This window comes from Streptomyces sp. NPDC001858 (assembly GCF_053594615.1).
On the sequence record NZ_JBSFEV010000015.1, the window covers coordinates 115,343 to 164,383 of the forward strand.

The following is a 49,041-nucleotide window of genomic DNA, read 5'->3' on the forward strand; positions in this document are numbered from 1 at the left end:
CCGGAGAAGCTTCCTCGCCTCCACGGCGGTCGCCACCGCAGCGGTGGCGGGAGGGATGCCGCTGCTGTCCGCCTGCGGCGGCACGGACAGCGGCTCGCGCGACGGCACCACCTCGGGCAAGGACGCGAACAAGCTGCTGCCGACGTTCGTCGCCAGCACGGTCGCCCGGCCGGACCTGCCGTCGAAGAACGGTTCGGCGTCCGGCTACACCGGCAAGGTCGACCTCGCGGCCCTGACCGCCTCGGTCCCGAAGAAGCTCGGCACCGGCGCCTCCTTCAAGATCATGTCCCCGTTCTGGGGTTCCCCGCCGAAGGCCGGCTGCGCCTACTACACGGCGCTCGACGCCGCCGCGGGCACCAAGATCACCTGGCAGAACCAGGACGGCAACACCTACGGCCAGAAGCTCGGCGCCGTCCTCGCCTCCAGCTCCATACCCGACATGGTGGTCGTGCCCGGCTGGGAACTGGTCGGCAAGATCGCGAACGCGGTCACCGCGAAGTTCATGGACCTCGGCCCCTACCTGGCGGGCGACAAGGTCAAGAAGTACCCGAACCTGGCCGCGATCCCCTCCGACGCCTGGCGCATGGGCATCTTCGGCGGCGCGCTGCGCGGCATCCCGATGCCCGCCGCCACCGCCTCCTTCATCGTGCCCTACTACCGCAAGGACATCTTCGACGAGAAGGGCTACGCCGTCCCCAAGTCGCCCGACGAGTTCCTCGCCTGGGCCAAGGAGGCCACCAGCGCGAAGGCCAAGGTGTGGGCCTGCGGGGACATGAACTGGACCGCGTGGAACATCTTCGGCGTCCGCGGCTCCGGTCCGATCGGCTGGCACCTCGGGTCCGACGGCAAGCTGACCTACCGCGTCGAGCAGCCCGAGTACCTCGAAGCCCTGGAGTGGACCCGCAAGCTGTTCGACGCGGGTGTGGTCCACCCCGACGACAAGGCACGCTCGGGCGACGCGGGCCAGCGGTTCACCGCCGGGCAGATCCTGGTCTACAACAACGACATGTCCGGCTGGTACGGCAAGACCGCCGAACAGGCCGCGGCCAACCCGGACTTCGCGATCGAGGGCATGGACATCTTCGGCGCGGACGGCGGCGACCCGTCGCTGTGGGCGGCCCAGCCCGCCGGCATCTGGTCGATGATCCGCAAGGGCGCCTCGAAGGCGACGATCGAGAACGCCCTGGCCGCCGCCGACTTCGCGGCCGCGCCCTACGGCACCAAGGAGCGGATGCTCGTCGACTACGGCGTCGAGGGCACCCACTACACGGTCAAGGACGGCGTCCCGGCCAAGACCGACCTCGGCAACTCCGAGGTGATCAACGCCTGGGTGATGCTGTCCGCACCGGCCGCCTACTACGCCCACCCCGACTTCCCCGACGTCGCCCGCAAGCAGGTCGAGTGGCAGCAGCGGATGGGCGCCTTCATGAAGAAGACGTCCACGTACGGCATGAACATCGTCGAGCCGACCCGCTACGCCAGCCTCTCCAGCCAGTTCGAGCAGCTGGAGATCGACTACGTGCGCGGCAACAGGAAGCTGTCCGACGTACAGGCCGCCGTCTCCACCTGGAAGTCCTCCGGCGGCGACAAGCTGCGCGACTGGTACAAGCAGCTCATCGACCAGAACGGCAGCGGCAACTGATGTCCCTCACGGCCGGGAGCAGACCCGACGGAACCCGTCCCCCCGCCGCCGTCGAGGAACCGGCGGCCGCGGTCGCCACGGCGGCGGCCGAGGGGCGCGCGCCGCGCAAGGCGGGCAGGCTGGGCAGGGCGGGCAAGGCAGGCAGGGCGGACAAGGCCGCCAAGGTCCCCTGGCGGATCCGGCTGCGCCGCGACCGCGCACTCATCCTCATGACGCTGCCCGTCATCGTGCTGCTCCTGCTCTTCAACTACATCCCGCTGCTCGGCAACGTCGTCGCCTTCCAGGACTACGACCCGTACGTCTCCAGCAACGGCGTCACGGCGATCTTCCACAGCCCCTGGGTCGGGGTGGAGCAGTTCTCCCGGATGGCCGACGACCCGCTGTTCTGGGACGCCGCGAAGAACACCCTCCTGCTGTTCGCGCTCCAACTGGTGCTGTTCTTCCCGATCCCCATCGCCCTCGCGCTGCTCATCAACAGCGTGATCCGGCCCCGGGTGCGGGCCGTGGCACAGGCGATCATGTATCTGCCGCACTTCTTCTCGTGGGTCCTCGTGGTCACCGTCTTCCAGCAGATCTTCGGCGGCGCGGGCATCATCGCGCAGACCTTGGAGGACCACGGCTGGAGCGGCTTCGACCTGATGACCGACGCGAGCCTGTTCAAGTACCTGGTCACCGCGCAGGCCGTGTGGAAGGACGCCGGCTGGGGGATCATCGTCTTCCTCGCCGCGCTGGCCGCCGTCAGCACCGACCTGTACGAGGCCGCCGCCATGGACGGCGCCGGGCGGTGGCGGCGCATGTGGCACGTGACGCTGCCCGCGCTGCGCCCGGTGATCGCGTTGCTGCTGGTCCTGCGCGTGGGTGACGCGCTGAGCGTCGGATTCGAGCAGTTCCTGCTCCAGCGGGACGCGGTCGGCGTGGGGGCCAGCGAGGTGCTCGACACCTACGTATGGAACATGGGTATCCAGAACGGCGACTTCAGCTACGCGGCCGCGGTCGGCCTCGTCAAGGGAGTCATCGGAGTGTGCCTCGTCCTGGCCGCGAACAAGTTCGCGCATCTGCTGGGCGAGCAGGGGGTGTACCAGAAGTGAGTCTCAACACGCAGCTCGTCCGCAGCCTCAAGGCCCCCGCCCGCCCCGTGTGGGACGAGCCGCCCGGCAAGGCCGGACTCACGCTGAAGGGCGGCTTCCTCGCCCTGTGCTGCTTGGGCGTGCTCGGTCCGCTGTGGATCGTGATCGTCACCAGCCTCTCGCCGAAACCGGTGATCGACCGGGCCGGCGGCCTGGTCGTGATCCCCCAGGGCATCACCTTCGTCAACTACACGGAACTGCTCAGCGGCGGCCAGGTCAGCCGGGCGATCATGGTCTCGGTCGGCGTCACGCTCGTCGGCACGCTGTTCTCGATGACGGTGTCGGTGCTCGCGGCCTACGGGCTGTCGCGGCGCGGCAGTCTGGGACACCGGTTCTTCCTGGTGACCATGCTGGCGACGATGTTCTTCGGCGCCGGGCTCATCCCCACGTACCTTCTGGTGCAGTCGCTGGGCCTCACCGACACCTATCTGTCGCTGATCCTGCCCAGCGCGGTCAGCGTCTTCAACATCCTGGTGCTGCGGGCCTTCTTCATGGGGATCTCCCCCGAACTCACCGAGTCCGCCCGCATCGACGGGGCCGGCGATCTGCGCATCCTGCTGACCATCGTCATGCCGTTGTCGCGGGCCGTGCTGGCCGTCATCTCGCTGTTCTACGCGGTCGGGTACTGGAGTGCCTGGTTCAACGCGTCCATCTATCTCACCGACCAGCAGATGATGCCGCTGCAGAACGTGCTCATCCAGCTGGTCCAGAAGAACACCGAGGCGCCGACCGGTCTGCAGCAGGCCGTCCGTACCGGTGAACTCTCCGCGCTGGGGCTGCAGATGGCCGTGATGGTCCTCGCGCTGATCCCCGTCGCGGTCGCTTCGCCGTTCGTCCAGCGCCACTTCAAGGAAGGCATGCTGACCGGCGCGGTCAAGGGGTAGTCGGGCGCCTGCCGTCCCGGGGGCGCCTGCCGTCCCGGGGGCGGGTGCCGCACGGCGACCGCGGGCCCGTCGTGGCCGGCCGCGCAGTTTCCCGCGCCCTGAAGGCACGTGCGGTGGACCGGCCTTGAAGGGGCGCGGGGAACTGCGCGAGCAGCCACGAACCATCCGCAGCCGCATGACAACCGGACGTCCCCGAACCCACTTCACCCACCCGAGGTTTCCCATGCACGTCACCCGCCGCACCGTCCTCGCCGGCGCCGCAGCCGCCGCCGCGCTCACCGCGCTCCCCGCCGGGCAGACGGCTGCGGCTGCCGGCGCCGCCTACCGCTGGCGCAACGCCGTGATCGGCGGCACCGGATTCGTGACCGGCGTCCTCTTCCACCCCGCCGTCCGCGGCCTCGCCTACGCCCGCACGGACATCGGCGGCGCCTACCGGTGGGACGACCGAGCCGCCCGCTGGACCCCGCTCACCGATCACCTCGGCTGGGACGACTGGAACCTCCTCGGCGTCGAGGCCCTCGCCGTCGACCCGGCGCATCCGGACCGCGTCTACCTCGCCCTCGGCGCCTACGCGCAAGTCTGGGCGGGCAACGGAGCAGTCCTGCGCTCCGAGGACCGCGGCGCGACCTGGACCCGCAGCGACCTCACCGTGAAACTCGGCGCGAACGAGGACGGCCGGGGCATGGGGGAGCGGCTGCTGGTCGATCCGCGCGACAGCGACACCCTGTGGCTGGGCACCCGCCACGACGGGCTGCTGAAGTCCACGGACCGGGGCGCCACCTGGGCCGCCGCGAGCGGCTTCCCGGGCGTCCCAACCCCCTCCGGGCAGGGCGTCTGCCTCCTCGTCGCCGTCGGCCGCACCCTCTACGCCGGCTGGGCCGACTCCGACGGCACCACGCCCCACCTCTACCGCACCGCCGCCGACGGCGTCACCTGGGAGGCCGTCCCGGGCGCCCCCGCCGGCGCCGCCGCGAAGACGCCCGTCCGCGCCGCCTACGACTGCCGCACCCGTGAGCTGTACGTGACGTACGCCGATGCCCCCGGCCCCAACGGCCAGTCCGACGGCAGCGTGCACAAACTGGCCGTCGCCACCGGCGTCTGGACGGACGTGACGCCCGCGAAGCCCGGCGGGACCGACGCCTTCGGCTACGGCGGCGTCGCCGTCGACGCCCGCCGCCCCGGCACCGCCGTCGTCTCCACCAACAACCGCTGGGCGGCCGTCGACACGCTGTACCGCACGACCGACGGGGGCCGCAGCTGGACGTCCCTCAAGGACTCCGCCGTCTTCGACGTCTCCGAGACGCCCTACCTGCGGTGGGGCGCCGACGCGCCCAAGTTCGGCTGGTGGATCCAGGCGGTCGGCATCGACCCGTACGACTCCAGGCACCTCGTCTACGGCACCGGCGCGACCCTCTACGGCACCCGGGACCTGAAGCACTGGGCGCCGCAGATCCGCGGCCTGGAGGAGGCGTCCGTCGTCCAGCTGGTGTCGCCGCCGGCCGGCGAGGCGCACCTGCTCAGCGGGTCGCGGGACATCGGCGTCCTCTACCACGAGCGGCTCACGGCCTCGCCCTCGCGCGGCATGGCCACGAACCCCGTCTTCGGGTCGGCCACCGGCCTCGCCCAGGCCGCCGCGAAGCCCTCCTACGTCGTGCGCACCGGCTGGGGCGACCACGGCAACGGCGCGTACTCCGAGGACGGCGGCCGGACCTGGGCGCCCTTCACTGCCCAGCCCGCCCTGGCCGAGGACGCCCCCGGGCCGATCGCCGTGAACGCCGACGGCACCGCGCTGCTCTGGTCCTTCGTGCACTGGGACGGCACCCGGTACCCCGCCCACCGCTCGGCGGACAACGGCGCCTCCTGGACCGAGATCGCCTCCTTCCCCAAGGGCGCCACGCCGGTCGCCGACCCGGTCGACCCGGCCGTCTTCTACGCCTACGACATGGACACCGGGACCGTGCTCGCCAGCACCGACAGCGGCCGCACCTTCACCGCGCGGGCGACCGGACTGCCCGCCGGGGACAGCCAGTTCAAGCTGGTCGCGGCCCCGGGGCGGACCGGCGACCTGTGGCTGAGCACCAAGTGGAACGGCCTGTACCGGTCCACCGACGGCGGCGCGAGCTTCGCCAGGGTCGACAGCTGCTGGGCCTCCTACACCCTCGGCTTCGGCAAGGCCGCCGCCGGCGCCGACTACCCCGCGATCTACCAGGTCGGCTCCACGGAGGCGATCACCGCCGTCTACCGCTCCGACGACGGCGCACAGAGCTGGGTGCGGATCAACGACGACGCCCACCAGTGGGGCTGGACCGGCGAGACCATCGTCGGCGACCCGCGCGTGTACGGTCGGGTCTACCTCGCCACCAACGGGCGCGGCATCCAGTACGGGGAGCCCGTCTGATGCCCGAGCACCGGCGGCCCGCCCTCGGTGACGCCACCCGCGGCCGCATCCTCTTCGGCGGCGACTACAACCCCGAGCAGTGGCCCGAGGAGACCTGGCCCGAGGACGTCCGTCTGATGACGGCCGCCGGCGTCAACTCCGTCACCCTCGGCGTCTTCTCCTGGGCGAAACTCGAACCGAGGCCGGGCGCACGGGAGTTCGGCTGGCTCGACACGCTGATGGACCTGATGCACACGGCCGGCATCGGCGTCGTCCTGGCCACCCCCACCGCCTCCCCGCCGCCGTGGCTGGGCCGGCTGCACCCCGACACCCTGCCCGTCGACGGCGACGGCCGCACCGAGTGGTGGGGCGGCCGCCAGCACTTCTCGCACTCCAGCGCCACCTACCGCCGCCATGCCGCCGCCATCACCGAGGACCTCGCCGCCCGCTACGGCGACCACCCCGCCCTCACGATGTGGCACATCAACAACGAGTACTGCACCTACGACTGGAGCGAGCAGGCCGCCGCCCGCTTCCGCGCCTGGCTGCGGCAGCGCTACGGCGACCTCGATGCCCTCAACGAGGCCTGGGGCACCGCCTTCTGGAGCCAGGGCTACGGCGACTGGGTCGAGATCCACACCCCCCGCCACGCCCACTACCTGAAGAACCCCGCCCAGGTGCTGGACTTCAAGCGGTTCACCTCCGACATGCTGCTGGAGTGCTACACCGCCGAGCGCGACATCGTCCGCCGGGCCACCCCGCACCTCCCCGTCACCACGAACTTCATGCCGCTGTGGGTCGGCCAGGACGCCTGGCGCTGGGCCGAGGAGGAGGACGTCGTCTCGGTCGACCTCTATCCCGACCCGCGCGACCCGCTCGGCGCGCAGCACGGCGCGCTCGTCCAGGACCTGACCCGTTCGCAGGCTGGCGGCCCGTGGATGCTGATGGAACAGGCCGCCGGACCGGTCAACTGGCGGGGCGTCAACCACCCCAAGCCGCGCGGCCTCAACCGGCTCTGGTCGCTGCAGGCCGTGGCCCGGGGCGCGGACGCCGTCTGCTACTTCCAGTGGCGGCAGTCCCGGCAGGGCGCGGAGAAGTTCCACTCCGGCATGGTCAGCCACGCGGGGGAGGAGGGCCGCACCTACCAGGAGATCAAGCAGCTCGGCGCCGACCTGGCCAGGATCTCGCCCGAGGTGACCGGCAGCCACAGCCGCGCCGGAATCGCGATCCTGCACGACTGGCACGCCTGGTGGGCGGGCGACCAGGAAGGCCGCCTCTCCCACGAGGTCGACCACCCGGCCGTGCTGGGCGCCTGGCATCGCGCGCTGTGGGAGGCCGGTCTGGCCACCGACTTCGCCCACCCCGAACACGACCTCACCGGCTACCGGCTGCTCGTCGTCCCCCAGCTCTACGCCATGACGGACGCGGCGATCGACAACCTCCTCGCCCACGTCCACGGCGGCGGCACTCTCGTGGCCGGCTTCCTGACCGGCGTCGCCGACGCCGACGACCGGGTCCGCCCCGGCGGCATGGACGCCCGGCTGCGCGAGCTGTTCGGCATCCGCACCCTGCACGAGTGGTGGCCGCTGGACGCGGACGAACGCGTCGAGACCGACGGCTTCCGCGGGACCCTGTGGTCGGAGGAGCTGGAAGCAGCCGACCCGGACGCGGTGCAAGCCCGCTACCAGGGCGGTGAGCTCGACGGACTGCCCGCCGTGCTGCGCAACGACCGCGCCTGGTACGTCTCCACGCTGCCCGAGCCCGACGCCCTGCGCACGCTGCTCGCCCGTATCGCCGCCGACGCGGGCGTCCGGCCCGTCGCCGAAGGCCTCCCGCCGGGCGTCGAGGCCGTACGCCGGGGCGAACTGCTGTTCCTCCTCCACCACGGCCGCGACCCGGTCACCGTCCGGCTCCCGGGCGCCCACCACGACCTGCTGACCGGCACGACCTTCACCGACGAGATCACCCTCGGCCGCTACGGCGTGGTGGTGTTGCGCTCATGACCGACCTCCCCCGCAACCTCGTCACCGGCGAGAGCACCGCCGCCGGACCCGTGCACGGAACCTGGGAGCACCGGCCCGCCGCCCGCTGGGAGGACGCCTTCCTCAGCGGCAACGGCCGGCACGGCGCCCTCGTGTTCGGCGACCCGTACGACGACCGGGTCGTCGTCACCCACCACACCCTGGTCCGCCCCAACGGCGCCGAACACGCCCGACCACCCGAGCTGGCGTCCGAACTCACCGCCCTCCAGGACAAGTTGCTGGCCGGCGACACCACCGCCGCCGAAGGCTTCACCGACCACCGCCCCCTGCAATGGGTCCAGCCCTTCCACCCGGCCTTCCAGCTACGGCTGAGAGCCGCCTCGGACGAGCCGCGCCGCCACCGCCGCTCCCTGCGCACCGTCGACTTCACCACCGGCGAGACCACCGCCGCCTGCGTGGGCGGCACGAGCCGGGTCTTCGTCTCCCGCGCCGACGACGTCATCGTCCACCAGGTCACCGGCCTCGACCTGGACATATCCCTGGACCACCGGCTCCCGGGCGCGCCCGAGGGCCTCGCCGTCGGACAGGGCGCGGTCCGCACCGGGGACGGCGCGCTGCTCACCCTGCGCGCCCGCTACCCGGACAGCGACCGCGCGTACACCGGCCTGACCCTCGTCCTCGCCACCGGCGGCCGCACCGAACTCGTCCACCCCGGCGTGCGGGTCACCGGCGCCGAGTCCGTCCTGCTGCTCACCCGCGTGCACCGGCACACCGGCGCATTCGACGTCACCCGCGAACAGCACGCCCTCAGCGCTCTGCCACCGGCCTACGACGACCTGCTCGCCCGCCACCTCACCCACCACCGCACCGCCTACGACCGCGTCCGCCTCGATCTGCACGCCGACCCCGCCGAACGCGCCCTCCCCGGCTCCGAGCTGCTGGAACGCCCCCGCAGCACGGCACTCCTGGAGCGCCTCTTCGCCGCCGGCCGCTACCACCTGCTGTCCTCCTCCGGCCTCAACCCGCCCCGGCTGACCGGCCTGTGGACCGGCGACTGGGACACCGCCTGGTCCGGAGCGTTCACCAACGACGCCAACGTCAACCTCCAGACCGCCTCCGCCACCGCCGCCGCGCTCCCCGAAGTCACCGACGCCCTCGCCGAGTTGATCCACCGCCAGTTCGACGACTGGCGGGAGAACGCCCGAGCCGTCTTCGGCGCCCGGGGCGCGGTCGCACCCGCGCACAGCGACGGCGAGTCGGGGCTGACGTACCACTTCAGCCGCGAATACCCGCTGCACCTGTGGACCGCCGGCGCCGACTGGCTGCTCAAACCGCTCGTCGACCACGACGAGGCCCGCGGCGAACACGACCCGCGCACCGCCGCCGCCCTGGCCGAAGTCGCCCAGTTCTACGAGGACTTCCTCACCCGCACCGACGCCGACGGCCGACTCGTCGTCGTCCCCTCCTACTCGCCCGAGAACCGTCCGGCGGGCGGCAGCTGGGGGACCCTGAACGCGGCCATGGACCTGTCCGCCGCCCGGCACGCACTGCGCACCGCCGCCGCCTACCACCCCGACCGGGCGCCCGGCTGGCTGGCCCTCGCCGACCGTCTCCCACCCCACCGGATCAACGCCGACGGCGCGCTCGCCGAATGGGCCCTGCCCGGCCTCGACGACACCTACGACCACCGCCACCTCAGCCATCTCTACGGCGTCTGGCCGCTCGACGAGATCAGCCCCTACGACACCCCGGACCTCGCGGCCGCCGCCCACCGCGCCCTGGAACTGCGCGGCGCCGAGAACGACTCCGCGCACGGCCATCTCCACCACGCGCTGATCGCGGCCCGGCTGCGCGACGGCCGCCGGGTCGCCGCCGCCCTCGGCAGCGTCCTGGACGGCGACTTCTTCCACGCCTCCCTGATGAGCGCCCACTACCCCCGCCGCGACGTCTACAACGCCGACGCCGCACACACCCTCCCCGCGGTGCTCGTCGAGGCGCTCGTCCAGTCCACGCCCGACCGGCTGGTCCTGCTGCCCGCGCCCACTCCCGCCCTGCCCTCGGGCGAACTCCGGGGCGTGCGCACCCGGTTCGGCGCGGAACTCGACCTCGCCTGGGGCCCCGAGGGCGCACGCGCGATCGTCCGCCCGCACCGCACCCACCGCATCGAACTGCGGACTTCCGCCGACGACTCCGCCGACGACATGGAGTTCCTCGACCTGGTCGCCGGCGAAGACCGCGTCCTCACCTGGGGACGCGGCAACCCCCCATGAAACACACCGCACCTCCCCCCACCCATGGAAGGGACACCATGGCAACACGCACCCGCAACAGGGTCGTCAAGGCCCTGCTCGCCCCCGCGATCGCGCTCGGCATCACCGTCGGAGCGGCCTCCGCCCCCGCCTCGGCCGCCGTCTGGAGCTCCTGCGACCAGTGGGGCAACACCAGCCTCAACGGCTACACGCTCTACAACAACATCTGGGGCTCCGGCGCCGGCAGCCAGTGCGTCTGGGCCAACTCCGGCACCAACTGGGGAGTCTGGGCCAACCACCCGGGCACCGGCGGCATCAAGTCGTACCCCAACTCCAAGAAGGTGATCAACAAGACGATCACCTCGCTCGGCTCGCTCTCCAGCAGCTACAACGTCACGGTCCCGTCGTCCGGCGCCTACAACACGTCCTACGACATCTGGGACACCGACTACGACTACGAGATCATGCTGTGGGTCAACTACAACGGCGCGGTCGGCCCCCTCGGCGCATCCCAGGGCAACGTCACTCTCGGCGGCCACACCTGGACCGTGTACAAGGGCAGCAACGGCGCGAACGAGGTGTTCTCGTTCCTGCGCACGTCCGACTCGTCGTCCGGCACCGTCAACATCCTCCCGATCCTCAAGTGGATCAAGGACACGAAGGGCTGGTTCGGCAACGAGACCATCGGTGACGTGCAGTTCGGCTTCGAGATCACCTCGTCCTCGGGCGGGCTGGACTTCGTGACCGACAACCTGACCGTCAGCAGCAGCTGAGCAGCAGCTGAGCAGCGGCTGACGCAGAGCGCGCCGAGGCCGGCCGGCCGGCCCTACACCCGGTCGACCTCGGCGCGCAGCGCGTCGTACCCGGCGAACGCCGCGTCGACGTCGGCACGGGTCAGCCCGTACCGGGACAGGTCGTAGCGGTGCGGCCGGGTGCCCCTCGGCCGGGACACGACCTGCGGGAGCCGCGCCGCGTCCGCCTCGGTCCACCGGGCGCCGACGGCGTCGTAGAGCTTCGGGGCGCCGCTCGCCGGATCGGAGCCCAGCCAGGAGTACGGGACGTCGACGAGCGCCCCGGGCGGGATCGCGGCCCGGGCGGCGATCCCGCGCCGCACCGAGTCGCTCAGCAGCTCCAGCCAGGTCGCCCCGAGGCCGTGCAGATCGAGCGGGCGCAGCGTGATGGCCATCCCGTGCTCGATCAGACTGCAGAAGGACGCCACGACGGCCGCCGGTTCGCGGTGCGTCCACACGAGCGTGGCGTCGGGGAAGACGGCGAGCAGCGCGTCGAGGTTCCCGGTGTGCAGCGGCGACTTCAGCACCCAGCGCCGGCGCGGCCGGCCGTACTGGAGCACCTGGTAGATCTGCTTGAGGTACGCGTAGTCGGGGACGAAGTCCCGCGCGTCGAGCGCCGCCCGGTAGGCCGGGATGCGGGCCTGGGACAGCGGCATGATCGTGTGCGGGAGGGCGAAGGTGCACTCCTCGGGGCCCTCCGCGACCAGCGGATGGATGTCGCGGTAGCGCGGGGCGAAGAGGTCGATGCCGCCGACCATCAGCCGCGCGGCCCGCACCGCCTTGCGGCGCCGCTCGGGCGTGCCCGCCACATCCGGTGTCAGTAACTCCCACAAGAGCGGACATCGGTGCTGCTCCGAGAGGGACAGCACCCCGTGGGTGAGCGTGGTGGCGGTGCGCGGCAGGCCGACGACGAACACCGGCCGCTCGATGGGCTCCTGCGCGATCTCGGGGTGCTCGGCGATCAGCCGCCGGACCCGGGCCCGGTTGGCGAGATGCCTGCGGACATGCCCCTGCGCCGACGACCAGCCGACCGGGGTGAGGTGCTCGTCCCGGGCCCAGTGGCCGAGCAGCAGCCGGAAGTCGGCGGCGAAGCCCGCGTCCACCGGACCGGCCTCGTCGGCCAGCTGGTCGAAGGCGCGGTCGGGCGTAAGGCGGGAGGAGAATCCCGCCCGCAGCAGGAGATTGGCCACGGCGAGCGGGAGCGGCAGGGGGAGAGGAAGCGGGACGGAGCCTGCGGACACGGTGGACACGGCGAACACCCTTTCCGGGAGCGAAAGAGGAGCGGCGGAGGGAGCGGATCCCAGCCCTCTACCCCGCCAACCCCCTTCTGTCACAAGGGTGTTCGCGCGTCCCCGCGACTATTCGGCCACCGGCAGCCGCGCCCCGTCCCGCAGGAACAGCGGGAGACGGTCCAGCGGGGCGTCGACCGTCACCGCCGCCCCGCCCTCGTAGGCGTCGCCCGTCCACGCGTCCGTCCAGGTCGCGCCCGCCGGGAGGTAGGCCGTGCGGACCGTCGCGCCCGCCGTCAGCACCGGGGCGACCAGCAGGTCCCGGCCGAACAGATAGGAGTCGTCCACCGACCAGGTCGCCGGGTCGTCCGGGAACTCCAGGAACAGCGGCCGCATCGGCGGCAGCCCCTCCTCGTGCGCCTCCCGCATGACCTTCAGGACGTACGGCTTGAGCCGCTCGCGCAGCCGCAGATACTTCTCCAGGACCGCGCCGGCCTCCTCGCCGTACGACCACACCTCGTTCGGGCCGCCCGTCATGTCCGGGCCCAGCGGCATGCCCGGGTCGCGGAAGCCGTGCAGCCGCATCAGCGGGGACAGCGCCCCGAACTGGAACCAGCGGACCATCACCTCCCGGTACGCCGGATCGTCCGGGTCGCCGCCGTGGAAGCCGCCGATGTCGGTGTTCCACCACGGGATGCCGGAGAGCGCGGTGTTCAGCCCGGCCGCGATCTGCCGGCGCAGGGTCGGGAAGTCCGCGCCGATGTCACCGGACCACAGCGCGGCCCCGTAGCGCTGACTGCCCGCCCACGCCGAGCGGTTGAGGGTGATGATCTCCTCGTCGCCGGAGCCGGACGCCCGCAGCCCGTCGTAGAACGTACGGGCGTTGTCGGCCGGGTAGATGTTGCCGACCTCCAGGCCCGGGCCCGCCCAGTAGCGCAGATTCTCCGGGAAACCGGGCTTCAGCTCGGGCTCGCAGGCGTCCAGCCAGAACGCGGTGATCCCGTACGGGACGAGGTAGTTGTCGCGGATGCGCGACCACACGAACTCCCGGGCCTCGGGGTTCGTCGCGTCGTAGAACGCGATCTGGACCGTCGAGGCGACCCCCTTGTCCGGCCAGTCGGCGTGCGCCATCGGACCGTACTGGGTGCCGATGAAGTAGCCGCGCTGCTCCATCACCGGGTGGTTCTCGCTCAGCGGCGACACCGACGGCCAGACGCTCACGACCAACTTGACGCCGAGCTCCTCCAGTTCACGGACCATCGCCGCCGGGTCGGGCCACTCGCTCAGGTCGAACTTCCAGTCGCCCAGGTGCGTCCAGTGGAAGAAGTCGCAGACGATCGCGTCCAGGGGCAGGCCCCGGCGCTTGTACTCCCGGGCCACGTCCAGGAGTTCGTCCTGGGTGCGATAGCGCAGCTTGCACTGCCAGAAGCCGGCCGCCCACTCCGGCAGCATCGGCGTGCGGCCGGAGGCCGCGCTGTAGCGGCGCTGGGCGTCGGCCGGGGCGCCGGCCGTGATCCAGTAGTCGAGCTGGCGGGCCGAGTCCGCGACCCAGCGGGTGCCGTTGCCGGCCAGTTCGACCCGGCCGATCGCCGGGTTGTTCCACAGCAGCGTGTAGCCGCGGCTGGAGGTCAGCACCGGGATGCAGACCTCGGCGTTGCGCTGGACCAGGTCCACGACCAGGCCCTTCTGGTCCAGCCGGCCGTGCTGGTGCTGGCCGAGCCCGTACAGCTTCTCGTCGTCGTAGGCGGCGAAGCGCTGTTCGAGGCGGTGGTGGCCGTTGCCCACGGCCGTGTAGAGCCGCGAGCCCGGCCACCAGAAGTGGGCGCGGTCCTCGGCGAGGAGCTCCGCGCCGTCGTCGGTGCGCAGGAAGCGGATCAGCCCCTCGGCGTTCACCTCGACGGTCAGCGCGCCGACCGTCAACTGCCCTTCCCCGTCAACGATCTTGACGCTGCTCTCGGTGGCCGGCGGCTCGTCGAGCAGCGCGCCCGGCAGCCCTTCGAGGATCGGCCCGCCGAGCCGGGCCCGCACCCGGACGGCGTCCGGACCCCACGGCTCGACGCGCAGGGTCTCCTGGCGGCCGCTCCACTCCAGCGCGCCGCCGCGCTCGCGGAAGGTGCCGACCGTGGGCGACGACTGCGCGAGACTGACCTGAGGCTGGTTTTCGACAGGCTGGTTCACGTGGGGTGCTCCCTCGAAGGAGTGCGGCAGAAGCAGTGCAGGCAGAAGCGGTGCGGCAGAAGCAGTGCAGGCAGAAGCAGTGCGGGCAGACGGGGTGCAGACATGGGGGCGCCCTGAGACGCCGTCGGTGCGGCCCGGCGCCGGGCAGACCAGGCAGACCGGGCGGGGTCAGGCGGGCCGGGTGGGCGGGGCGGGCCGGGTGGGTCAGGAAGTGGCGGGCGCCGGCCCCGTGCTCGCCCGGACGGTCAACTCGGGGGAGATCAGCACGACTTCGTCGCTGCCACGGCCCTCCAGCTTGGCGACCAGGCGTGCCACGGCATGCCGTCCCATCTCCTGTGCGGGGATGGCGACCGACGTCAGCCGCACCGAGGCCTGCACGGCGACCTGTTCGGGGCAGATCGCCACCACCGACACGTCCTCCGGCACGGCCCGGCCCTGCTGCCGCAGCAGCGCGAGCAGCGGCTCGACCGCCGACTCGTTCTGCACCACGAACCCGGTGGTGCCCGGCCGCTCGTCCAGCACCCGGGCCAGCGTCACGGCCATCGCGTCGTACCCGCCCTCGCACGGACGGTGCAGCAGCCGCAGCCCCGACTCCTTGGCCCGGTACCGCAGTCCGTCGAGCGTGCGCTCGGCGAAGCCGGTGTGCCGTTCGTAGACCGCCGGGGCCTCGCCGATGACAGCGATGTCGCGGTGGCCGAGCGTCGCCAGGTGCTCCACGCACAGTGCGCCGGTCGCCGCGAAGTCGAGGTCCACGCAGGTCAGGCCGGAGGTGTCGGCCGGCAGCCCGATCAGCACGGACGGCTGGTCGGTCGAGCGCAGCAACGGCAGCCGCTCGTCGTCGAGTTCGACGTCCATCAGGATCATCGCGTCGGCGAGCCCGCTGCCGGTGACCCGGCGGACGGCGTCGGGACCCTCCTCGCCGGTGAGCAGCAGGACGTCGTAGCCATGGCTGCGGGCACTGGTGGCCACCGCGATGGCGATCTCCATCATCACCGGCACATACATGTCGGTGCGCAGCGGGATCATCAGCGCGATGATGTTCGACCGGCTGCTGGCCAGCGCGCGGGCGCCCGCGTTCGGGTGGTAGCCGAGGGTGCGGATGCTCTGCTCGACCCGCTGCCGGGTGGTCGTGGAGATGGACCGCTTGCCACTGAGGACATAGCTCACCGTGCTCGCCGAGACTCCGGCGTGCTGGGCGACCTCGGCGAGGGTGACCATCCAGCTCTCCAAGTTTTGTGAAGCGCTTCGACAGTGCGCATTGCGAACAGGGGCGGGTGAGGGTGGTTCGACAGTAGCTCTAGCGGGGGTGGGTGTCCATAGGTTGTCGAAGCGCTTCGACAACGGGTTGCGGGAGAGCCGGTTGTGCGGGATCGGTGATGAAGGCGTTGTGGTGGATTGGTGAAGAAGGCTACGGCAACCTTTCCGGGCCCCGGCGGCCACCGGACCCGGGCACTCGTTCGGCGCAAGCCGCTCGGCGACGACCCGTACGCCTCCGGCATCGAGTCCGGCGCCGAGGCCTTCAAGGGAACGGGCCGCCCGGACACCGGGTCCGACTCGGTCGCCATCGGCTTGAAGGCGGACGCGTGGGGTGGCCACCTCGCCCGGGATCGGGTACCAACGATCGAGTAGCACTCATCGGTAACCAATGTGGTCCGAGATCCCGATTCGCGGCGAGGTGAGCCTCATGTCCGCACCACCCCTCAAGAAACCCACCGTCACCGAGCGTGAGGCCCGCCAGGTCGCCGAGGCCGCCCGGGAACAGGACTGGCGCAAGCCGAGCTTCGCCAAGGAACTGTTCCTGGGACGCTTCCGGCTCGACCTCATCCACCCCCACCCGGTCCCCTCCGAGGAGGCCGTCCGGCGCGGCGAGCAGTTCCTGGCCAAACTCCGCGAGTTCGCCGAGACGAAGGTCGACGCGGCGCGCATCGAACGCGAGGCCCGCATCCCCGACGAGGTCATCAACGGGCTCAAGGAGCTCGGCGCCCTCGGCATGAAGATCGACCCCAAGTACGGCGGCCTCGGTCTCACCCAGGTGTACTACAACAAGGCGCTCGCCCTGATCGGCTCGGCCAGCCCGGCGATCGGCGTGCTGCTGTCGGCGCACCAGTCCATCGGCGTGCCCCAGCCGCTGAAGCAGTTCGGCACCGACGAGCAGAAGCAGCGCTTCCTGCCGCGCTGTGCCACCACCGCCATCAGCGCCTTCCTCCTCACCGAGCCGGACGTGGGCTCCGACCCGGCCCGCCTGGCGACGACCGCGATCCCGGACGGGGACGACTACGTCCTCGACGGCGTGAAACTGTGGACCACCAACGGCGTGGTCGCCGACCTGCTGGTCGTGATGGCCCGGGTGCCGAAGAGCGAGGGCCACAAGGGCGGCATCACCGCCTTCGTCGTGGAGACGGACTCGCCCGGCATCACCGTCGAGAACCGCAACTCCTTCATGGGCCTGCGCGGCATCGAGAACGGCGTCACCCGCCTCCACCAGGTCCGGGTCCCGGTCGCGAACCGCATCGGCGCCGAGGGCACGGGCCTGAAGATCGCCCTGACCACCCTCAACACCGGCCGGCTCTCGCTGCCCGCGTCCTGCGTGGCCGCCGGGAAGTGGTCGCTGAAGATCGCCCGCGAGTGGTCGGCGGCCCGCGAGCAGTGGGGCAAGCCGATCGCCCACCACGAGGCGGTCGGCGCGAAGATCAGCTTCATCGCGGCGACCACCTTCGCGCTGGAAGCCGTCCTGGACCTGTCCTCCCAGATGGCCGACGAGGACCGCAACGACATCCGTATCGAGGGCGCGCTGGCCAAGCTCATCGCCTCCGAGCTGGGCTGGCGGATGGCCGACGAACTCGTCCAGATCCGCGGCGGCCGCGGCTTCGAGACGGCCGAGTCGCTCGCCGCCCGCGGTGAACGCGCGGTGCCGGCCGAACAACTCCTGCGCGATCTGCGCATCAACCGCATCTTCGAGGGCTCGACGGAGATCATGCACCTCCTCATCGCCCGCGAGGCCGTCGACGCCCACCTCTCGGTCGCCGGCGACCTCATCGACCCCGACAAGTCCCTCCAGGACAAGGCGAGGGCGGGCGCGAACGCCGGCGTGTTCTACGCCAAGTGGCTGCCGAAACTGGTCACGGGATCGGGCCAGCTCCCGGGCACGTTCGGCGAGTTCAAGACCGGCGGAGTCGACCTCGCCCCCCACCTCCGCTTCGTCGAACGGCACTCCCGCAAGCTGGCTCGCTCCACGTTCTACGCGATGTCCCGCTGGCAGGGCCGGATGGAGACCAAACAGGGCTTCCTCGGCCGGATCGTCGACATCGGCGCGGAGCTGTTCGCGATGAGCGCCGCCTGTGTGCGCGCGGAACTGCTGCGCTCGCGCGGCGAGCACGGCCGCGAGGCCTACCAGCTCGCCGACGCCTTCTGCCGCCAGTCCCGCGTCCGCGTCGACGAACTCTTCACCCGCCTGTGGAGCAACACCGACGGCGTCGACCGCAAGGTCGTCAAGGGCGTCATGGCGGGCGCCTACGAGTGGCTGGAACAGGGCATCGTCGACCCCTCGGGCGAAGGCCCCTGGATCGCCGAGGCCGCACCCGGCCCGAGCGAACGGGAGAACGCCCACCGCCCGATCAGGTGAGCCACCGCACACCAGAGCGCAGGGTGTCCTCCTTGGGGGGACACCCTGTCCCGCCGACCACCGCGTGCGGCCACAATGGGGGGCATGAGTGACAGTCCAGCTCCCCCAGGGCACGGGCCGGAAGCCCCGTCTGCCCCGCGACGCCATGCACGCACTCTCGCCGCACCGGGCGCTGACCCGAGTACGTCCAGTACTGGGGCCACCGCCCGGCACGCCGAGAGCACGCACCTGACGCCGCAGGGCCCGCCCTCCGGGCGGACGACGGGGCTTCCGGCCCCTGCCCTCGCCGACCCGCACCTCGTCTACGATCCCGTCGCGGGCGACGGCCCCAAGGACGTGGTGATCCTCGGCTCGACCGGATCGATCGGCACCCAGGCCATCGACCTCGTGCTGCGCAACCCGGACCGGTTCCGGGTGAGCGGTCTGTCCGCCAACGGCGGCCGGGTCGCCCTCCTCGCGGAGCAGGCCCGCCGGCTGCGGGTGCGGACCGTCGCGGTCGCCCGCGAGGACGTCGTGCCCGCGCTGCGCGAGGCGCTCGCCGCCGAGTACGGGGCCGGGGAGCCGCTCCCGGAGCTGCTGGCCGGCCCCGAAGCGGCGGCCCAGCTCGCCGCGTCCGACTGTCACACCGTCCTGAACGGCATCACGGGCTCGATCGGCCTCGCGCCGACCCTCGCCGCCCTGGAGGCGGGCCGCACCCTCGCGCTCGCCAACAAGGAGTCGCTCATCGTCGGCGGCCCGCTGGTGAAGGCGCTGGCCGCGCCCGGACAGATCATCCCGGTGGACTCCGAGCACGCGGCCCTCTTCCAGTCCCTGGCCGCCGGCACCCGGGCCGACGTCCGCAGACTCGTCGTCACCGCCTCCGGCGGCCCCTTCCGCGGCCGCACCAAGGCGGAACTGGCGCACGTGACCGTCGAGGACGCCCTCGCCCACCCCACCTGGTCCATGGGCCCGGTGATCACGATCAACTCCGCGACCCTGGTCAACAAGGGGCTGGAAGTCATCGAGGCGCACCTCCTCTACGACATTCCCTTCTCGCGGATTGAGGTGGTCGTGCACCCGCAGTCGTATGTCCACTCGATGGTTGAGTTCACGGACGGATCGACACTGGCCCAGGCGACGCCCCCCGATATGCGCGGGCCCATCGCCGTCGGCCTCGGCTGGCCCCGGCGGGTCCCCGACGCGGCGCCCGCCTTCGACTGGAGCAAGGCGTCGACCTGGGAGTTCTTCCCGCTCGACGACGAGGCCTTCCCCTCGGTGAACCTCGCCCGGCACGTGGGCGAGCTCGCGGGCACGGCCCCGGCGGTGTTCAATGCCGCCAACGAGGAGTGTGTGGAGGCGTTCCGCAAGGGCGCGCTCCCGTTCAACGGGATCATGGAGACGGTCACCCGGGTCGTGGAGGAGCACGGCACGCCGGTGACGGGAACTTCACTGACCGTGTCGGACGTCCTCGATGCGGAGACCTGGGCACGGGCCCGGGCTCAGGAACTGACGGCTACTGCGGAGGCGCGTGCATGACAGCCCTGATGATGATCCTCGGCATAGTCATTTTCGCGGTAGGCCTGCTCTTCTCGATCGCCTGGCACGAGCTGGGACACCTGTCCACCGCCAAGTACTTCGGCATCCGCGTGCCGCAGTACATGGTCGGCTTCGGCCCGACGATCTTCTCGCGCAAGAAGGGCGAAACCGAGTACGGCATCAAGGCGATCCCCTTCGGCGGCTACATCCGCATGATCGGCATGTTCCCGCCCGGCGACGACGGCAAGATCACCGCCCGCTCCACGTCACCGTGGCGCGGCATGATCGAGGATGCCCGCTCGGCCGCCTACGAGGAGCTCCAACCGGGCGACGAGACCCGCATGTTCTACACCCGCAAGCCGTGGAAGCGGTTCATCGTGATGTTCGCGGGCCCGTTCATGAACCTGGTGCTCGCGGTGGCCCTGTTCCTCACGGTCCTGATGGGCTTCGGCATCCAGCAGCAGACCACCACGGTCAGCTCGATCTCCCCGTGCGTCATCTCCCAGACCGAGAACCGCGACAAGTGCAAGTCGACCGACCCGGCCTCCCCGGCCGCGGCCGCCGGCATGAAGCCGGGCGACGAGATCGTCTCCTTCGCCGGTCAGCGGACGGACGACTGGAACACCCTCTCCGACCTGATCCGCGTCAGCGCCGGCAAGGAGGTCGCGATCGTCGTCGACCGGGGCGGCAAGGAACTGACCCTGCACGCCACGATCGCCACCAACCAGGTCGCGAAGAAGGACGGCAACGGGGCCTACGTCCAGGGCGAGTACGTCAAGGCCGGCTTCCTCGGCTTCGGCTCGGCCACCGGCGTCGTCAAGCAGGACTTCGGCGACTCCGTGTCCTGGATGACCGACCGGGTCGGCGAGGCCGTCGACTCCCTGGCCGCCCTGCCCAGCAAGATCCCGGCCCTGTGGAACGCGGCCTTCGACGGCGCGCCCCGCGAGCCCGACTCACCCATGGGCGTGGTCGGCGCGGCCCGCGTCGGCGGCGAGATCTTCACCCTGGACATCCCGGCCTCCCAGCAGCTGGCCCTGGCCGTGATGCTGGTCGCCGGCTTCAACCTCTCCCTGTTCCTCTTCAACATGCTCCCGCTGCTGCCCCTGGACGGCGGACACATGGCGGGCGCCCTGTGGGAGTCCCTGCGCCGCAAGACGGCGAAGGTCCTCAAGCGCCCCGACCCGGGCCCCTTCGACGTGGCGAAGCTGATGCCGGTGGCCTACGTGGTGGCGGGCATCTTCGTCTGCTTCACGATCCTGGTCCTGATCGCGGACGTGGTGAACCCGGTCAGAATCTCCTAGCCACCCAGAGTTCACGACGGCCCGGCACACTCTTGTGCCGGGCCGTCTCCCATGGTTGGACGGGTGACCGGTGTGATGTGCTCCGGCCCGCCCCGGTGCCGTAATCTCGAAGCCTGGAACCCGCCACAGACGGGACCTGGGCCTTGATCCACGACTTGGGGTTGCACAGCAGATGACTGCGATTTCTCTCGGCATGCCGTCCGTTCCGACCAGGGTTGCCGAGCGCCGGAAGAGCCGCCAGATCCAGGTCGGATCCGTGGCGGTGGGCGGGGACGCCCCGGTCTCGGTCCAGTCGATGACCACGACCCGCACGTCCGACATCGGCGCGACGCTCCAGCAGATCGCCGAGCTGACGGCGTCCGGCTGCCAGATCGTCCGCGTGGCCTGCCCCACCCAGGACGACGCGGACGCCCTCGCGACGATCGCCCGCAAGTCCCAGATCCCGGTGATCGCGGACATCCACTTCCAGCCGAAGTACGTCTTCGCCGCCATCGAGGCGGGCTGCGCTGCGGTCCGGGTGAACCCCGGCAACATCAAGCAGTTCGACGACAAGGTCAAGGAGATCGCCAAGGCGGCGAACGAGCACCGCACCCCGATCCGCATCGGGGTCAACGCCGGTTCGCTGGACCGCCGCCTGCTCCAGAAGTACGGCAAGGCGACGCCCGAGGCGCTCGTCGAGTCCGCCCTGTGGGAGGCGTCCCTCTTCGAGGAGCACGACTTCCACGACATCAAGATCTCGGTCAAGCACAACGACCCGGTGATCATGATCGAGGCGTACCGCCAGCTCGCCGCCCAGAGCGACTACCCCCTCCACCTGGGCGTCACCGAGGCGGGCCCGGCCTTCCAGGGCACCATCAAGTCGGCGGTGGCCTTCGGCGCCCTCCTCTCCCAGGGCATCGGCGACACGATCCGCGTCTCGCTGAGCGCGCCCCCCGTCGAAGAGGTCAAGGTCGGCAACCAGATCCTGGAGTCCCTGAACCTCAAGCAGCGCGGCCTGGAGATCGTCTCCTGCCCGTCCTGCGGCCGCGCCCAGGTCGACGTCTACAAGCTGGCCGAAGAGGTCACCGCAGGCCTCACCGGCATGGAGGTCCCCCTCCGCGTGGCCGTCATGGGCTGCGTCGTCAACGGCCCCGGCGAGGCCCGAGAGGCCGACCTCGGCGTAGCCTCCGGCAACGGCAAGGGCCAGATCTTCGTCAAGGGCGAGGTCATCAAGACCGTCCCGGAGTCCAAGATCGTCGAAACCCTGATCGAGGAAGCAATGAAACTGGCCGAACTGATGGAAGCCGACGGCGTCCCGTCGGGCGAACCGTCGGTATCGGTAGCAGGCTGACCTACCAGCCCGTCCGGCGTTTGAGGACAAGAGCGGGACGGCACTTTGCAGCGAGGGTCCAGGAAATCCAGCCCGTCCGGCGTTTGAGGACGAGGCCGTTCAGGCCGACAGCGGGGGTCTGGGGGCGGCAGCCCCCAGCCACGGCACCACCAGCCGACGCTGAGCACCAACCCCCGGTAACCAGAACACGGGGCGGCACCCAAAAGCTTCCGCAGGTAAAGTGCGGGGATCAGCTGACCTGAGTGTGAGGCCCCGCGCGTGTTGACCCAGACGACCTCCCGGGTCCTCGAACCGAGCGACCTGGACGCCGCGCTCGCCGTCCTCGACCGCGAGCCCGTAGCCAACGCCTTCGTGACCTCCCGCGTGCAGGTCGCGGGCCTCGACCCCTGGCGGCTCGGCGGCGAGATGTGGGGCTGGTACGAGGACGGCATGCTGACGTCCCTCTGCTACGCCGGCGCCAACCTGGTCCCGATCTGCGCCACCCCCCGCGCCGTCCGCGCCTTCGCGGACCGCGCCCGCCGGGCCGGCCGCCGCTGCTCCTCGATCGTCGGCCCCGCCGAGCCGACGACCCAGCTCTGGCGCCTGCTGGAGACCCACTGGGGCCCGGCCCGCGAGATCCGCACCCGGCAGCCCCTCATGGTCACCGACCGCATGCCCGCCGACATCGCCCCGGATCCCTACGTCCGCCGCATCCGCAAGGACGAGATGGACACGATCATGCCGGCGTGCGTGGCGATGTTCACCGAGGAGGTCGGCGTCTCCCCGATGGCGGGCGACGGCGGTCTCCTCTACCAGGCGCGGGTCGCCGAACTCGTCGGCTCGGGCCGCTCGTTCGCCCGGCTCGACGACCGGGGCAGGGTCGTCTTCAAGGCGGAGATCGGCGCGGCGACCTCGCAGGCCTGCCAGATCCAGGGCGTGTGGGTGGCCCCGGAGTACCGCGGCCAGGGCCTGGCGGCCCCCGGCATGGCGGCGATCCTGCGCTACGCCCTGGCGGACATCGCCCCGACGGTGAGCCTCTATGTGAACGACTTCAACACGGCGGCGCGCCGGACCTACCGGAGAGTGGGGTTCCAGGAGGTCGGCGCATTCATGAGCGTGCTCTTTTAGCCCCCTGTAGGCTCCCCGCCATGGACCTCGTCATCGGCCCCTTGGACCTCCCCGCGCATGTGGACGAGGCCCTCGCAGTCCAGGCCGTCGCCTTCGGACTGGGCCCCGACGAAGTGGCCGTCAGACGCCAGATCGTCCTGCGCCACATGACGAACCCGGGCGCGCGCGCCTTGGGCGCGACGACCCCCGAGGGCCGGCTGATCGGCTTCGTGTACGGCATGCCCAACGACCGCACCCACTGGTGGTCCACCGTCGTCCAGCCCTACCTCCGGGCCCAGGGCAACGAGCACTGGCTGGACGACTCCTTCGTGATCACGGAGCTGCACGTCCACCCCGTCTTCCAGAACCGCGGCGCGGGCCGGGCGCTGATCACCACGATCACCGACACCGCGACCGAGCCCCGCTCGATCCTCTCCGCGATCGACTCGGACAGCCCCGCCCGGGCCCTCTACCACGCTCTGGGCTACCAGGACCTGGCCCGCAGGGTCCTCTTCCCCAGCGCCCCGCGCCCGTACGCGGTGATGGGCGCGGCGCTCCCGCTCCTGCGCCGTGCATAACGGATTTCCGGGCATGCCGCGCTCCCGGCTAACCTCCTAGCCATCACCCTTGACCCAGCAGGTACCCAGCAGGAGTACGAGAACATGGCGAACGCACCGGTCCAGCGCATGTCCCAGTTGATGGCGAAGACGCTGCGCGACGACCCTGCGGACGCCGAGGTGCTCAGCCACAAGCTCCTCGTGCGCGCCGGCTACGTCCGCCGCACCGCGGCCGGCATCTGGTCCTGGCTGCCGCTCGGCAAGAAGGTCCTGGCCAACGTCGAGCGGATCGTCCGTGAGGAGATGGACGCGATCGGCGCCCAGGAGGTGTCGCTCCCGGCCCTGCTGCCCCGCGAGCCCTACGAGGCGACCGGCCGCTGGGACGAGTACGGCCCGGAGCTGTTCCGTCTGAACGACCGCAAGGGCGGCGACTACCTCCTCGGCCCGACGCACGAGGAGATCTTCACGCTGATCGTGAAAGACCAGGCGTCCTCCTACAAGGACCTGCCGGTCATCCTCTACCAGATCCAGACGAAGTTCCGTGACGAGGCCCGCCCCCGCGCCGGCATCCTGCGCGGCCGCGAGTTCCTGATGAAGGACTCCTACTCCTTCGACACCGAGGACGAGGGCCTCGCGAAGTCCTACGCCCTGCACCGCGAGGCCTACCAGAAGGTGTTCGCGCGCCTCGGCCTCGACTACCGCATCTGCGCCGCCACGGCGGGCGCGATGGGCGGCTCGAAGTCGGAGGAGTTCCTGGCCCCGGCCGAGGCCGGCGAGGACACCTTCGCGGACTGCCCTACTTGCGACTTCGCGGCGAACACCGAGGCGATCACGTACGAACTGAAGCCGGTGGACGGCTCCGCGGTCCCCGCGCTCGAGGAGATCCCGACCCCGGACACCCCCACCATCGAGACCCTCGCCGCCCACCTCGGCGTGCAGGCCGCCGACACCCTCAAGAACCTCCTCGTGAAGGTCGACGGCGAGATCGTGGCCGTCGGCGTCCCCGGCGACCGCGAGGTCGACCTCGGCAAGGTCGAGGCGCACTTCGCCCCGGCCGCCGTCGAGCTGGTCACCGCCGAGGACTTCGTGGGCCGCCCCGACCTGGTCCGCGGCTACGTCGGCCCGCAGGGCCTGGGCGAGAAGGTCACGTACCTCGCCGACCCGCGGGTGGCCCCCGGTACTTCCTGGATCACGGGCGCCAACAAGGAGGGCACGCACGCGAAGAACGTCGTCGCGGGCCGTGACTTCGAGGTCGACGCATACGTGGACGTCGTCGTCGTCCAGGAGGGCGACCCCTGCCCGAACTGCGGCACCGGCCTCAAGCTGGACCGCGCCATCGAGATCGGCCACATCTTCCAGCTGGGCCGCAAGTACGCGGACGCGCTGAAGCTCGACGTCCTCGGCCAGAACGGCAAGCCGGTCCGCGTGACCATGGGCTCCTACGGCATCGGCGTCTCCCGCGCGGTCGCCGCCCTCGCCGAGCAGACCGCCGACGACAAGGGCCTGTGCTGGCCCGCCGAGGTCGCCCCGGCCGATGTGCACGTCGTCGCCGCGGGCAAGGCCCTGCAGACCGAGCTGGCGCTCGACGTCTCCGAGAAGCTGCGCGCGGCCGGTCTGCGCGTCCTGGTCGACGACCGGGCCGGCGTCTCCCCGGGCGTGAAGTTCACCGACTCCGAGCTGATGGGCGTGCCGAAGATCCTGGTCGCGGGCCGCCGCTCCGCCGAGGGCGTCCTGGAACTGAAGGACCGCAGGACCGGCGAGCGCGAGGAGCTCACGGTGGACGAGGCGATCGCCCGCCTGACCGCGTGACCGCCTGACCGCGTGACCGTCTGAAGGAACTCCTCAGAAACGTCTCTGGGAGAATAAAGGGAGCTCACAGACTTCTCTCAGGCCGTTCCCCGACCGTAGTGCGTGACAGAGCGTCACTAGGGAGGGGAACGGTCATGGCGACCAGAGAAGACGAACGGGGGGCCGCGGCGGCGGTCCGCACAGGCGTACGGCGTACGGCGGCCTTCGCCGCGGCCGTGACGCTGGCCGCGGCGGCCGGGGTGTTCGCCCTGGTCGGCACGATGCAGGCGGACGCCACCACGACGGCGAGCAGCAGCTCCAGCACGAGCAGCTCGTCCACCGACAGCACGACGTCCACCGACAGCGACGCCAGCACCGACAGCGACACCGGCACCAGCACCGACGACTCGACCGGCACCGACGACTCGACCAGCTCGGACAGCTCGACCAGCTCGGACAGCGGCCTCACCTCGCCCTCGTCCTCCTCATCCGGCGGTTCCACCGACTCCACGTCGGGAGCGTCGTGATGAGCACCGCGCTGCGCACCTCGCCCGAGTCCCGCACCACGGCCGCCGCGGAGTGGCGGGCGCTGGGGACCACCGTCCGCGTGGTCGTCACCGACCCGGCCCTGCTGGAGTCCTGCAACCTGCTCCTCGCCCGGCACCTCGCCGAGGTCGACGCGGCCTGCAGCCGCTTCCGCGCCGACTCCGAGCTGGCCGCCCTCGACACCGCCGCGGGCCGCCCGGTCCGGGTCAGCCCGCTGCTCGCCGAGGCCCTCGACGTGGCCCTGCGCGCGGCCGAGGCCACCGACGGCGCCGTGGACCCCACCGTCGGCTCCGCGATGGACGCCATCGGCTACGACCGCGACTTCCGGCTCGTCCGCGAGGACGACCGTCCGGTCCGGCTCACGGTCCGGCGCATCCCCGGCTGGCGCACCGTGGACCTCGACCGCGCGACCGGCACGGTGACCGTCCCCGAGGGCGTCCGCCTCGATCTGGGCGCCACCGCCAAGGCCTGGGCCGCCGACCGTGCCGTCCGGACGCTGGCCGCGGCGGCCGGCTGCGGAGTGCTGGTGAGTCTGGGCGGCGACACGGCCGTCGCGGGGGCGGCCCCGGCGGGCGGCTGGCAGATCCGCGTCCAGGACGTCACGGGACCCGTCGACGAGACGCCCGCCGAGGGCCCGTACGACTCGGTGGGCCTGCACAGCGGGGGCCTCGCGACCTCCGGCACCGCGGCCCGCAACTGGCGCCGCGGCGGCCACGACCTGCACCACATCGTCGACCCCCGCACCGGCCTCCCGGTCCGCACCCCGTGGCGCACGGTCTCGGTCGCCGCCCGCAGCTGCGCCGACGCCAACACGGCGACCACGGCCGCCCTGGTCAAGGGCGCGGGCGCGGAACGCCGGCTGACCCGGCTCGGCCTGCCGGCCCGGCTGGTGAGCCAGGACGGCCTGGTCGTCACCACGCCGGGCTGGCCGACCGACCCGGCGCGGGGAGCGGCCGCGTGACCTCCGAGACCCTCTGGTACGCCAACCGGGCCACCGGCGCCGTCTGCCTCGTCCTCTTCACGGTCGTCGTCCTGCTCGGGGTCGCGGTGCGGCTCAGAGCCCGCGTTCCCGGGCTGCCACGCTTCGGCACGATGAGCCTGCACCGCACGCTGTCGCTCTCCGCGACCGCCTTCCTGGCCCTGCACATCACGACGGCGATCGTGGACGGCTATGTGGACATCACGGTCGTCGACGCCCTGGTCCCGTTCGTCTCCGACTACCAGCCCCTCTGGCTGGGCCTCGGCACGGTCGCCTTCGACCTGATGCTGGCCGTCCTCGTCACCAGCCTGCTGCGCGAGCGCCTCGGCCACCGCACCTGGCGGGCCGTCCACTGGCTGGCGTACGCCTCCTGGCCGGTCGCCCTCGTGCACGGCATCGGCATCGGCACGGACACCGGCGCCGACTGGATGACCTGGCTGACCGCGGCCTGCGTCGCCACCGCGGTCGCCGCCTTCGCCGCCCGGCTCGCGCACGCCGCCCGCGTCGCCCGCCGGACCCCCGCCGCCCTCCTGCGCACCGCCGAAGGAGCCCGACCGTGACCGCGACCTTCCCGGACCTGTACATGCCCCCTCGGCTCCTCGCCCCCGGCGGTGCCCCCGCCGACCTCGCCGCCCACCACCAGCGCTACGGCTCCCTGGCCTTCGGCGACCCCGAGAGCGTGCTGCGCACGGTCGCCGAGTCCGGCCTCACCGGCCGCGGCGGCGCGGGCTTCCCGACGTACCGCAAGCTCGTCGCCGTCGCCGAGGCCGGGCGGCGCACCGGCCGCGCGCCGGTGGTCGTGGCCAACGGCGCCGAGGGCGAACCGGCCAGCCACAAGGACAAGACCCTGCTGCGGCTGTCCCCCCACCTCGTCCTGGACGGCCTCCAGACAGCGGCGCGGGCGATCGGCGCGGGGGAGGCCTGCATCGCCGTCGAGGACGGCGCGACCTGGCTGGAATCCGCCCTCGTCCAGCGCACCGCGGACCCGCTGCCCGTGAAGGTCGTCCGGCTGCCCAAGTCGTTCCTGTCCGGCCAGGCCTCCGCCCTCGCCCGGTACGTCTCCGGCGGGCCGGCCCTGCCCACGCACCAGCGCCCGCCGGTCCGTGAACGCGGGGTGCACCGGGCCCCGACCCTCGTGCAGAACGTGGAGACCCTGGCCCACCTCGCGCTGGTCGCCCGCTACGGCGCCGACTGGTACCGCACGGCGGGCACCCCGGCCCAGCCCGGCAGCGTCCTGTGCACGATCCATGTGCCGGGCCGCGAACCCCGGGTGGTGGAGGCCCCCTACGGGCTGCCCATCGGACGGGTGCTGCCCCTGGAGGGCGTCCAGGCGGTCCTCGTCGGCGGCTACCACGGCACCTGGATCCCGGCCCCCGAGGCCGCGCAACTCACCCTGGACTCCGGCTGCTTGGGGGCCGGAGTACTCGCCGCGCTGCCGGTCGACCGCTGCGGCCTCGCCGAGACCGCCCGCGTCCTGCGCTACCTCGCGCTGCAGTCGGCCGGCCAGTGCGGTCCCTGCCTCAACGGTCTGCCCCGCATCGCCACCGCCTTCCGCACCCTGGCCGCCCCCGGCCCGCAGGGCACGGTCCGCGCCGACCTCGCCCGCTGGTCGGGCCTGGTCGAGGGGCGAGGGGCCTGCCACCACCCCGACGGCACCGTCCGCCTGGTCCGCAGCGCGCTGACGACCTTCGCCGCCGAGGTCGACGCCCACGCCCGGGGCCGCTGCACCGCGACCGACCGAACCCCCCTGCTGCCGGTACCCCAGGAGAGCCGATCATGAGCACGGCCCAGCGTCTCGACATCGACTGGACGTCCTGCCGGGGCCACGGCCTCTGCGCGGACTTCCTCCCGGAACACATCACCCTGGACGAGTGGGGCTACCCGGTCGTCGACGGCGCCCCCGTCCCCGCGCGGACCGCGAAGCGGGCCCGCCGGGCCGCCGCCGACTGCCCGGTGCTCGCCCTCAGGCTCGCTCCGGCACAGGACGGCTGACGGCGGGTCAGCCGACCTCCACCGCGACACCGCGGGAGGCGGCGAGTTCACACGGGATCTCCACCCGCATGCCGCAGAAGCACATGAGCAGATCGCCGCGCGACGCGGGCGCACCCAGATCGATCGTGAGGATGTCCCGGACCTCCCGGAGCACGTCGCGGACCTGGAAACCCCTGGCCACGCGGATGCTGACCTCGTCCGGGTCCCAGACCGCGATTCTCGGCAGATCGTCTGCCATACAAAGGTGGATGCACACAGAAGTCTCCCCAGGGATGCGCCACAACACGCAGAAATCCGCTCCGGGAGGCCAGCGGCTGACTGATGGTACCGATGGCCGCCGGGACTGTGGGGGTTTTCGTCATATTCATCCGTAACGCGGGGGCCGTCTCAGGTGATACGGCTGACCTGAAGCATCGCCTCGGCGTCCTTGAGCAGGGCCCGCTGCCGTGACTCCGGCAATTGCCGGTACAGCTTCAGCAGCCGGGCCTCGCGCTCGTCCCCGCTGGGACCGGGCACGGGGCGGCCCACCGCCTCGAAGAACTCCCTCGGCGTGGTGGTCACGCCCCAGCGCCGGAACGCCTCGACCATGGCCCGCAGCTTCTCCGGGTCGACCCGGGAGGTGCCGCGGGTGCGGTTCATCCACGCGTTCAGCGTCGGGTACGAGATGCCGGCCTCCGCCGCGAGGTCCTTCTGCGTCCTTCCCCGGGTCTGCGCCAGGAGACGTTCGAGCAGAGCCGCCAGGTCCTCGTCCCGGCGCTCGGGATCATGGCCGGGGGCCGGGTCTCCTGGAAGGCTCTGCTGGTTCGTCACGCCTCAGAGGATCGGTCATCGATATCTACATGCGCAAGTAGATCGAAGACCGTCGGCACGAGCTTCGGATGCACGCCGGAGCACGGACGATGCGGTGGTGTCGTCGTGCGCCCCCGTGCTCCCCGGGGGCGGTCCGAGCGCCCCTCACCTCGCGGTCCGTGACCGCCTTGACACTATATGCATCTACGTGAAGACTGTAGATAATCCCGGACGCGCACAGGGTGCCGTCCCGTCCGGGAATCTACATCTACATGAATATTGGAGATGGGGAGACCGTCATGCCCGCACTGAAGCGCACCACCACCGCCACCCCCGGGGACCGCCCGGAACCCGAGCTGGTCGCCCGGGCCCGCTCCGGCGACCGGGAGGCGTTCGCCGCCCTGTACGACGAGCACTACCGCGTCGTCTACGGCTACCTGTTCGTCCGCACCCGCGACAGACATCTGGCGGAGGACCTGACCCAGGACGCCTTCGCCCGCGCTCTCAGCCGCATCGACGCGTACACCTGGCAGGGCACGGCGTTCGTCGCCTGGCTGATCACCATCGCCAAGAACCTCTACCTCGACGAACTGGGCCGCGGCCGCACCCGGCTGGAGACCCCCGTCGCCGAGTTCCACGACTTCCGGCAACCGGGCCGGGCCGCCGAGTCGCTCGCCCTGCGCGAACTGGAGGCCGTCGAGGCCCACGAGACGGTCCGCACCGTGCTGCACTCGCTCAACGACCACCAACGGCACTGCGTCGAACTGCGCTTCCTCGACGAGCTCACGCCGGCCGAGACGGCCCAGGCCATGGGCCGCAGCGTCGGCGCCGTCAAGACGCTGACCTACCGCGCGCTGCGCCAACTGCGCTGGGTGACCGAGGCGGTGCCGGTGTGACCGCCGCCCCGGAATCGGCCCGGCTCCTCGCCGCCCCCCGGCGCGCCCGCGCCCTGCTCCTGCACCGGACCCCGGGCGGCGGCTGGTCCCGGCCCCCGCACCCGGTCACCGAACTGGAGCGGCAGGCGCTGGCCTGGGACGCCGCCTGCGCCCGCGCCCGCGAGGTCGCCCGCGCCATCGAGCGGCGGCTGGGCGACCACCCCGGCCCGTACGGCGTCCGCGTCGACGGCGACCGGGTGCGGGTCCTGCTCCGCGTCGACGACCACGCCCAATGGGCCCGCTGGCGCGAGTACTTCGGCGTCACCGCCGTCGGCGAGCGCGACCGCCCCCGCACGGTGACCGCCGTGGGGGAGCGCGACGGCGTCCCGGTCACGGTCGTGGCCCGCGGAGCCGGCACCGCGCCGCCGGGCGCGACCGGCGCGAAGCGACGACGCTTCCGGCTCGGCGGCACGACCTACGACCTGGTGCTCCCGCAGCGTGACGCCCAGGGCGACGTCTGGTACTTCCAGGGCTTCCGCAACCCCGACGGCATGCCCCTGCTGTCCCTCGACGGCCGACCCGAGCGATGCTCCCTCGCGAACGTGGAAGCGTACCTGGGGCCGTTGTCGCCGGTGCGGGACGAGAACTGACCCCCGTTCACCGCCACCGGAGCACCCGATGCCCCCACCCCGCGCCGCCCGTGCGGCCGCCGCCCTCCTGCGCCGACTGCGGACGGCCGACCCACCGGACCGGCTCGCCCGGGACCTGGACGACTGCCGGCGGGAACTGGCCCGCTGGCAGCGGCACGCCGACTCCTACGAGCGGGAACTGAGCCGCGTCGCCCGCGACCGGGCGCACCTCCTGGCCTGGCTGGCCGCGCTGCACCCGACGAGCGCCGTCATCACCCCGGTCGCCGACGAGGGACCGGGCGGCACGCACCTGCTGCGGCTCGTCGCCGGGGAACGGCCGCTGTCCTGGCGCCTCCCGCCCGTCCACCTCCCGCTGTTCGCGCACGTCCCGCACGAGGACCCGGCCGCAGGGCAACTCCAACGCGACGGCCCCCGGGACCCGGACCGGGCCGCCCACATCCTCCGGCACACCCGGCTGCTGGCCCTGGAGGGCGCCCTGCTCGCCGCCCGGCCCACCGACTTCCGACCACGCACGGCCGACCCGTGAGACTCCGGTCGGCAGGCTCGGGAGGCACGTCGGCCGGACTCCGGCGCCCCTTTGCGGGGACCTCCGGCAAGGGGACCTCCGGCAAAGGGGCGCCGCCCGCCCGCGACACCGCAACCGCCCAGCCCCCTACAGCCCAGCCCGCTACAACCAGCCCGCGAACTCCAGCAACAGCTCGGCATCCCGAGACCGCCCGACCCGGCGCGCCCGCACCCCCGACTCCACGGCCCGGAAAAGCGTCCACCCCCGCACCCGCTCCTGATCCAACTCCAGAGACTCGGCCAGCTTCCGCACCCGCCGCCGCGTGATCGCCGCCCCCGAGGGCGAGGCGATGAGGTCCTCCACCCGATCCCGCACCAGCCGGGCCAGATCGAACGCGCACTCGCCCACCACCGGATCCGGCCCCACGGCCAGCCACGGCGACCGCTCACCCGCCAGCACCTTGCTCTGCCGGAACGTCCCGTGCAGCAACCGCTGCTCAGGGGCCGACGCCAGCAACTCCTCGCGGGCCGCGAGCGCCGCGTCCACGAGGGCGACGACCTCCGCGTCCGAGCTCGCCCGCATCGCCTCCGCCTGCCGCCCGGTCCGCTCGGCCACACTCCCGAACGCATGTCCGGCCGGCGGCTCCACCCACAGCCGCCGCAACGTCCCCGCCGCCTCCAGCAACGCCTTCGCCTCCGGCAGCGACCGCACCGACACATCGGGATGCAGCCGCTCCAGCAACAGCGCCCCCGCCGCCCCCGCTGCCTGCGGCTGAGGCTGAGGTCCCTCCAGCAGTTGGACGGCGCCCAGGCCGTCCCAGTGCGCCAGCGCGGCCCGCTCGGTCTCGGGCCGGAACCGCGGTGGGGCCAGCTTCAGCACGGCCGGCGTCCCGTCCGCGTGGCGCACGAGCAGGACCAGGCTGGTCCGGCCGCCCGGCACCTGCACCCGGTCCACGGTCAACTCGCGTAGAGCGACGGCCTGTCGGGCCGCCTCCGGCAGCTTCTCCAACCAGCCGTCACCGTCCGGTGCCGTCTCACCGAGCGCCCTGACCAGACGCTGCGGCGGTTCGAAAGCCATGCGCGAGTCGTTCCCTTCCCTGTCCCGATTACGCCGCCGGGGTCCCCGAGGCGGTGGCCGGATCCGTACCCGTCGGCCCCGCCTGCCCCGTCCGCTCGGCGAGACCAGGGAAGGCTACGCTCCCGCCGCGCCAGCGCGCCGCGCGGACCGCCGCCTCCCGCAGCGCCGCCGCCGCGTCCGCCCGCCGCGCGCCGACGGCCGCCCGCACCAGGTCGGAGTACACCCCGGCCACCCGATCCTCCAACTCGGCGGCGAGCCGGACCGCCGCGGCGGAGTCCGCCACCGCGAACGGCAGCGCGTATCCGGCGCTCGCCGCGACCGGCTCCACGCCCAGCCCACGCACCTCGCGCACCAGCGCGTCCCGGCGCGCCCGATGCGCGTCGTAGGCGGCCCGCACCTCGGCGCGCCGTCCCTCGCCGACCCGTCCGCCGACGACCCCGTACCCGTACACGACGGCATGCTCGGCGGCCAGCACCGCCTGGAGCGCCGTCAGCTCCTCGCTCTTCGCCTCGCTCATCGGGTCCCCTCCGTCAGCAGATAGGCGTGGGCCGCGCCGGCCGCCGCCACCGAGGCCAGCAGCCGGGCCGGTTCGCCCGGCAGGTCCACCAGCTCCGCGGCCCTGCGGTCGGCCAGCGCCCGCTCGGCGCCGGCCAGCCCGACCAGCGCGTCCTTCTCCGTCGCGGGCACGGCCGAAGCGGTGCTCGTGGGGGAGGGGGAGGCAGCGGCGGAGGCGGTGGCGGTGGCTGACGGAGCAGCCTTCTCGCGGCCCCCGAACGCCTCCACATGCCGGGCGACCTCCGCCCGCAGCGGTCCCAGGAGCCCCGCCAGCGCGGGATGGGCGGCGAGGGCGGCGTCGTAGCGCACCAGCAGCCCGTTGCTGTCCTGGGCCCCACGCGCGCGTGCCCGCTCCTCGGCCGACGGACCGGCGTCCGGGCTCTCCTCGCTCTCCTCGGGTCCGGAGGAGCAGCCCACGAGCAGCGCAGCCCCGGCGGCCGACGCGAGCAGCGATCTTCTGGGAAGGGGGAACGGCACGGCAGACGTCCTCGGGAACTCGACGGAAGACACCAACGGTCAGTACGGGCGGCGGGCCCGTGATCACCGTACCCGCGCGCCCCTCCCGCACCGGTCAGCGGCACCGTGGGTTCGCGGCTCCGGCCGCCCTCCGGGCTCGGGGATGGACCGCAACACACCCTGCGACCGGATACCCTTTGACCAGACAGCGCCCCATCCCACAACAGCACACGCGGCCGAGGAGTCACCCGGATGAGCACCACCCAGAGCGAGAGGCTGCGAGAGCTCCTGGAACCGCTCGTCGCCTCCCAGGGTCTGGATCTCGAAGAGATCACCGTGGACTCGGTCGGACGCAAGAGGGTGCTGAGTGTCGTCGTCGACTCCGACACCGGAGCGGATCTGGACGCAATCGCCGATGTGAGCCGTGTGCTCTCGGCGAAGCTCGACGAGACGGACGCGATGGGCGAGGGCGAGTACACCCTCGAAGTCGGCACCCCGGGCGCGGAGCGCGCCCTGACCGAGCACCGCCACTACGTGCGCGCCGTCGACCGGCTGGTGCGGTTCCAGCTGACCGAGGGCGGCGAGCTGGTCGCCCGGATCCTGACCGTGGACGACGAGGGACTCGACCTGGAGGTGCCGGGCGTGAAGGGCCGCAAGGCCACCGCCCGCAGACTCGCCTTCGGCGACATCGACAAGGCGCGCGTGCAGGTCGAGTTCAACCGCAAGGGCAAGACCGACGAGAACGACGAGAACGAGATGGAAGAGGAGGCGTAGCCGTGGACATCGACATGAGTGCCCTGCGGGGCTTGGTGCGGGAGAAGGAGATCTCCTTCGACCTGCTGGTCGAGGCGATCGAGTCGGCCCTCCTCATCGCCTACCACCGCACCGAGGGAAGCCGCCGTCACGCGCGCGTGGAGCTCAACCGGGAGACCGGGCATGTGACCGTGTGGGCGAAGGAGGACCCCGAGGACCTCGAGGAGGGGCAGGAGCCCCGCACGTTCGACGACACCCCGTCCGACTTCGGCCGTATCGCCGCCACCACGGCCAAGCAGGTGATCCTGCAGCGCCTGCGCGACGCCGAGGACGACGCGACGCTCGGCGAGTACGCCGGCCGTGAGGGCGACATCGTCACCGGTGTGGTCCAGCAGGGCCGCGACCCGAAGAACGTGCTCGTGGACATCGGCAAGCTGGAGGCCATCCTGCCGGTGCAGGAGCAGGTCCCCGGCGAGAGCTACACGCACGGCCTGCGTCTGCGGTCGTACGTCGTCCGGGTGGCGAAGGGCGTGCGCGGCCCGTCCGTGACGCTCTCCCGGACGCACCCCGCCCTGGTGAAGAAGCTCTTCGCCCTGGAGGTGCCGGAGATCGCCGACGGCTCGGTCGAGATCGCCGCGATCGCCCGAGAGGCCGGTCACCGCACGAAGATCGCCGTCCGTTCCACCCGTTCCGGGCTGAACGCCAAGGGCGCCTGCATCGGCCCCATGGGCGGCCGGGTGCGCAATGTGATGGGCGAGCTGAACGGCGAGAAGATCGACATCGTCGACTGGTCGGACGACCCGGCCGAGATGGTGGCGAACGCGCTGTCCCCGGCCCGGGTCTCCAAGGTCGAGGTGGTGGACCTCGCGGCCCGCTCGGCGCGCGTGACCGTGCCCGACTACCAGCTGTCGCTGGCGATCGGCAAGGAAGGGCAGAACGCCCGGCTCGCCGCCCGGCTGACCGGCTGGCGGATCGACATCCGTCCGGACACCGAACAGCCCGGCGAGTAGGTCCGGGGAATAGATCTCGGCCTGCCCGGGCTGAGATCACGACAACAACCGTTCGATCCCTGCCCCAAAGGGGTGAGGTCGATACGGGGAGGTAGACTTAGACGTGTCTGGCCGGACGCACGCCGGAGCATGCCCTGAACGCACCTGTGTGGGGTGCCGGGAGCGAGCGGCCAAGACGGAGCTGCTGCGCATCGTGGCGATCAAGGACGCATGCGTCCCCGATCCTCGCGGTACGCTGCCCGGCCGGGGTGCGTATGTGCACCCCGCCCCGGTCTGTCTCGACCAGGCGGTACGCCGCCGAGCGTTCACGAGGGCCTTGCGAGCCCCGGGAGCACTCGACACAAATGCGTTGCGCCAGTACGTCGAGCAGACGACCGTTGCCGAACAGGCAACACCGTAAGAAGGCGTCGCGCGGAACCTCCGTGCGGCTCTGGTACCCCGCGAGTTGGAAGTAGGTCGAGATTGCGATGAGCACTCGATGAGCACGCGATGAGTACGCCCATGAAGTAGCGACGGTCCGGACACACCCGGACCTAAAAGGAGCGAAGTGGCTAAGGTCCGGGTATACGAACTCGCCAAGGAGTTCGGGGTGGAGAGCAAGGTCGTCATGGCCAAGCTCCAGGAACTCGGTGAATTCGTCCGTTCGGCGTCTTCGACCATCGAAGCGCCCGTTGTCCGCAAACTGACTGACGCCTTCCAGGGCGGCGGCAAGCCCGCCCCCCGCAAGGCTGCCCCCAGGCCCGGCGCGCCCTCCCCGGCGCAGGCGGCCCGTCCGGGCCCGGCTGCTCCGCGGCCGGCCGCCCCCAAGCCTCCCGTGGCGCAGACGCCCGCGGCTCCGGCCGCGCCGGCCGCCGCCTCGGCCCCCGCGCCGGCCGCTTCCGGCCCGCGTCCGGTGCCGGGTCCCAAGCCCGCGCCGCGTCCGGCCCCGGCCGCCCCGGAGTTCACCGCTCCGCCGTCGGCCCCGGCCGCCCAGAAGCCTGCCGCCGCAGCCCCCCAGGGCCAGGGCCAGGGTCCGCGCCCCGGCGCGCCCCGTCCCGGTGGCCGTCCCGCGCCCGGTCAGGGTCAGCAGGACCGTGGCGACCGCGGGGAGCGCGGTGACCGCGGTCAGCGTCCCGCCGCAGCGCAGGGCCAGCGTCCCGGCGGCGCCGGCGCCGCTCGTCCGGGCGGTGCCCGTCCGGCCGGTCCGCGTCCGGGCAACAACCCCTTCACGTCCGGCGGCAACGCCGGCATGGCGCGCCCGCAGGCGCCCCGTCCGCAGGGCGCCCCGCGTCCCGGCGGCCCGGGTGCTCCCGGCGCCGGTCCCCGTCCGCAGGCCCCCGGTGGCCAGGGCGGCGGTCCTCGTCCGCAGTCCCCGGGCGGCGCGCGTCCGTCTCCGGGCGGCATGCCCCGCCCGCAGGGCGCAGGCCCCGGCGGTCCGCGTCCCGGCGGCGGTCCGCGTCCCAACCCCGGCATGATGCCGCAGCGTCCCGCTGCCGGCCCGCGTCCCGGCGGCGGCCCCGGCGGCCGCGGTCCGGGCGGCGCGGGTCGTCCCGGCGGGGCCGGCGGCGGTCGTCCCGGTGGCGGCGGCGGCTTCGCCGGTCGTCCCGGCGGTCCGGGTGCCGGTGGCGGCGCCCGTCCGGGTGGTGGCGGCGGCTTCGCCGGTCGTCCCGGCGGCGGTGGCCCCGGCGGCGGTGGCGGCGGCTTCGGCGGCGGCGGTGGCCGTCCCGGCTTCGGCGGTCGTCCCGGCGGTCCCGGTGGCCGTGGTGGCACGCAGGGCGCCTTCGGTCGTCCCGGCGGTCCCGCGCGTCGCGGTCGCAAGTCGAAGCGGCAGAGGCGCCAGGAGTACGAGGCCATGCAGGCCCCGTCGGTCGGCGGCGTGATGCTGCCTCGCGGCAACGGCGAGACCATTCGCCTGTCGCGCGGTGCGTCCCTCACCGACTTCGCCGAGAAGATCGGCGCCAACCCGGCGTCGCTCGTCGCGGTGATGATGAACCTCGGCGAGATGGTCACGGCCACGCAGTCCGTCTCCGACGCGACCCTCGAGGTCCTCGCCGGCGAGATGAACTACACGGTCCAGATCGTCAGCCCCGAGGAGGAGGACCGCGAGCTGCTCGAGTCCTTCGACATCGAGTTCGGCGAGGACGAAGGCGACGAGGACGACCTGGTCGTCCGCCCGCCGGTCGTCACCGTCATGGGTCACGTCGACCACGGAAAGACCCGACTGCTCGACGCGATCCGCAAGACGAACGTCATCGCGGGCGAGGCCGGCGGCATCACCCAGCACATCGGTGCCTACCAGGTCTCGACCCAGGTCAACGAAGAAGACCGCGCGATCACCTTCATCGACACCCCGGGTCACGAGGCGTTCACCGCCATGCGTGCCCGTGGTGCCCGGTCGACGGACATCGCGATCCTGGTCGTCGCGGCCAACGACGGCGTCATGCCGCAGACGGTCGAGGCGCTCAACCACGCCAAGGCGGCCGACGTCCCGATCGTCGTCGCGGTCAACAAGATCGACGTCGAGGGCGCGGACCCGACCAAGGTGCGCGGTCAGCTCACCGAGTTCGGTCTCGTGGCCGAGGAGTACGGCGGCGACACCATGTTCGTCGACATCTCCGCCAAGCAGGGTCTGAACATCGACTCGCTGCTGGAGGCCGTGATCCTCACGGCCGACGCCTCGCTCGACCTGCGGGCCAACCCCAGCCAGGACGCGCAGGGCATCTCGATCGAGTCCCGTCTCGACCGCGGCCGTGGTGCCGTGGCGACGGTCCTCGTCCAGCGAGGCACCCTGCGGGTCGGCGACACCATGGTCGTGGGCGACGCCTACGGCCGCGTGCGCGCCATGCTCGACGACAACGGCAACAACGTCGCCGAGGCCGGCCCGTCGACGCCGGTCCAGGTCCTGGGCCTGACCAACGTCCCGGGTGCGGGCGACAACTTCCTCGTCGTCGACGAGGACCGCACCGCCCGCCAGATCGCCGAGAAGCGTGCGGCCCGTGAGCGCAACGCCGCGTTCGCCAAGCGCACCCGCAGGTTCTCCCTGGAGAACCTGGACGCCGCGCTCAAGGCCGGCGAGGTCCAGCAGCTGAACCTGATCATCAAGGGTGACGCTTCCGGTTCGGTGGAGGCCCTCGAGTCCTCCCTGCTCCAGCTGGACGTCGGCGAAGAGGTCGACATCCGCGTCCTGCACCGCGGCGTCGGTGCGGTCACGGAGTCCGACATCGACCTCGCGATGGGCTCGGAAGCCATCGTCATCGGCTTCAACGTCCGTGCGGCAGGCCGCGCGGCGCAGATGGCCGAGCGCGAGGGCGTGGACGTCCGCTACTACTCGGTCATCTACCAGGCGATCGAGGAGATCGAGGCGGCCCTGAAGGGCATGCTGAAGCCGGAGTACGAGGAGTTCGAGCTCGGTACGGCGGAGATCCGCGAGGTCTTCAAGTCGTCCAAGCTGGGCAACATCGCCGGTGTCCTCATCCGCTCGGGCGAGGTCAAGCGCAACACCAAGGCACGCCTCGTCCGCGACGGCAAGGTCATCGCGGAGAACCTCAACATCGAGGGCCTGCGCCGCTTCAAGGACGACGTCACCGAGATCCGCGAAGGGTTCGAGGGCGGTATCAACCTCGGCAACTTCAACGACATCAAGATCGACGACGTCATCGCGACGTACGAGATGCGCGAGAAGCCGCGGGTGTAAGCACCTGAGGTTCGCACCGGCCGGCGGGGATCGCTCCCCGTCGGCCGGTGCGGCGTCCGGCGGCGCACCGGACGCAGGCACGAGGCATGCACGAGGCATGCACTAGGAAAAACTCCGTCGAGCGCCCGACGGGATCGTTGTACCGTTCTTGATGTCCCTGTCTCATGGCGGCAGGGCCGTCTATCCCGTACCGGCGGGTGAACCGGTTACACATGTACGTGGGGACTCTGTCCTTCGACCTCCTCCTCGGCGACATACGGTCGCTGAAGGAGAAGCGCTCCGTCGTCCGTCCCATCGTCGCCGAGCTCCAGCGCAAGTACGCGGTGAGCGCGGCCGAAGTGGACGACCAGGACCTTCACCGCAGGGCCAGGATCGGCCTCGCCGTGATCTCCGGTGACACGGAGCATCTGACCGATGTACTGGACCGGTGTGAACGACTGGTCGCAGGCCGCCCCGAAGTGGAGCTGCTGTCGGTCAGACGCCGCATCCACGGCGAAGACGACTGACCGACCAGAAGAAACGCAAGAAGAGAAAGAACGGGAGACGGACCAGTGGCCGACAACGCGCGCGCCAAGAGGCTGGCGGACCTCATCCAGCAGGTGGTGGCCCAGAAGCTGCAGCGCGGGATCAAGGACCCGCGGCTCGGCTCCCACGTCACCATCACCGACACCCGGGTGACGGGCGACCTCAGGGAGGCGACCGTCTTCTACACCGTGTACGGGGACGACGAGGAGCGGGCCGCGGCGGCCGCCGGCCTGGAGAGCGCCAAGGGCATCCTGCGCTCCGAGGTCGGCCGCGCGGCCGGCGTGAAGTTCACGCCGACGCTGGCCTTCGTCGCCGACGCCCTGCCGGACAACGCCCGCACCATCGACGACCTCCTCGACAAGGCGCGAGCCGCCGACGAGAAGGTCCGCGAGGCGTCCGCGGGCGCCGGCTACGCGGGCGGGGCCGACCCGTACAAGAAGCCCGGCGACGAGGACGAGACGGACGACTCCGCCTGATGAACCACAAGCAGACCCCGCCCGACGGCCTTGTCATCGTCGACAAGCCGTCGGGCTTCACTTCGCACGACGTCGTGGCCAAGATGCGGGGGATCGCCAGGACCCGCCGGGTCGGCCACGCCGGCACGCTCGACCCGATGGCCACGGGCGTCCTCGTCCTCGGCATCGAGAAGGCCACCAAGCTCCTCGGGCACCTCGCGCTCACCGAGAAGGAGTACCTGGGCACGATCCGGCTCGGTCAGACGACCCTGACCGACGACGCGGAGGGCGAGATCACGGGGTCCACGGACGCCTCGAAGGTCACCCGGGACGCGATCGACGCCGGCATCGCCAAGCTCAGCGGCCCCATCATGCAGGTGCCGTCCAAGGTCAGCGCCATCAAGATCGACGGCGTCCGCTCCTACAAGCGGGCCCGGGACGGCGAGGACTTCGAGATCCCGGCCCGCCCGGTCACCATCTCCTCCTTCTCGGTGTACGACGTCCGCGACGCCGTCGCCGCGGACGGCACCGCGGTCCTCGACCTGGTGGTGTCCGTCGTCTGCTCCTCCGGCACCTACATCCGCGCGCTCGCCCGCGATCTGGGCGGCGACCTCGGCGTCGGCGGCCATCTCACCGCGCTGCGCCGCACCCGCGTCGGCCCCTACAAGCTGGACTCGGCCAAGACGCTCGACCAGCTCCAGCAGGAGCTGACCGTGATGCCGATCGCCGACGCGGCCACCGCCGCGTTCCCCCGCTGGAACGTGGACGCCAAGCGCGCCCGGCTGCTCCTCAACGGCGTACGCCTGGAGATGCCGGACGAATACGCGGGCGCGGGCGCCGTCGCCGTCTTCGACCCCGAGGACCGCTTTCTGGCCCTGGTGGAGGAACAGAAGGGCAAGGCGAAGAGCCTGGCCGTCTTCGGCTGAGGCTGCTCGACTCCGCCCGTGGAGCGGCGAACACGGGGTGGTGCTGCGCCGCCGCTCCACGGTCCCCCCTCGGTTCCCCCACCCCTAGGGTGTATCCAACGTCCCGCTTTCATTCACCCGTCCGGGCAGGCGCTCGGAGTGAACCGAGGGAGTGCAGGGGGGCGCGTTCGCTGCGTGATCTGTCCCGCTGATCATCCCGCCCCTACCGTCGGAACCATGGCACGCGGGCGCGGCGGGAGGTACGGCGATGGCGGGACGGGGCCCGCGGACACCGCGGCACGACTCCCCTAGGGGCGAAGCCCCCCAGGACACGACTCAGAACACCCCTCAGGACACCCCCGAGGACGCCTCTCTGGTCCGCATCCGCGATCTCGCGGGCCGGCCGCGCGGCACCGGCTTCGTCGCCGACCACCACGGCACGGTGATCACCAGCCACGAGGCCGTCGACGGCCTGCCCCGGCTCGTGCTCCACGCCGCCGGCGACCGCAGCTGTGTGGTGACCGCCGACGCGGTCACCCCCCTCCCGGAACTCGACCTGGCGCTCGTCCGCACCGAGGGCCTCGGCGTCGCCCCGCTGCCGGTGACCGTCCGCGAGGGCGCCGAGACCGGCGGATACGTCCGGCTGGCCGCCGGCTGCTGGCGCGAGGCCCGGGTGCTGACCGAGACGTCCGTGACGTACACGGCCACCGACCGCTGCCACCACCTGGACGGCGCCCTGGAGCTGGCCATCGGCACCTCGGGCCGGGACGCGCTGCGGCTGGGCGGAGGCGCGGCCGGGGGACCGGTCCTCGACGCCGAGACCGGCGCGGTCGTCGCAGTCCTCGGCACAGCGCTCCGCTCCGGCCACCGCGACACCGGCTTCGCCGTACTACTGCGCCCCCGCACAGCAGCACCCGACGGCCCCCCTACGGCCGCCACCCTGCCCGCAGACGCGACCGAGGCCCACACCCCACCACCGTGGCCTCCGCCCACGGCCCGCCCGACCGGGCCCGGGGCCAGCGGGGCCGGGGCCCCGGCCGACGGCGGGCCGCCCGCCCGCAACGCGACCACCGTGCCCGCAGGCGCGGATGACACCCGCACCCCACCGCCGTGGGCTCCGCCCGCCACCCGCCCGACGGGTCAGCCCTCGACGCGCGGCACGGCGACCGCGCCCGGGGCCGGCGGGGGAGCGGGCGCGGCGCCTTCGCGGGGAGCACGGGGGGTTCCGGACGGGGCGGGGGCCCCGGCCGGCGACAAGCCGCCCGCCCGCAACGCGACCACCGTGCCCGCAGGCGCGGATGACACCCGCACCCCACCGCCGTGGGCTCCGGGCGCCGCCCGCCCGACGGGTCAGCCCTCGGCGCGCGGCACGGCGACCGCGTCCGGGGCCGGCGGGGGCACGGATGCGGCGCCTTCGTGGGGAGCACGGGGGGTTCCGGGCGGCGGCGGGGCCGGGGCTGCGGCCGACGGCGGGGCCCTGGCCGAGCCGCTTGCCCGCGGCGCGGCGACCGTGTCCGCAGGCGCGGGTGAGGCCTGCGCCCCACCGCCGTGGGCTCCGCCCGCCGCCTGCCCGACCCCGCCCGGGGCCGACGGGGGAGCGGGCGCGGAGCCTTCGCGGGGAGCGCGGGGGGCTTCGCGCGGCGGCGGGGCGGGGGCCCCGGCCGGCGACGGGCCGCTCGCCCGCAACACGGCGACCGTGCCCGCAGGCGCGGGTGGGGCCTGCGCCCCGCCGGCGTGGGCTCCGCCCGCCGCCCGCCCGACCCCGCCCGGGGCCGGCGGGGGAGCGGGGCACCCGCCGGCGTGGGCTCCGGCCGGTGCTTGGCCGATCGGGCAGCCCTCGGCGGCGAGCACGGCGGCCGTGCCCGGCGGCGGGCCTCTCGCTGAGTTGCTTGCGCGCAATGCGGCCACCGTGCCGGCGTACGGGGCGGATCTCAATCTGGCGGGTGTTCTGGAGCTCGCGGCCACCTCCGTCGGTTCGGACGGCCCGCCCGGTGCGCTCGCCGGCCGGCTGGGCCACGCGGCGAGCGGATCCCGCACCGTCGAGGCGGTACCGGTCGAACGCGCCGCCCCCGCACAGGAGTTCGCCGCCTTCGCGCTGAGCCCGACGGCCGTCCTCGGCCTCGTCGGCGCACCCGGCAGCGGCCGTACCACGGAACTCGCGGCGCTCGCCGCCCGCCGCGACCGGGGCGCACCGCCGGCCCCCACCCTGTGGCTGCGCGGCGCCGACCTGAAGGACGAGGACGACTCCCTCGCCGACGCCGCCCGCCGGACCCTCGTCCGAGCCGCCCGCATCGTGGCCGCCTCCGCCGGCTCGTCGGGCCCCGCCGACCTCGGCGACGTCACCCCCGAGCGGATCGCCCGCTTCGCGCAGTCCGTCGGACGCCCGCTGCTGCTGCTCCTGGACGGACCCGAGGAGATGCCCCCGCTCCTCGCGCACCGGCTCGCCGACTGGACCGAGGGCACCGCGCAGTGGCTGCGCGAGACCGGGGCGCGGCTGGTGGTGGCCTGCCGGGGCGAGTACTGGGAGCGGGCGGGAGCGGAGTTCCCGCCCGAGATGCTGTACGGCAGCGCCGTGCCCGGAGACCCGCTCCCGCCCTGCGTCCGCCTCGGCGACCTCACCGCCGAGGAGGCGTACGAGGCCCGCGCCCGCTACTCCGTCCCCGAGGCCGCGCTCGCCGCCCCCGACGACCGGCACCCCCTCACGCTTCGCCTCCTCTCGGAGGTCCGAGCCGCGCTGCCCGGCCCGCCCGTCTGGTCCCCCGTCGACCGCGACGACGTCCTCGCCGCCTACCTCGACCTGATGTGCCTGCGCATCGCGGTCCGGCTCGCCGCCGAGAACGGGCTGCGCGGCGCCGCCGTACGACGGCTCGCGGCGAAGGTCTCCGGCCAGGTGCACGAGGCCGCCCGGCGCAGCCTCGGACCGGGGCAGGGCGAGCTGGACCGGGCCGCGTTCGAGGCGGTGTTCCCCTGGGGACCCGCACCGGCGAGGCTCGGCGGCGGCGTCGGCTGGGCGTCCGCCGTCCTCGCCGAGGGCCTCCTGGTGCCGGCGGGCGGCGGCTACCGCTTCGCCCACGAGGAACTCGCCGACTGGATCCAGGGCGTCCACCTCGATCTGGGCGAGGCGCTGCGCGCGCTGGTCCACCGCCGCCGCACCCCGGAGGGCGGCCGTCCGCTGCCCGTCCCGCACCACCGCATCGGCCCCGTCGTCCAGGCCCTGCTGCTCCTTGCCCGCCAGCAGGGCCCGCACCAACTCGCCGCCCAGCTACGAGAGTTGACCCACGCCCTGGAGGCCGAGCCGGGCTCGTGGTGGGCCGCCCGGCTGCTCACCGAGACCCTCCTGCGGGTCCCGGACGCGACGCCGTACACCGGTGTCCTGCGCCTGCTGGCGGACCTGATCGGCGCCGGCGCGGAAGGCACCGGCCGGTTCGCGGACTTCGGCCCCGCCTTCTGGACCGGGCTCGCGCTGCCGCCCGACGCCCGCCTCGACCTCCTGCGCCGCCTGGTCGTCGCCGACGGCGCCCCGCAGGACGCGGACGCGCCCCGCTACCTCGACGCCGTCGCCCGGCTCCTGGCCGCCGACCCCACCGTCGTCCAGCCGTACCTCACCCACTGGTTCGACGACGAGCGGCCGCTGCCCGCGACCCCGCACGCCACCGTGGCCACGGCCGCACAGGCGCTGCTGCACACCCACCGGCACCGGGCGCTGGACGACCTCACGGAACTCCTCGTCGACTGCGCGCACCCCCGCGCCGACGAACTGCTCTCCGTCCTGGCGGAGGAGGAGCCGTCCGCGCTGTGCCGGGCCGTCGACCGGTGGTCGCACGACGAGCGCCCGGCCCGGCGGGCCGCGGCGATGACGTACGGGCTGCGCGCCGCCCCGCACCTGCGCACGGACGCCGACCACCGGCTGCTGCGCCACGCGGCCCTCGCCCTGCTCGCCCGCCCCGCCGACGGCCCGCTGCACGGCGGCGCGCTCGCCGTCCTCGTCCGCGACCCCGAGACCCGCTCCCCGTACCTCCCGCAGGCGCTGGAGCGGTTCGCGGCCGGCGACCCGCAGCTGCCCCCGAGCGCGCTGCTCGCCGCCCTGAGCACCCACCCCGAGCCGGTCCTGGACGCCTTCAGGACCCGGCTCGGCCGCCCCGACCGCGCGGACGCGGGCAGCGTCCTGCGCGCCCTCGCCGACGTCACCACGCCCGCGCCGGCCCACCGGGTCGCCGTCCTCGTGCGGGAGGCGCTGGAGCGGCGGCCGGAGACCGCCGGGCATGTGGCCGCGTACGTCGACCGACGTCTCGACCACGGCCCCGCCGCCCGCGCCGTCCTCCACCCGCTGGTCACGGGCCTGCTGGACGGCGACGGCCCCGAGCAGGTCCGCGCCGCCCTGGCCGGCGCGCTCGCCGCGCCCGGGGCCCCTCAGTCCCGTCCCCTCCGGCGCGAACTCCTGGAGCACCTCCTGCGGCACGAACGGGCCCCCGCCGTCCTGGTCGCCGTCCTGCACGCCGCCGCCGCGCGCACCGGCGACGAACTGCGCGACCTCGTCCACCGCACCGGCCTGCTCCTCGTGCGTACCCCGGACGGCGCGACCCGCTTCGACAGCTCCCTGGTCGAGCTCGGACGCCAGGTGCCGGGCTTCGCCGCCCAGGTGGTGGACTGGCTCACCGAGGCGCCGGGGGAGTGGGCCGTGGTGGTCGGCCCCAGCGCCCGCCGCACGATCGAGAACCTGGCAGGCGTACGGGTGCCCGCGTGAGCGCACGGCCCCGAGTCCGTGCGCCGGGTCGCAGGCCCCATGCCGATGCAGGGCGCGGAGACCCGGCATGGCACCCTTAGACCTGCGTAAGTCGCAAGGATAGATACGGACACGGGTTCGAGGAGCGGTCACAGTGCAGCGCTGGCGTGGCTTGGAGGACATCCCCGAGGACTGGGGACGCAGCGTCGTCACCATCGGGTCCTATGACGGGGTGCACCGCGGACACCAGCTGATCATCCGGCACGCCGTGGACCGCGCCCGTGAACTGGACGTCCCCGTCGTCGTCGTCACCTTCGACCCGCACCCCAGCGAGGTCGTCCGCCCCGGCAGCCACCCGCCGCTGCTCGCCCCGCACCACCGCCGCGCCGAGCTGATGGCGGAACTCGGCGTGGACGCGCTGCTGATCGTCCCCTTCACCACCGAGTTCTCGAAGCTGTCCCCGGCGGACTTCGTGGTCAAGGTCCTGGTCGACAAGCTGCACGCCAAGGCCGTCGTCGAGGGCCCGAACTTCCGCTTCGGCCACAAGGCCGCGGGCAACGTCGAGTTCCTCAACGAGCAGGGCAAGGTCTACGACTTCGACGTCGAGGTGGTCGACCTGTTCGTGTCCGGCGAGGCGGGCGGCGGCGAGCCGTTCTCCTCGACCCTGACCCGGCGGCTGGTCGGCGAGGGCGACGTCGAGGGCGCGGCGGAGATCCTCGGCCGCCCGCACCGGGTGGAGGGCATCGTGGTGCGCGGGGCCCAGCGCGGCCGGGAGCTCGGCTTCCCGACGGCCAACGTCGAGACGCTGCCGCACACCGCGATCCCGGCCGACGGCGTCTACGCCGGCTGGCTGCACGTGGACGGCGAGGCGATGCCGGCCGCGATCTCCGTCGGCACGAACCCGCAGTTCGACGGCACCGAGCGCACGGTCGAGGCGTACGCCATCGACCGCGTCGGCCTCGACCTCTACGGCCTGCACGTCGCCGTCGACTTCCTCGCCTTCGTGCGCGGCCAGGCCAAGTTCGACTCGCTGGAGGGCCTGCTGGAGCAGATGGCCCAGGACGTGAAGCGCTGCCGGGAACTGGTGGCGGCGGCAGGCTAGCCGACCCGAACGGAACGCCCGAAGGGCGGTCGGTGTCCTGCGACACCGACCGCCCTTCGGGCGTATGCGGGCTACTGCTGCGGGTAGCCGTAGCCGGGCGGCGGATACCCCGGGTGCGGCTGCTGAGGCTGCTGCGGCGGATACGGCTGCCCCTGGGGCTGCTGTCCCTGCGGGGGGTACGGCTGACCGGGTTGCTGCGGATACGGCTGCCCGGGCATCGGCTGTGCGGGCATCGGCTGTCCCGGCAGCTGCTGGCCCGGCATCGGCGGGGCGGCCATCGGCGGCGGGTTGCCGTCGCTGGTCCACAGCCCCTGACGCTGCTGGTGGCGGATGAAGTCCTCCGCGACCATCGCGGTGAGGTTGAAGTACGCCTCCCGCACCTTCGGCCGCATCATGTCGAGGTCGACCTCCGCGCCGGCGGCCAGATGCTCGTCGAACGGCACGACGACGACACCGCGGCAGCGGGTCTCGAAGTGCGACACGATGTCGTCCACCTTGATCATCTTTCCGGTCTCACGCACCCCGGAGATGACCGTGATCGACCGTGACACAAGCTCGGCGTACCCGTGCGCGGACAGCCAGTCCAGCGTGGTGCTGGCGCTGCTCGCCCCGTCCACGGACGGCGTGGAGATGATGATCAGCTGGTCGGCGAGGTCGAGCACACCGCGCATGGCGCTGTAGAGCAGACCGGTGCCGGAGTCCGTGAGGATGATCGGGTACTGGTTGCCGAGCACGTCTATCGCGCGCCGGTAGTCCTCGTCGTTGAAGGTCGTGGACACGGCCGGGTCGACGTCGTTGGCGATGATCTCCAGCCCGGACGGCGCCTGGGAGGTGAACCGCCGGATGTCCATGTACGAGTTGAGGTACGGGATCGCCTGGACGAGGTCACGGATCGTCGCCCCGGTCTCGCGCCGCACCCGGCGGCCGAGGGTGCCGGCGTCCGGGTTGGCGTCGATCGCGAGGATCTTGTCCTGCCGCTCGGTGGCGAGGGTCGAGCCGAGTGCGGTGGTAGTGGTGGTCTTGCCGACCCCGCCCTTGAGGCTGATGACGGCGATCCGGTAGCACGACAGCACGGGAGTCCGGATCAGCTCCAACTTCCGCTGCCGCTCGGCCTCTTCCTTCTTCCCGCCGAGCTTGAAGCGTGAGGACGCGGCGGCGGGTCGGCCGCTCTTCGCCTTCTGCTTCTTGTTGTTGAGCAGCCGGTCGGAGGACAGCTCCATCGCGGCCGTGTAACCCAGCGGCGCGGCACCGGGGTTCACCGGCTGCCGCTGATCGTGCTGGATCGGCTGCGGCCAGGCGGCCCCGGTCCGAGGATCGACCGGCTGCTGCGGAACCTGCGACGCGTCGAGCCCGGGTCCGTGCGGTGCGGGCTGCCCGGGGAAGCCCTGCGGCGGAACCCCGGGCTGCGCCTGCGGAGCCTGCGGCGGCTGGGGGAACCCGTACCCACCGGGCACGGCAGGCGGGGTGGGCACGGGGGCGCCACCGGGCTGCGGAAACCCGTATCCACCGGGCTGGGGGGCCGGGGGCGCGGGGTGGGGTTGGGCGTCCGGGGCCGGGGGCATCGCTTGGGGCTGGGCGTCAGCAGCACCGGGAGGCCCGACGGGACCGACGCTCTGCTGCGGGAAGCCGTGGCCGACCGGGGCACCGGGAGCGGGCGGCGGGGGGAAGCCGTATCCGCCGGGCTGTGGCACCGGGGGCGCGGGGTGTGGTTGGGCGCCCGGCGCGGGGGGTGCTGCCGGATCCGTGTTCTGTTGGGGGAAGCCGTAGCCGCCGGGGGCGGCGGGCGGGGTGGGTACGGGGGCGCCACCGGGCG

General features: G+C 72.7%; 41 protein-coding genes (1 of these 41 running past the window's edge). 31 read left to right on the plus strand and 10 right to left on the minus strand.

All coding sequences use genetic code 11. The features are described 5' to 3' along the window. The 7 genes from ACWCPF_RS22335 to ACWCPF_RS22365 form a co-directional block, all read left to right on the plus strand. On the plus strand, positions 1 to 1,642 hold the 3' portion of the coding sequence (locus ACWCPF_RS22335) for an extracellular solute-binding protein (protein WP_451046802.1). The gene continues 38 nt to the left of window position 1, outside the view; only the last 1,642 of its 1,680 coding nucleotides appear in the window; its start codon lies beyond the left edge, outside the window; its stop codon occupies positions 1,640 to 1,642. Beyond that, complete coding sequence (locus tag ACWCPF_RS22340) at positions 1,642 to 2,730, plus strand: ABC transporter permease (protein ID WP_451046803.1); 1,089 nt, start codon at positions 1,642 to 1,644, stop codon at positions 2,728 to 2,730. The genes ACWCPF_RS22335 and ACWCPF_RS22340 overlap by 1 nt, the downstream gene beginning before the upstream one ends. After that, entirely contained in the window at positions 2,727 to 3,653 is a 927-nt protein-coding gene (locus ACWCPF_RS22345; RefSeq protein WP_451046804.1) for a carbohydrate ABC transporter permease, read from the plus strand. The genes ACWCPF_RS22340 and ACWCPF_RS22345 overlap by 4 nt, the downstream gene beginning before the upstream one ends. A 223-nt stretch (positions 3,654 to 3,876) precedes the next feature. Continuing rightward, complete coding sequence (locus ACWCPF_RS22350; protein ID WP_451046805.1) at positions 3,877 to 6,051, plus strand: WD40/YVTN/BNR-like repeat-containing protein; 2,175 nt, start codon at positions 3,877 to 3,879, stop codon at positions 6,049 to 6,051. After that, positions 6,051 to 8,033, plus strand: a complete 1,983-nt coding sequence (locus ACWCPF_RS22355) for a beta-galactosidase (protein ID WP_451046806.1) — start codon at positions 6,051 to 6,053, stop codon at positions 8,031 to 8,033. Before ACWCPF_RS22350 ends, ACWCPF_RS22355 begins: the two co-directional genes overlap by 1 nt. Beyond that, the gene (locus tag ACWCPF_RS22360) at positions 8,030 to 10,282 is read left to right on the plus strand and encodes a glycosyl hydrolase family 95 catalytic domain-containing protein (protein WP_451046807.1); all 2,253 of its coding nucleotides are present in this window, start codon (positions 8,030 to 8,032) and stop codon (positions 10,280 to 10,282) included. Before ACWCPF_RS22355 ends, ACWCPF_RS22360 begins: the two co-directional genes overlap by 4 nt. A 38-nt stretch (positions 10,283 to 10,320) precedes the next feature. Then, complete coding sequence (locus ACWCPF_RS22365; protein ID WP_451046808.1) at positions 10,321 to 11,034, plus strand: glycoside hydrolase family 12 protein; 714 nt, start codon at positions 10,321 to 10,323, stop codon at positions 11,032 to 11,034. Positions 11,035 to 11,087: 53 nt separating this feature from the next. On the opposite strand, the gene ACWCPF_RS22370 is transcribed toward ACWCPF_RS22365, so the two are convergent. The 3 genes from ACWCPF_RS22370 to ACWCPF_RS22380 all read right to left on the minus strand — a co-directional run bounded on the left by ACWCPF_RS22370 (position 11,088) and on the right by ACWCPF_RS22380 (position 15,677). Beyond that, complete coding sequence (locus tag ACWCPF_RS22370; RefSeq protein ID WP_451046809.1) at positions 11,088 to 12,302, minus strand: sulfotransferase family protein; 1,215 nt, start codon at positions 12,300 to 12,302, stop codon at positions 11,088 to 11,090. A gap of 108 nt (positions 12,303 to 12,410) precedes the next feature. Further along, positions 12,411 to 14,459: a glycoside hydrolase family 31 protein gene (locus ACWCPF_RS22375; protein WP_451046810.1), complete on the minus strand. Its 2,049-nt coding sequence runs from the start codon at positions 14,457 to 14,459 to the stop codon at positions 12,411 to 12,413. 204 nt (positions 14,460 to 14,663) lie between these two features. After that, the gene (locus ACWCPF_RS22380; RefSeq protein ID WP_451046811.1) at positions 14,664 to 15,677 is read right to left on the minus strand and encodes a LacI family DNA-binding transcriptional regulator; all 1,014 of its coding nucleotides are present in this window, start codon (positions 15,675 to 15,677) and stop codon (positions 14,664 to 14,666) included. Between the two features lie 180 nt (positions 15,678 to 15,857). On the opposite strand from ACWCPF_RS22380, the gene ACWCPF_RS22385 reads away from it, so the two are divergent. From ACWCPF_RS22385 to ACWCPF_RS22420, 8 genes are all read left to right on the plus strand, one after another. Then, the gene (locus ACWCPF_RS22385) at positions 15,858 to 16,088 is read left to right on the plus strand and encodes a hypothetical protein (RefSeq protein WP_451046812.1); all 231 of its coding nucleotides are present in this window, start codon (positions 15,858 to 15,860) and stop codon (positions 16,086 to 16,088) included. A 55-nt stretch (positions 16,089 to 16,143) separates the two neighbouring features. Next, entirely contained in the window at positions 16,144 to 18,081 is a 1,938-nt protein-coding gene (locus tag ACWCPF_RS22390) for an acyl-CoA dehydrogenase family protein (RefSeq protein ID WP_451046813.1), read from the plus strand. A gap of 84 nt (positions 18,082 to 18,165) precedes the next feature. After that, the gene (gene dxr / locus ACWCPF_RS22395; protein ID WP_451046814.1) at positions 18,166 to 19,596 is read left to right on the plus strand and encodes a 1-deoxy-D-xylulose-5-phosphate reductoisomerase; all 1,431 of its coding nucleotides are present in this window, start codon (positions 18,166 to 18,168) and stop codon (positions 19,594 to 19,596) included. Beyond that, entirely contained in the window at positions 19,593 to 20,897 is a 1,305-nt protein-coding gene (locus ACWCPF_RS22400) for a M50 family metallopeptidase (protein WP_451046815.1), read from the plus strand. The genes dxr and ACWCPF_RS22400 overlap by 4 nt, the downstream gene beginning before the upstream one ends. Before the next feature lie 172 nt (positions 20,898 to 21,069). After that, positions 21,070 to 22,227 carry a flavodoxin-dependent (E)-4-hydroxy-3-methylbut-2-enyl-diphosphate synthase gene (gene ispG / locus ACWCPF_RS22405; protein WP_451046816.1) on the plus strand — a complete coding sequence of 386 codons (1,158 nt, stop codon included), beginning with the start codon at positions 21,070 to 21,072 and terminating at the stop codon, positions 22,225 to 22,227. A gap of 258 nt (positions 22,228 to 22,485) precedes the next feature. Then, positions 22,486 to 23,334, plus strand: a complete 849-nt coding sequence (locus tag ACWCPF_RS22410) for a GNAT family N-acetyltransferase (protein WP_451046817.1) — start codon at positions 22,486 to 22,488, stop codon at positions 23,332 to 23,334. Between the two features lie 20 nt (positions 23,335 to 23,354). Next, positions 23,355 to 23,891: a GNAT family N-acetyltransferase gene (locus ACWCPF_RS22415; RefSeq protein ID WP_451046818.1), complete on the plus strand. Its 537-nt coding sequence runs from the start codon at positions 23,355 to 23,357 to the stop codon at positions 23,889 to 23,891. 84 nt (positions 23,892 to 23,975) lie between these two features. Next, positions 23,976 to 25,679, plus strand: coding sequence for a proline--tRNA ligase (locus ACWCPF_RS22420; protein ID WP_451046819.1), 1,704 nt, complete (start codon positions 23,976 to 23,978; stop codon positions 25,677 to 25,679). Between the two features lie 64 nt (positions 25,680 to 25,743). Here ACWCPF_RS22420 and ACWCPF_RS22425 read toward each other — a convergent pair whose 3' ends face one another. Then, complete coding sequence (locus ACWCPF_RS22425; RefSeq protein WP_451046820.1) at positions 25,744 to 26,169, minus strand: hypothetical protein; 426 nt, start codon at positions 26,167 to 26,169, stop codon at positions 25,744 to 25,746. A gap of 15 nt (positions 26,170 to 26,184) precedes the next feature. Here ACWCPF_RS22425 and ACWCPF_RS22430 point away from each other — a divergent pair, with 15 nt between their 5' ends. From ACWCPF_RS22430 to ACWCPF_RS22445, 4 genes are read left to right on the plus strand one after another with little or no spacing between them, the layout of a single operon-like run. Continuing rightward, entirely contained in the window at positions 26,185 to 27,165 is a 981-nt protein-coding gene (locus tag ACWCPF_RS22430) for an FAD:protein FMN transferase (RefSeq protein WP_451046821.1), read from the plus strand. Next, on the plus strand, positions 27,162 to 27,743 hold the full coding sequence (locus tag ACWCPF_RS22435; RefSeq protein WP_451046822.1) for a ferric reductase-like transmembrane domain-containing protein: 582 nt from the start codon (positions 27,162 to 27,164) through the stop codon (positions 27,741 to 27,743). Before ACWCPF_RS22430 ends, ACWCPF_RS22435 begins: the two co-directional genes overlap by 4 nt. After that, positions 27,740 to 28,963, plus strand: a complete 1,224-nt coding sequence (locus ACWCPF_RS22440) for an NADH-ubiquinone oxidoreductase-F iron-sulfur binding region domain-containing protein (RefSeq protein WP_451046823.1) — start codon at positions 27,740 to 27,742, stop codon at positions 28,961 to 28,963. The genes ACWCPF_RS22435 and ACWCPF_RS22440 overlap by 4 nt, the downstream gene beginning before the upstream one ends. Then, positions 28,960 to 29,175, plus strand: coding sequence for a ferredoxin (locus ACWCPF_RS22445; protein WP_451046824.1), 216 nt, complete (start codon positions 28,960 to 28,962; stop codon positions 29,173 to 29,175). Before ACWCPF_RS22440 ends, ACWCPF_RS22445 begins: the two co-directional genes overlap by 4 nt. 7 nt (positions 29,176 to 29,182) lie before the next feature. Here ACWCPF_RS22445 and ACWCPF_RS22450 read toward each other — a convergent pair whose 3' ends face one another. Together ACWCPF_RS22450 and ACWCPF_RS22455 are read right to left on the minus strand one after the other, a co-directional pair. Next, entirely contained in the window at positions 29,183 to 29,413 is a 231-nt protein-coding gene (locus ACWCPF_RS22450) for a hypothetical protein (RefSeq protein ID WP_451046825.1), read from the minus strand. A 149-nt stretch (positions 29,414 to 29,562) separates the two neighbouring features. Continuing rightward, on the minus strand, positions 29,563 to 29,985 hold the full coding sequence (locus ACWCPF_RS22455) for a helix-turn-helix domain-containing protein (RefSeq protein ID WP_451046826.1): 423 nt from the start codon (positions 29,983 to 29,985) through the stop codon (positions 29,563 to 29,565). Between the two features lie 278 nt (positions 29,986 to 30,263). On the opposite strand from ACWCPF_RS22455, the gene ACWCPF_RS22460 reads away from it, so the two are divergent. From ACWCPF_RS22460 to ACWCPF_RS22470, 3 genes are read left to right on the plus strand one after another with little or no spacing between them, the layout of a single operon-like run. Further along, on the plus strand, positions 30,264 to 30,860 hold the full coding sequence (locus ACWCPF_RS22460; RefSeq protein WP_451046827.1) for an RNA polymerase sigma factor: 597 nt from the start codon (positions 30,264 to 30,266) through the stop codon (positions 30,858 to 30,860). Further along, complete coding sequence (locus tag ACWCPF_RS22465; protein WP_451046828.1) at positions 30,857 to 31,489, plus strand: BN159_2729 family protein; 633 nt, start codon at positions 30,857 to 30,859, stop codon at positions 31,487 to 31,489. The genes ACWCPF_RS22460 and ACWCPF_RS22465 overlap by 4 nt, the downstream gene beginning before the upstream one ends. A 28-nt stretch (positions 31,490 to 31,517) precedes the next feature. Next, a complete protein-coding gene (locus tag ACWCPF_RS22470; RefSeq protein WP_451046829.1) occupies positions 31,518 to 32,015 on the plus strand; it encodes a hypothetical protein in 498 nt (165 codons plus the stop codon). A gap of 141 nt (positions 32,016 to 32,156) precedes the next feature. Here the strand turns inward: ACWCPF_RS22470 and ACWCPF_RS22475 are convergent, their stop codons facing one another. Genes ACWCPF_RS22475 through ACWCPF_RS22485 form a run of 3 tightly spaced genes read right to left on the minus strand, consistent with a single transcriptional unit; the run spans position 32,157 to position 34,103 of the window. Further along, the gene (locus ACWCPF_RS22475; RefSeq protein WP_451046830.1) at positions 32,157 to 33,071 is read right to left on the minus strand and encodes an aminoglycoside phosphotransferase family protein; all 915 of its coding nucleotides are present in this window, start codon (positions 33,069 to 33,071) and stop codon (positions 32,157 to 32,159) included. Between the two features lie 28 nt (positions 33,072 to 33,099). After that, on the minus strand, positions 33,100 to 33,588 hold the full coding sequence (locus tag ACWCPF_RS22480) for a DUF4439 domain-containing protein (RefSeq protein ID WP_451046831.1): 489 nt from the start codon (positions 33,586 to 33,588) through the stop codon (positions 33,100 to 33,102). After that, complete coding sequence (locus ACWCPF_RS22485) at positions 33,585 to 34,103, minus strand: hypothetical protein (RefSeq protein WP_451046832.1); 519 nt, start codon at positions 34,101 to 34,103, stop codon at positions 33,585 to 33,587. The genes ACWCPF_RS22480 and ACWCPF_RS22485 overlap by 4 nt, the downstream gene beginning before the upstream one ends. Before the next feature lie 231 nt (positions 34,104 to 34,334). Between ACWCPF_RS22485 and rimP the strand changes: the two genes are divergently transcribed. The 9 genes from rimP to ACWCPF_RS22530 all read left to right on the plus strand — a co-directional run bounded on the left by rimP (position 34,335) and on the right by ACWCPF_RS22530 (position 47,228). Further along, a complete protein-coding gene (rimP, locus tag ACWCPF_RS22490) occupies positions 34,335 to 34,856 on the plus strand; it encodes a ribosome maturation factor RimP (RefSeq protein ID WP_451046833.1) in 522 nt (173 codons plus the stop codon). A gap of 2 nt (positions 34,857 to 34,858) precedes the next feature. Beyond that, positions 34,859 to 35,845: a transcription termination factor NusA gene (gene nusA, locus ACWCPF_RS22495; protein ID WP_451046834.1), complete on the plus strand. Its 987-nt coding sequence runs from the start codon at positions 34,859 to 34,861 to the stop codon at positions 35,843 to 35,845. Positions 35,846 to 35,948: 103 nt separating this feature from the next. Continuing rightward, the gene (locus ACWCPF_RS22500; protein ID WP_451046835.1) at positions 35,949 to 36,245 is read left to right on the plus strand and encodes a YlxR family protein; all 297 of its coding nucleotides are present in this window, start codon (positions 35,949 to 35,951) and stop codon (positions 36,243 to 36,245) included. 147 nt (positions 36,246 to 36,392) lie between these two features. Then, complete coding sequence (gene infB / locus ACWCPF_RS22505) at positions 36,393 to 39,518, plus strand: translation initiation factor IF-2 (protein WP_451046836.1); 3,126 nt, start codon at positions 36,393 to 36,395, stop codon at positions 39,516 to 39,518. Between the two features lie 212 nt (positions 39,519 to 39,730). Beyond that, positions 39,731 to 40,024 carry a DUF503 domain-containing protein gene (locus ACWCPF_RS22510; RefSeq protein WP_451046837.1) on the plus strand — a complete coding sequence of 98 codons (294 nt, stop codon included), beginning with the start codon at positions 39,731 to 39,733 and terminating at the stop codon, positions 40,022 to 40,024. Positions 40,025 to 40,069: 45 nt separating this feature from the next. Continuing rightward, entirely contained in the window at positions 40,070 to 40,519 is a 450-nt protein-coding gene (gene rbfA / locus ACWCPF_RS22515) for a 30S ribosome-binding factor RbfA (protein ID WP_079659156.1), read from the plus strand. Beyond that, positions 40,519 to 41,424, plus strand: a complete 906-nt coding sequence (truB, locus tag ACWCPF_RS22520) for a tRNA pseudouridine(55) synthase TruB (RefSeq protein ID WP_451046838.1) — start codon at positions 40,519 to 40,521, stop codon at positions 41,422 to 41,424. Before rbfA ends, truB begins: the two co-directional genes overlap by 1 nt. A gap of 247 nt (positions 41,425 to 41,671) precedes the next feature. After that, positions 41,672 to 46,147 (plus strand): trypsin-like peptidase domain-containing protein, encoded by a 4,476-nt coding sequence (locus tag ACWCPF_RS22525; protein WP_451046839.1) that lies wholly within the window; start codon positions 41,672 to 41,674, stop codon positions 46,145 to 46,147. 133 nt (positions 46,148 to 46,280) lie between these two features. Next, positions 46,281 to 47,228 carry a bifunctional riboflavin kinase/FAD synthetase gene (locus ACWCPF_RS22530; protein WP_451046840.1) on the plus strand — a complete coding sequence of 316 codons (948 nt, stop codon included), beginning with the start codon at positions 46,281 to 46,283 and terminating at the stop codon, positions 47,226 to 47,228. Between the two features lie 71 nt (positions 47,229 to 47,299). On the opposite strand, the gene ACWCPF_RS22535 is transcribed toward ACWCPF_RS22530, so the two are convergent. Then, a partial coding sequence (locus tag ACWCPF_RS22535) for a MinD/ParA family ATP-binding protein (protein WP_451046841.1) occupies positions 47,300 to 49,041 on the minus strand: 1,742 nt, incomplete at its 5' end.

What these genes read in the sequence shown, in the direction of transcription:
- ACWCPF_RS22340 (WP_451046803.1), top strand. Translation starts at nt 1,642, where the DNA reads ATGTCCCTCACGGCCGGGAGCAGACCCGACGGAACCCGTCCCCCCGCC.
- ACWCPF_RS22350 (WP_451046805.1), top strand. Translation starts at nt 3,877, where the DNA reads ATGCACGTCACCCGCCGCACCGTCCTCGCCGGCGCCGCAGCCGCCGCC.
- ACWCPF_RS22355 (WP_451046806.1), top strand. Translation starts at nt 6,051, where the DNA reads ATGCCCGAGCACCGGCGGCCCGCCCTCGGTGACGCCACCCGCGGCCGC.
- ACWCPF_RS22360 (WP_451046807.1), top strand. Translation starts at nt 8,030, where the DNA reads ATGACCGACCTCCCCCGCAACCTCGTCACCGGCGAGAGCACCGCCGCC.
- ACWCPF_RS22365 (WP_451046808.1), top strand. Translation starts at nt 10,321, where the DNA reads ATGGCAACACGCACCCGCAACAGGGTCGTCAAGGCCCTGCTCGCCCCC.
- ACWCPF_RS22380 (WP_451046811.1), bottom strand. Translation starts at nt 15,677, where the DNA reads ATGGTCACCCTCGCCGAGGTCGCCCAGCACGCCGGAGTCTCGGCGAGC.
- ACWCPF_RS22390 (WP_451046813.1), top strand. Translation starts at nt 16,144, where the DNA reads ATGTCCGCACCACCCCTCAAGAAACCCACCGTCACCGAGCGTGAGGCC.
- dxr (WP_451046814.1), top strand. Translation starts at nt 18,166, where the DNA reads ATGAGTGACAGTCCAGCTCCCCCAGGGCACGGGCCGGAAGCCCCGTCT.
- ACWCPF_RS22400 (WP_451046815.1), top strand. Translation starts at nt 19,593, where the DNA reads ATGACAGCCCTGATGATGATCCTCGGCATAGTCATTTTCGCGGTAGGC.
- ispG (WP_451046816.1), top strand. Translation starts at nt 21,070, where the DNA reads ATGACTGCGATTTCTCTCGGCATGCCGTCCGTTCCGACCAGGGTTGCC.
- ACWCPF_RS22415 (WP_451046818.1), top strand. Translation starts at nt 23,355, where the DNA reads ATGGACCTCGTCATCGGCCCCTTGGACCTCCCCGCGCATGTGGACGAG.
- ACWCPF_RS22420 (WP_451046819.1), top strand. Translation starts at nt 23,976, where the DNA reads ATGGCGAACGCACCGGTCCAGCGCATGTCCCAGTTGATGGCGAAGACG.
- ACWCPF_RS22430 (WP_451046821.1), top strand. Translation starts at nt 26,185, where the DNA reads ATGAGCACCGCGCTGCGCACCTCGCCCGAGTCCCGCACCACGGCCGCC.
- ACWCPF_RS22445 (WP_451046824.1), top strand. Translation starts at nt 28,960, where the DNA reads ATGAGCACGGCCCAGCGTCTCGACATCGACTGGACGTCCTGCCGGGGC.
- ACWCPF_RS22450 (WP_451046825.1), bottom strand. Translation starts at nt 29,413, where the DNA reads ATGGCAGACGATCTGCCGAGAATCGCGGTCTGGGACCCGGACGAGGTC.
- ACWCPF_RS22460 (WP_451046827.1), top strand. Translation starts at nt 30,264, where the DNA reads ATGCCCGCACTGAAGCGCACCACCACCGCCACCCCCGGGGACCGCCCG.
- ACWCPF_RS22470 (WP_451046829.1), top strand. Translation starts at nt 31,518, where the DNA reads ATGCCCCCACCCCGCGCCGCCCGTGCGGCCGCCGCCCTCCTGCGCCGA.
- ACWCPF_RS22475 (WP_451046830.1), bottom strand. Translation starts at nt 33,071, where the DNA reads ATGGCTTTCGAACCGCCGCAGCGTCTGGTCAGGGCGCTCGGTGAGACG.
- ACWCPF_RS22480 (WP_451046831.1), bottom strand. Translation starts at nt 33,588, where the DNA reads ATGAGCGAGGCGAAGAGCGAGGAGCTGACGGCGCTCCAGGCGGTGCTG.
- rimP (WP_451046833.1), top strand. Translation starts at nt 34,335, where the DNA reads ATGAGCACCACCCAGAGCGAGAGGCTGCGAGAGCTCCTGGAACCGCTC.
- ACWCPF_RS22510 (WP_451046837.1), top strand. Translation starts at nt 39,731, where the DNA reads ATGTACGTGGGGACTCTGTCCTTCGACCTCCTCCTCGGCGACATACGG.
- truB (WP_451046838.1), top strand. Translation starts at nt 40,519, where the DNA reads ATGAACCACAAGCAGACCCCGCCCGACGGCCTTGTCATCGTCGACAAG.
- ACWCPF_RS22525 (WP_451046839.1), top strand. Translation starts at nt 41,672, where the DNA reads ATGGCGGGACGGGGCCCGCGGACACCGCGGCACGACTCCCCTAGGGGC.